General features: G+C 71.7%; 51 protein-coding genes, 1 tRNA gene and 2 pseudogenes (1 of these 54 running past the window's edge). 34 read left to right on the forward strand and 20 right to left on the reverse strand.

Going from position 1 to position 56,335, the window contains the following annotated elements:
• Positions 1-86 precede the first annotated feature (86 nt).
• Positions 87-965 carry an enoyl-CoA hydratase ChsH3 gene (gene chsH3 / locus ABT114_RS35930; protein ID WP_351147261.1) on the reverse strand — a complete coding sequence of 293 codons (879 nt, stop codon included), beginning with the start codon at positions 963-965 and terminating at the stop codon, positions 87-89.
• 360 nt (positions 966-1,325) lie between these two features.
• Here chsH3 and ABT114_RS35935 point away from each other — a divergent pair, with 360 nt between their 5' ends.
• The 4 genes from ABT114_RS35935 (at position 1,326) to ABT114_RS35950 (ending at position 4,974) form a co-directional block, all read left to right on the forward strand.
• Positions 1,326-2,252: an ABC transporter ATP-binding protein gene (locus ABT114_RS35935; RefSeq protein ID WP_351147263.1), complete on the forward strand. Its 927-nt coding sequence runs from the start codon at positions 1,326-1,328 to the stop codon at positions 2,250-2,252.
• The gene (locus ABT114_RS35940; protein ID WP_351147265.1) at positions 2,252-2,968 is read left to right on the forward strand and encodes an ABC transporter permease; all 717 of its coding nucleotides are present in this window, start codon (positions 2,252-2,254) and stop codon (positions 2,966-2,968) included. The genes ABT114_RS35935 and ABT114_RS35940 overlap by 1 nt, the downstream gene beginning before the upstream one ends.
• 17 nt (positions 2,969-2,985) lie before the next feature.
• Entirely contained in the window at positions 2,986-4,260 is a 1,275-nt protein-coding gene (locus ABT114_RS35945; protein ID WP_351147267.1) for a sensor histidine kinase, read from the forward strand.
• Between the two features lie 81 nt (positions 4,261-4,341).
• Positions 4,342-4,974 carry a response regulator gene (locus tag ABT114_RS35950; protein WP_351147456.1) on the forward strand — a complete coding sequence of 211 codons (633 nt, stop codon included), beginning with the start codon at positions 4,342-4,344 and terminating at the stop codon, positions 4,972-4,974.
• A gap of 16 nt (positions 4,975-4,990) precedes the next feature.
• Here the strand turns inward: ABT114_RS35950 and ABT114_RS35955 are convergent.
• Both ABT114_RS35955 and ABT114_RS35960 read right to left on the reverse strand, forming a co-directional pair.
• Positions 4,991-5,775 (reverse strand): annotated as a pseudogene (locus ABT114_RS35955) (class I SAM-dependent methyltransferase).
• 216 nt (positions 5,776-5,991) lie between these two features.
• Positions 5,992-7,473: an MFS transporter gene (locus ABT114_RS35960; RefSeq protein ID WP_351147269.1), complete on the reverse strand. Its 1,482-nt coding sequence runs from the start codon at positions 7,471-7,473 to the stop codon at positions 5,992-5,994.
• Between the two features lie 259 nt (positions 7,474-7,732).
• Here ABT114_RS35960 and ABT114_RS35965 point away from each other — a divergent pair, with 259 nt between their 5' ends.
• A complete protein-coding gene (locus tag ABT114_RS35965; protein WP_351147271.1) occupies positions 7,733-9,472 on the forward strand; it encodes an MFS transporter in 1,740 nt (579 codons plus the stop codon).
• 113 nt (positions 9,473-9,585) lie between these two features.
• Entirely contained in the window at positions 9,586-10,236 is a 651-nt protein-coding gene (locus ABT114_RS35970) for a class I SAM-dependent methyltransferase (RefSeq protein WP_351147273.1), read from the forward strand.
• 154 nt (positions 10,237-10,390) lie between these two features.
• On the opposite strand, the gene ABT114_RS35975 is transcribed toward ABT114_RS35970, so the two are convergent.
• A tRNA-Asp gene (locus ABT114_RS35975) sits at positions 10,391-10,470 on the reverse strand.
• A gap of 109 nt (positions 10,471-10,579) precedes the next feature.
• Here ABT114_RS35975 and ABT114_RS35980 point away from each other — a divergent pair.
• The 3 genes from ABT114_RS35980 (at position 10,580) to ABT114_RS35990 (ending at position 13,615) form a co-directional block, all read left to right on the forward strand.
• A complete protein-coding gene (locus tag ABT114_RS35980) occupies positions 10,580-11,506 on the forward strand; it encodes an N-acetylmuramoyl-L-alanine amidase (RefSeq protein ID WP_351147275.1) in 927 nt (308 codons plus the stop codon).
• Between the two features lie 156 nt (positions 11,507-11,662).
• Positions 11,663-12,508, forward strand: coding sequence for a hypothetical protein (locus ABT114_RS35985; RefSeq protein WP_351147277.1), 846 nt, complete (start codon positions 11,663-11,665; stop codon positions 12,506-12,508).
• 96 nt (positions 12,509-12,604) lie between these two features.
• Entirely contained in the window at positions 12,605-13,615 is a 1,011-nt protein-coding gene (locus ABT114_RS35990) for an LLM class F420-dependent oxidoreductase (RefSeq protein WP_351147279.1), read from the forward strand.
• Positions 13,616-13,646: 31 nt separating this feature from the next.
• Here ABT114_RS35990 and ABT114_RS35995 read toward each other — a convergent pair whose 3' ends face one another.
• Positions 13,647-14,228, reverse strand: coding sequence for a hypothetical protein (locus ABT114_RS35995; RefSeq protein ID WP_351147281.1), 582 nt, complete (start codon positions 14,226-14,228; stop codon positions 13,647-13,649).
• A 144-nt stretch (positions 14,229-14,372) separates the two neighbouring features.
• Here ABT114_RS35995 and ABT114_RS36000 point away from each other — a divergent pair, with 144 nt between their 5' ends.
• Positions 14,373-14,666, forward strand: coding sequence for a hypothetical protein (locus ABT114_RS36000; RefSeq protein WP_351147283.1), 294 nt, complete (start codon positions 14,373-14,375; stop codon positions 14,664-14,666).
• A gap of 33 nt (positions 14,667-14,699) precedes the next feature.
• On the opposite strand, the gene ABT114_RS36005 is transcribed toward ABT114_RS36000, so the two are convergent.
• From ABT114_RS36005 to ABT114_RS36015, 3 genes are read right to left on the reverse strand one after another with little or no spacing between them, the layout of a single operon-like run.
• Entirely contained in the window at positions 14,700-15,770 is a 1,071-nt protein-coding gene (locus tag ABT114_RS36005; protein ID WP_351147285.1) for a prenyltransferase, read from the reverse strand.
• Positions 15,767-16,519 carry a class I SAM-dependent methyltransferase gene (locus tag ABT114_RS36010; RefSeq protein WP_351147286.1) on the reverse strand — a complete coding sequence of 251 codons (753 nt, stop codon included), beginning with the start codon at positions 16,517-16,519 and terminating at the stop codon, positions 15,767-15,769. Before ABT114_RS36010 ends, ABT114_RS36005 begins: the two co-directional genes overlap by 4 nt.
• The gene (locus ABT114_RS36015) at positions 16,513-18,072 is read right to left on the reverse strand and encodes a glycosyltransferase family 4 protein (RefSeq protein ID WP_351147288.1); all 1,560 of its coding nucleotides are present in this window, start codon (positions 18,070-18,072) and stop codon (positions 16,513-16,515) included. The genes ABT114_RS36010 and ABT114_RS36015 overlap by 7 nt, the downstream gene beginning before the upstream one ends.
• Positions 18,073-18,281: 209 nt before the next feature.
• Here ABT114_RS36015 and ABT114_RS36020 point away from each other — a divergent pair, with 209 nt between their 5' ends.
• Complete coding sequence (locus ABT114_RS36020) at positions 18,282-18,941, forward strand: TetR family transcriptional regulator (protein ID WP_351147290.1); 660 nt, start codon at positions 18,282-18,284, stop codon at positions 18,939-18,941.
• 289 nt (positions 18,942-19,230) lie between these two features.
• Here ABT114_RS36020 and ABT114_RS36025 read toward each other — a convergent pair whose 3' ends face one another.
• Both ABT114_RS36025 and ABT114_RS36030 read right to left on the reverse strand, forming a co-directional pair.
• Positions 19,231-19,503: a ferredoxin gene (locus tag ABT114_RS36025; RefSeq protein WP_351147292.1), complete on the reverse strand. Its 273-nt coding sequence runs from the start codon at positions 19,501-19,503 to the stop codon at positions 19,231-19,233.
• A 3-nt stretch (positions 19,504-19,506) separates the two neighbouring features.
• Positions 19,507-20,964, reverse strand: a complete 1,458-nt coding sequence (locus ABT114_RS36030; protein WP_351147294.1) for an aldehyde dehydrogenase — start codon at positions 20,962-20,964, stop codon at positions 19,507-19,509.
• A 241-nt stretch (positions 20,965-21,205) separates the two neighbouring features.
• Here ABT114_RS36030 and ABT114_RS36035 point away from each other — a divergent pair, with 241 nt between their 5' ends.
• Both ABT114_RS36035 and ABT114_RS36040 read left to right on the forward strand, forming a co-directional pair.
• Positions 21,206-22,231, forward strand: coding sequence for a Strvi_7410 family MBL fold metallo-hydrolase (locus tag ABT114_RS36035; RefSeq protein ID WP_351147296.1), 1,026 nt, complete (start codon positions 21,206-21,208; stop codon positions 22,229-22,231).
• A 42-nt stretch (positions 22,232-22,273) separates the two neighbouring features.
• The gene (locus ABT114_RS36040) at positions 22,274-22,723 is read left to right on the forward strand and encodes a nuclear transport factor 2 family protein (protein ID WP_351147298.1); all 450 of its coding nucleotides are present in this window, start codon (positions 22,274-22,276) and stop codon (positions 22,721-22,723) included.
• Here the strand turns inward: ABT114_RS36040 and ABT114_RS36045 are convergent.
• Complete coding sequence (locus tag ABT114_RS36045; protein ID WP_351147300.1) at positions 22,720-23,382, reverse strand: phosphotransferase; 663 nt, start codon at positions 23,380-23,382, stop codon at positions 22,720-22,722. The two genes, ABT114_RS36040 and ABT114_RS36045, sit on opposite strands and share 4 nt — an antisense overlap.
• A gap of 319 nt (positions 23,383-23,701) precedes the next feature.
• Between ABT114_RS36045 and ABT114_RS36050 the strand changes: the two genes are divergently transcribed.
• From ABT114_RS36050 to ABT114_RS36080, 7 genes are all read left to right on the forward strand, one after another.
• Positions 23,702-24,940, forward strand: a complete 1,239-nt coding sequence (locus ABT114_RS36050; RefSeq protein WP_351147302.1) for an SCO2321 family membrane protein — start codon at positions 23,702-23,704, stop codon at positions 24,938-24,940.
• Positions 24,937-25,590, forward strand: a complete 654-nt coding sequence (locus ABT114_RS36055) for an SCO2322 family protein (RefSeq protein WP_351147303.1) — start codon at positions 24,937-24,939, stop codon at positions 25,588-25,590. Before ABT114_RS36050 ends, ABT114_RS36055 begins: the two co-directional genes overlap by 4 nt.
• 61 nt (positions 25,591-25,651) lie before the next feature.
• A complete protein-coding gene (locus tag ABT114_RS36060) occupies positions 25,652-26,944 on the forward strand; it encodes an energy-coupling factor transporter transmembrane component T (RefSeq protein ID WP_502988448.1) in 1,293 nt (430 codons plus the stop codon).
• Complete coding sequence (locus ABT114_RS36065; RefSeq protein WP_351147305.1) at positions 26,941-28,635, forward strand: ABC transporter ATP-binding protein; 1,695 nt, start codon at positions 26,941-26,943, stop codon at positions 28,633-28,635. Before ABT114_RS36060 ends, ABT114_RS36065 begins: the two co-directional genes overlap by 4 nt.
• A complete protein-coding gene (locus tag ABT114_RS36070; RefSeq protein WP_351147307.1) occupies positions 28,632-29,450 on the forward strand; it encodes an ECF transporter S component in 819 nt (272 codons plus the stop codon). The genes ABT114_RS36065 and ABT114_RS36070 overlap by 4 nt, the downstream gene beginning before the upstream one ends.
• Positions 29,451-29,787: 337 nt before the next feature.
• Positions 29,788-30,201, forward strand: coding sequence for a lytic transglycosylase domain-containing protein (locus ABT114_RS36075; protein ID WP_351147309.1), 414 nt, complete (start codon positions 29,788-29,790; stop codon positions 30,199-30,201).
• A 105-nt stretch (positions 30,202-30,306) separates the two neighbouring features.
• Positions 30,307-30,993 carry a YoaK family protein gene (locus tag ABT114_RS36080; RefSeq protein WP_351147311.1) on the forward strand — a complete coding sequence of 229 codons (687 nt, stop codon included), beginning with the start codon at positions 30,307-30,309 and terminating at the stop codon, positions 30,991-30,993.
• A gap of 114 nt (positions 30,994-31,107) precedes the next feature.
• On the opposite strand, the gene ABT114_RS36085 is transcribed toward ABT114_RS36080, so the two are convergent.
• Positions 31,108-32,343 carry a cytochrome P450 gene (locus tag ABT114_RS36085; RefSeq protein WP_351147313.1) on the reverse strand — a complete coding sequence of 412 codons (1,236 nt, stop codon included), beginning with the start codon at positions 32,341-32,343 and terminating at the stop codon, positions 31,108-31,110.
• Positions 32,344-32,569: 226 nt separating this feature from the next.
• Between ABT114_RS36085 and ABT114_RS36090 the strand changes: the two genes are divergently transcribed.
• Positions 32,570-33,739, forward strand: coding sequence for a steroid 3-ketoacyl-CoA thiolase (locus tag ABT114_RS36090; protein WP_351147315.1), 1,170 nt, complete (start codon positions 32,570-32,572; stop codon positions 33,737-33,739).
• Between the two features lie 87 nt (positions 33,740-33,826).
• Here ABT114_RS36090 and ABT114_RS36095 read toward each other — a convergent pair whose 3' ends face one another.
• The gene (locus ABT114_RS36095; protein WP_351147317.1) at positions 33,827-34,480 is read right to left on the reverse strand and encodes a response regulator; all 654 of its coding nucleotides are present in this window, start codon (positions 34,478-34,480) and stop codon (positions 33,827-33,829) included.
• Positions 34,477-35,451, reverse strand: coding sequence for a sensor histidine kinase (locus ABT114_RS36100; protein ID WP_351147319.1), 975 nt, complete (start codon positions 35,449-35,451; stop codon positions 34,477-34,479). The genes ABT114_RS36095 and ABT114_RS36100 overlap by 4 nt, the downstream gene beginning before the upstream one ends.
• A gap of 314 nt (positions 35,452-35,765) precedes the next feature.
• Between ABT114_RS36100 and ABT114_RS36105 the strand changes: the two genes are divergently transcribed.
• The 4 genes and pseudogenes from ABT114_RS36105 to ABT114_RS36120 all read left to right on the forward strand — a co-directional run bounded on the left by ABT114_RS36105 (position 35,766) and on the right by ABT114_RS36120 (position 39,353).
• Positions 35,766-36,236 carry a cation:proton antiporter regulatory subunit gene (locus ABT114_RS36105; RefSeq protein ID WP_351147321.1) on the forward strand — a complete coding sequence of 157 codons (471 nt, stop codon included), beginning with the start codon at positions 35,766-35,768 and terminating at the stop codon, positions 36,234-36,236.
• A gap of 3 nt (positions 36,237-36,239) precedes the next feature.
• Positions 36,240-37,487, forward strand: a complete 1,248-nt coding sequence (locus ABT114_RS36110) for a cation:proton antiporter (RefSeq protein WP_351147323.1) — start codon at positions 36,240-36,242, stop codon at positions 37,485-37,487.
• Positions 37,488-37,532: 45 nt separating this feature from the next.
• A pseudogene (locus ABT114_RS36115) lies at positions 37,533-37,877 on the forward strand (DUF8823 domain-containing protein); the annotation flags it as partial.
• Between the two features lie 228 nt (positions 37,878-38,105).
• Positions 38,106-39,353 (forward strand): RNA-guided endonuclease InsQ/TnpB family protein, encoded by a 1,248-nt coding sequence (locus ABT114_RS36120; protein WP_351147324.1) that lies wholly within the window; start codon positions 38,106-38,108, stop codon positions 39,351-39,353.
• Between the two features lie 73 nt (positions 39,354-39,426).
• On the opposite strand, the gene ABT114_RS36125 is transcribed toward ABT114_RS36120, so the two are convergent.
• Positions 39,427-41,481, reverse strand: a complete 2,055-nt coding sequence (locus tag ABT114_RS36125) for a bifunctional glycosyltransferase 87/phosphatase PAP2 family protein (protein ID WP_351147326.1) — start codon at positions 41,479-41,481, stop codon at positions 39,427-39,429.
• A 386-nt stretch (positions 41,482-41,867) separates the two neighbouring features.
• Here ABT114_RS36125 and proP point away from each other — a divergent pair, with 386 nt between their 5' ends.
• Both proP and ABT114_RS36135 read left to right on the forward strand, forming a co-directional pair.
• Positions 41,868-43,238 carry a glycine betaine/L-proline transporter ProP gene (gene proP / locus ABT114_RS36130; protein WP_351147328.1) on the forward strand — a complete coding sequence of 457 codons (1,371 nt, stop codon included), beginning with the start codon at positions 41,868-41,870 and terminating at the stop codon, positions 43,236-43,238.
• A gap of 323 nt (positions 43,239-43,561) precedes the next feature.
• Positions 43,562-44,242, forward strand: a complete 681-nt coding sequence (locus ABT114_RS36135; protein ID WP_351147330.1) for an O-methyltransferase — start codon at positions 43,562-43,564, stop codon at positions 44,240-44,242.
• 34 nt (positions 44,243-44,276) lie between these two features.
• Here the strand turns inward: ABT114_RS36135 and ABT114_RS36140 are convergent, their stop codons facing one another.
• Complete coding sequence (locus tag ABT114_RS36140; protein ID WP_351147331.1) at positions 44,277-44,669, reverse strand: hypothetical protein; 393 nt, start codon at positions 44,667-44,669, stop codon at positions 44,277-44,279.
• A 99-nt stretch (positions 44,670-44,768) separates the two neighbouring features.
• On the opposite strand from ABT114_RS36140, the gene ABT114_RS36145 reads away from it, so the two are divergent.
• Positions 44,769-45,212, forward strand: coding sequence for a DnaJ family domain-containing protein (locus ABT114_RS36145; protein ID WP_351147333.1), 444 nt, complete (start codon positions 44,769-44,771; stop codon positions 45,210-45,212).
• A gap of 136 nt (positions 45,213-45,348) precedes the next feature.
• Complete coding sequence (locus ABT114_RS36150; protein WP_351147335.1) at positions 45,349-45,840, forward strand: GNAT family N-acetyltransferase; 492 nt, start codon at positions 45,349-45,351, stop codon at positions 45,838-45,840.
• A 5-nt stretch (positions 45,841-45,845) separates the two neighbouring features.
• On the opposite strand, the gene ABT114_RS36155 is transcribed toward ABT114_RS36150, so the two are convergent.
• Complete coding sequence (locus ABT114_RS36155; protein ID WP_351147337.1) at positions 45,846-47,882, reverse strand: MDR family MFS transporter; 2,037 nt, start codon at positions 47,880-47,882, stop codon at positions 45,846-45,848.
• A 142-nt stretch (positions 47,883-48,024) separates the two neighbouring features.
• On the opposite strand from ABT114_RS36155, the gene ABT114_RS36160 reads away from it, so the two are divergent.
• Positions 48,025-49,107, forward strand: coding sequence for a peptidoglycan-binding domain-containing protein (locus ABT114_RS36160; RefSeq protein WP_351147339.1), 1,083 nt, complete (start codon positions 48,025-48,027; stop codon positions 49,105-49,107).
• A 177-nt stretch (positions 49,108-49,284) separates the two neighbouring features.
• On the opposite strand, the gene ABT114_RS36165 is transcribed toward ABT114_RS36160, so the two are convergent.
• On the reverse strand, positions 49,285-49,953 hold the full coding sequence (locus ABT114_RS36165) for an HAD family hydrolase (RefSeq protein WP_351147341.1): 669 nt from the start codon (positions 49,951-49,953) through the stop codon (positions 49,285-49,287).
• Between the two features lie 158 nt (positions 49,954-50,111).
• A complete protein-coding gene (locus ABT114_RS36170; RefSeq protein WP_351147343.1) occupies positions 50,112-50,693 on the reverse strand; it encodes a TMEM165/GDT1 family protein in 582 nt (193 codons plus the stop codon).
• A gap of 411 nt (positions 50,694-51,104) precedes the next feature.
• On the opposite strand from ABT114_RS36170, the gene ABT114_RS36175 reads away from it, so the two are divergent.
• The 4 genes from ABT114_RS36175 (at position 51,105) to ABT114_RS36190 (ending at position 56,147) form a co-directional block, all read left to right on the forward strand.
• Entirely contained in the window at positions 51,105-51,749 is a 645-nt protein-coding gene (locus ABT114_RS36175) for an HNH endonuclease family protein (RefSeq protein WP_351147345.1), read from the forward strand.
• 90 nt (positions 51,750-51,839) lie between these two features.
• Complete coding sequence (locus tag ABT114_RS36180; RefSeq protein ID WP_351147347.1) at positions 51,840-53,525, forward strand: alkaline phosphatase D family protein; 1,686 nt, start codon at positions 51,840-51,842, stop codon at positions 53,523-53,525.
• Positions 53,526-53,737: 212 nt separating this feature from the next.
• Positions 53,738-55,600 (forward strand): FAD/NAD(P)-binding protein, encoded by a 1,863-nt coding sequence (locus tag ABT114_RS36185; protein ID WP_351147460.1) that lies wholly within the window; start codon positions 53,738-53,740, stop codon positions 55,598-55,600.
• A 94-nt stretch (positions 55,601-55,694) separates the two neighbouring features.
• Entirely contained in the window at positions 55,695-56,147 is a 453-nt protein-coding gene (locus tag ABT114_RS36190; RefSeq protein ID WP_351147348.1) for a DoxX family protein, read from the forward strand.
• A gap of 75 nt (positions 56,148-56,222) precedes the next feature.
• On the opposite strand, the gene ABT114_RS36195 is transcribed toward ABT114_RS36190, so the two are convergent.
• On the reverse strand, positions 56,223-56,335 hold the end of the coding sequence (locus ABT114_RS36195; protein ID WP_351147350.1) for a superoxide dismutase family protein. Its footprint extends 478 nt past the window's final position; the window shows 113 of its 591 coding nt (coding positions 479-591); its start codon lies off the right edge, out of view; the stop codon is at positions 56,223-56,225.

Consider the following 56,335-nt stretch of genomic DNA (forward strand, 5'->3'; position numbering starts at 1 on the left):
CTCGGGTGCGTGGACTCGGGTGCGGGGACTCGGGTGGTCGGACTCAGGTGGTCGGACTCAGGTGCATGGGACTCAGGTGCGTGGGGTCAGGAGTGTTGGACGACGGTGTCGGCGAGGACGGGCGCGTCGTCACGCTCGACGGCGCTCACGGTGACCCGGATCCCCCCGTCCCCCTGCTGCCACATGCGGATGCGCAGGGTCTCGCCCGGGTACACGACCCCGGCGAAGCGGGTGGCGTACGCGCGGACCCGGGTCACATCGCCTCCGAGCTGCGTGTCGACGACCGCCTTCAGCGTCATGCCGTAGGTGCACAGGCCGTGCAGGATGGGCCGTTCGAAGCCGGCGACCTTGGCGAACTCGGGGTCGGCGTGCAGCGGGTTCCAGTCGCCGGAGAGGCGGTAGAGGAGTGCCTGGTCCTCGCGGACCGGTCGCTCGACGACCCGGTCCGGTGAGCCGGACGGGGGTTCGAGACGCGTGGACGGGCCGCGGTCGCCGCCCCAGCCGCCTTCCCCGCGTACGAAGATCTGCGCGTCGTTGGTCCACAACGGGCCGTCGGCATCGGCGACGTCGGTGCGCATGACCAGAACGGCGGCCTTGCCCTTGTCGTACACGGCGGCGATCCGGCCGGTGGCGGTCGCGGTGCCCTGGACGGGAAGGGGGCGGTGGATGGTCAGCGACTGCCCGCCGTGCAGCACGCGGGCCAGGTCGACGTCGATGCCGGGCATGGACAGTCCGCCGGTCACGCCGGGCTTGCCGGCGCCGGCGACGGTGGCGAAGCTGGGCAGGACGTGCAGCCGGGACTCCAGGGTGTAGCGCAGCTCGTCGGGGTCGGTGGCGGGGCTGCTTTTGTCAGGATTCGCTCCGGCTCCGATACCGAGGTGATAGAGCTGGACGTCCTTGCTGTCCCAGGTGATCTCGCCGATGCGCGGTTCGGCGGCGAGTGCCTTGGCTGCGTCGATGGGCATGGGGCTCCTGAGGGTGGCGGCTGACACGTGCGGCTGACAGCGGCGGCTTACGGCGAACGGCGGGAAAGACCCCGGTACGGCCGTCCGCACCGTCGGCCGCACCGAGGTCGTCACGGGGCCGCGGAACCCGCCAGTTCTAGAACGCGTTCCAGCATGGCGCCCCCTTGTATAGCCCAGGCCCCAGCACTTGTGAAGACTCCTGACGCTGTGTCAGTTCCGGATCCGCTGACACCGCTGACACCGCTGACACCGCTGACACCGGTGACACCGGTGACATCCGGGTGCCGTGACATTTGTCCTGCCCGAGTCCGTACAAGCGCATCTGCCCGGCGGGCACCCCCGGTCCGTAGCGTCGACGGCATGACACAGACACAGCCGGCCGTGTCTTTCACGGGGGCGGTCAAGGCCTTCGGCGCGGTACGCGCCGTCGACGGCCTCGACCTGGAGATCGCGCGCGGCGAGACGGTCGCGCTGCTCGGGCGTAACGGAGCCGGGAAGTCCACGGCGATCGCGCTGCTGCTCGGGCTGTACGAGCCCGACGCGGGCAGGGTGGAACTGTTCGGCGGCCCTCCGGAACGGGCCGTGCGCGCGGGCCGGGTGGGCGCCATGCTCCAGGAGGCGCGGGCCGTCCCCCGGGTCACGGTCCGCGAGCTGGTCTCCTTCGTGGCCGGCCGCTACCCGGCACCGATGCCCGTCGAACAGGCTCTGGAGCTGGCTGGTATCGCCGAGCTGGCCGGGCGGCGCGTCGACCGGCTGTCCGGCGGCCAGGCGCAGCGCGTGCGGTTCGCGGTGGCGCTGGCCGGGAACCCCGCGCTGATCGTCCTCGACGAGCCGACCGCGGCCCTGGACGTGGAGGCACGGCACGCGTTCTGGGACTCGATGCGCGGACATGCCGGCCGCGGTCACACCGTCCTGTTCTCCACCCACTACCTGGAGGAGGCCGACGCGCACGCCGACCGGATCCTCGTCGTCGACCGCGGCAGGATCGTCGCGGACGGCACGGGCGAGCAGCTCAGGAGGGCGGCGGGCGGCAACCTGGTCTCCTTCGACCTGGCCGGCCGCGGCACCGAGGGCCTGTCCCTGCTGCCCGGTGTCCGCTCGGTGGAGGTCCGCGGGGACCGGGCGCTGCTGCGCTCCGACGACTCCGACGCGACGGTGATCGCGCTGGCGGAACTGGGTGCGATACGTGGCCTGGAGGTCGTACCGGCGTCGCTGGACGACGCGTTCCTGGCCCTGACGTCACGCGAGACCGAGACCGCGACGCTGACCGGAACGGAGACGGTGTGATGTGGGACTACCTGCGGCTCGAGGTACGCCGGACGCTGCGCGACGCCGGCTTCGTGATCGGCGGAATCGCGATGCCGGTGATGATGTACCTGCTCTTCACCAACCTCGGGGAGAACGACCGGAGTTGGAAGGCGGCTTCCATGGTCGGCATGGCCGCCTACGGTGCGGTGGGCTCCGCCCTCAACACCGGCGGCGGGGTCGCCGAGGACCGGGCGATCGGCTGGCTGCGGCAGCTGAGGGTGACCCCGATGACCCCGCGTGAGGTCGTCACCGGCCGGGCGCTGACCGGCTCGGTCACCGTGCTCCCGGCGATCGTCGCGGTGCTCGCGGCGGGCGGCCTGGTCAACGGCGTACGGCTGGCGGTCTGGCAGTGGGCGGCGATCGCGGTGCTGTTGTGGCTGGGCTCGCTCCCCTTCACGCTGCTCGGCCTGGGCAACGGCTACCGGCTGACCGGGCAGACGACGGGCGTGGCGAACATGGTGTGCAACCTGGGTCTCGCGGTGGTCGGCGGCCTGTGGTTCCCGGTCGCCGTGTTCCCCGGCTGGCTGCGCTCGCTGTCCGCGTACACCCCCACCAACCGCTTCGCCCAGCTCGGCACGTCCGTCGCCGACGGCCACGCCCCCACACCCGGCGCGATGCTCGTACTGACGGCCTGGCTGCTGCTGTTCGGTTCGTACGCTGTGCTGTCGTACCGCCGCAGTGCGGGAAACATCTGATCGGGGGAGACAGGGACATGTCCTGGTTGCGGAAGGCGTCGTGCCGACTCGAGGCGTGGCAGGCGGCGCGGGCGGACTGGAAGGCGGAGGCGGAGCGGTTCAAGGCCGACCAGCGCACCGCTCGCAGGACCGGCAGACGGGTTGAGCACCCGGGCCCGCCGCCCACCGGCTTCTCCCTGCTGCCGTGGCTGCTGATGGGGATGGGCGCGTTCTCCAACCTCCTCCAGGGCCGGACCGCTCAGCCGTGGCTGGGCGGCGTGGGCCTGTTCGCCTTCAACTCCCTCTACATCTACGTGGTGTTCCGCTCCTTCGTGAAGAAGGCGCGCGAGTCGCTCTCGACCCGTGTGGCGCTCGTGCTGATGGGCCTGGTCACCTGCGGGCTGGCCATCGGATACGGCGGCAGCTGGCTGTACTTCTTCCCGCTGCTGGGACTGGCCACGGGCGCGGTCGTACGGGGCCCGTGGCTCGGGCGGATCGCCCTCCCCCTGACCGCGCTCGCGGCACTCGTGTCCTCGGTCCGGGCCGGCTGGGACGCGGTGAACGTCGCCTACGGCACGTTCCTGTCGACGATGGTCACCGCCGCGATCCTGTCCCTCTCCGAGGCCGTACGGGAACTGCGCGCCGCCCGTGAGGAACTGGCCCGGCGCGCGGTCGAGAAGGAACGCCTGCGCTTCTCCCGCGACCTGCACGACCTGCTCGGGCACACGCTGTCGGTGATCGTGGTGAAGTCGGAGGCGGCGCGACGGCTGGCGCCCCGGGACATGACGGCCTCGCTGGCCCAGATCGCGGACATCGAGTCCGTCGGCCGCCAGGCGCTGACGGAGATCCGCGAGGCGGTCACCGGTTACCGCGACGGCAGCCTGGCCACGGAACTGGACCGGGCCCGCTCCGCACTGACCGCGGCAGGCATCGAACCTGCGGTACGGCAGTCGGGGCCGCCACTGGTGTCCCAGGCCGAGGCCCTGCTCGGGTGGGTGGTGCGCGAGGCGGTCACGAACATCGTCCGGCACAGCGGCGCCGCCCGCTGCGAGATCGTCGTGTCCGGAAGCGAGGAGCGAGTCCAGCTCACGGTCACCGACGACGGAACCGGCCCGACGACCGGCCCGACGACCGGATCGGTGCCCGAGTCCGGCGGTGGCACCGGCCTCAAGGGCCTCACGGAGCGCCTCGCGGCAGCGGGCGGCTCCCTGTCGGCCGGCCCCGGGTCCCGGGGCGGCTTCGTGGTGCGCGCGGAACTCCCGGTGGACACGGCGGAACTGGACGAGGTGACGGCGGGACGGACGGGGGCGTGAGCCGAGCCGAGCTCAACGCGCCCACTCCGGCCAGGCGACCCCGATCGGCCCCGCCCGCCCTACCCTGGCCCCGTGAACGAGATGCCCCGGGATCACCGGACCGCGAAGTCCATCAGGGTCCTGCTCGCGGAGGACCAGGGAATGATGCGCGGGGCGCTGGCCCTGCTGTTGGGGATGGAAGCGGACATCGAGGTCGTGGCGCAGGTGTCCGCCGGGGACGCGATCGTGGACGCGGTGCTCACCCACCGTCCGGACGTCGCGCTCCTCGACATCGAACTGCCGGGCCGGAGCGGCCTGGACGCCGCCGCCGAGCTGCGCGACGAGGCTCCCGACTGCCGGGTGCTGATCCTGACCACCTTCGGGCGGCCCGGGTATCTGCGGCGGGCCATGGAGGCGGGAGCCGCGGGCTTCCTCGTCAAGGACGGGCCCGTGGAGGAGCTGGCCGTCGCCATCCGCCGGGTGCTGACCGGCGAGACGGTGATCGACCCGGCGCTCGCCGCGGCCGCGCTGAGCGCGGGACCCAACCCGCTGACCGCCCGCGAGTGCGACGCGCTCAAGGCCTCCGCGGACGGCGCGACCGTCGCCGACATCGCCGCCCGGCTGCACCTCTCCGAGTCCACCGTCCGCAACTACCTCTCCTCCGCGATCGGCAAGACCGGCACCCGCAACCGCATGGAGGCGATGCGGGAGGCCCGCCGCCAAGGGTGGCTGTAATCACGTAGAACGAGAATCACGTAGAACGAGCCGCAACCACCTGCACCCCCTGCACCCCCGCCGGCTCCCCGCCCGCCTCCCGGCGGAACAGCGCCGTCCACAGGAAGTCCTCCCCGAAGTACGGCGACTCGGGCGGTTCGTCGCGCATGCGGCGCAGTTCGACCTCGGTCAGGTCCGCGAAGATCCGGCGCAGGGACTCCGGTGTGTAGGCGAGTCCGCCGTGCAGCCGGCCGGTCCGTAGAGGTCGGTGTCGGACAGTTCGGATCCCATCCCGCCCGCCGCGAAGCAGGTGAGCGCGAACAGGCCGCCAGGTGCGAGCAGCCGGTCCAGCAGGGCGAGGTAGCTGACGCGGCGGTGCGGGGGCAGATGGTGGAAGCAGCCGGAGTCGTGGATCAGGTCGTACGGTCCGGTGAGTGCCGTACCGGCGAGGGCGAAGGCGTCCCCGCAGTGGAAGCGGACCTCGGCCCCCGTCTCCCGGGCCCGTTCCCCGGCCCAGGCGACGGCCGCCGGGGAGAGGTCGACCGCGTCCACCTCGAAGCCCCGGGCGGCGAGGTGCAGCGCGTTGCGGCCGGGGCCGCAGCCGAGGTCGAGGGCGCGGCCCCCGGTGACCAGACCGCGGTCGAGATACGAGACCAGGTTCTCGTCCGGCTTCGCGACGAAGAACGGCACCGGCCTGGAGCGGTCGGCGTAGAAACCGTCCCACCAGTCCGCCGCCCCGGACGTCCAGCGGTCCGCCTCCGGCGGGAACAGCTCGTCCAGCAGCCGGAGTACGTCGTCGGTCGTGCGGATGTGCCGCTCCATACGGCCCCCCTTCCCGGTCCGGCGATCGTAGGCTCGCGCAGGCGGAATGCCCAGGTCAGCGGGTGTGGGCCGGGGACCGGTTGACGCCGTCGGCTGCCCGGTGCGGGTCCAGGACGGGGGCCCGAGGGGCAGCGCCCCGGGGGCGGGAGGAAAATCTGGCAGTCCCCCGGCCCAGGGCCGCCAGGACAGCGTCCTGCGCCGCGCCGAGGGCCCTTTTCAGCGCGGCTTCTCCCCTCCCCCCACGGAACTCGCAGGCGTCGCCGAAGCCTGCGAAGCCTCCGAAGTCGCGGCGGTCTTCCGCGGCAGCCACAGCAGCATCAGTACCGCGCCCGCCAGCAGCACCGCCGTCGACGTACGGAACACGAGCGCGTAGCCCTCGGTCAGCGCCTGGGGCGTCCCGCTGCCTCCCGTGCGCGCCGCCGCGATCGTCGACATGACGGCTAGCCCCAGCGACCCGCCCATCGTGCGCGAGGTGTTGACCAGCCCGGACACCAGCCCGGCCTCCCCCGGCGCCGCCCCCGACGTGGCCAGCGCGGCCAGCGGGGTCGCCGCCAGGCCCGCGCCGAGCATCATCAGGATCCCCGGCAGCATGATCGCGGTGACGTACGCGCCGTCCGCGCCCATCGTCGACTGCCAGCCGAAGCCGGTGGCGGCGACCAGCGTCCCGAGCACCGCCACCGTGCGCGCCCCGGCCGTCCGCATGAGCCGCGGCGCGAGCTTGGAGCCGAGGACGACCGCGAGCGAGCTCGGCACCAGCGCGAAACCGGCCTCCAGCGGGGTGTAGTCCAGGACGTTCTGCGCGTACAGCGTCATGAAGAACCACATGCAGAACATCGCGGAGCCGCTGACGAACATGCCCGCGTTCGCCGACGCCACCGAACGCAGCCGCAGCAGTCCGAGCGGCATCAGCGGCGCCGCCGTACGCGCCTCGACGGCGAGGAAGAGCCCGATGAGCGCGAGCCCGGTGGCCAGCGGCACCAGCGTGGCCGCTGCCGTCCACCCCTCGGCCTCCGTCTGCGAGATGCCGTAGGCCAGGGTGGCGAGCCCGGCGGTCACCAGCAGCGCGCCCGGCAGGTCCAGCCGCCGCCCGTCCCCGGCCCGGCTCTCCATCAGCCACCGCAGGGAGCCGAGGAGGACGACCGCGCCGACCGGCACGTTGATCAGCAGCACCCAGCGCCACGACAGCACGTCGACCAGCACCCCGCCGACCAGACCGCCCGCGGCCCCGCCGCCCGCGCCGACCGCCGTCCAGGTCGCTATGGCCCGCGCCCGCGCGGCGCCCTCCGGGACGGCGGAGGTCAGGATCGTCAGCGTCGAGGGCGCGAGGACCGCCGCGCCCAGCCCCTGCACGGCCCGCGCGAGCAGCAGCTGCCAGTCGTCCTGGGCCAGCCCGCCGCCCAGCGAGGCCAGCGTGAACAGGGCGAGCCCCGCCAGGAACATCCGCTTGCGCCCGTAGAGGTCACCGGCCCGGCCGCCGAGGAGCATGAACCCGGCGAAGGCGATGGCGTACGCGTTCACCACCCACTGGAGTCCCGAGGCGCTCAGCCCGAGATCGGACCGCATCGACGGGAGCGCCACGTTGACGACGGACACGTCGAGCACGACAAGGAACTGTCCGGCACAGGCGAGCGCCACCACCAGCCAGGTGGGGGGCACGGTACGGCGGGACACGCGGGTCACGTCAGCGGCTGCGGGCATGAACGTCATGGTCTCAACCGGCCCGCACCCCTTGCATCGGGATTTCGGCCCACGCAGGCCTCCACCGCAGGGCCTAGGTCACTTCGGCCCAGGCCGCTTCCCCAAGACCAGGTCAAGGATTCGTTAGTACGCCAAAGCATCGGAATAGTTGCCCGGGCACACGGGTTCAGCCTCCACGTATCCCGCACGGATCCGACTCCCACGATCCCGCACGGATCTCTCTCACCCTCGACGTTCTTCGGCCTGGAGGCCTTACTCAATGACGCACACGACGACCGACCAGCCCACCCGGAGAGCGAGCGGGGCCCTCGTCCCGATCCTCGCCTTCGCGGGCATCGTTGTCGCGGTGATGCAGACCCTGCTCGTCCCGGTCATCAAGGACCTGCCGCAGCTGCTGGGCACCGAGCCCAGCAACGCCACCTGGGTCCTGACCTCGACGCTGCTCTCGGGAGCCGTGGCCACGCCGATCATGGGGCGCCTCGGCGACCTCTACGGCAAGCGGCGGATGCTGATCCTCAGCCTGGCCGTGATGGTGGTCGGCGCGCTGGTCAGCGCCCTCACCAGCGACCTGATCACCATGATCGTGGGCCGTACGCTCCAGGGCTTCGCGATGGGCGCCATCCCGCTCGGCATCGGCCTGATGCGCGACATGCTGCCGCGCGAGAAGCTCGGCTCGGCGATGGCCCTGATGAGCTCCTCGATCGGCGTCGGCGGCGGCCTCGCGCTGCCCGCCGCGGCCCTGGTCGCCCAGCACGCGGACTGGCACGCCCTCTTCTACGGCGCCGCCGGCCTCGGCGTCGTCTCCATCGTCCTCACCCTCCTCGTCGTACCGGAGTCCCCGGCGCGCGCCGAGGGCACCTTCGACCTGCCGGGCGCGCTCGGCCTGTCCGTCGGCCTGGTCCTGTTCCTCCTGCCGGTCACCAAGGGCAGCGACTGGGGCTGGTCCTCCGGCACCACGCTGGGCCTGTTCGGCGCGGCGGTCGTCGTCCTCGTCCTGTGGGGCGTGATGGAGCTGCGCCTCAAGGCCCCGCTGGTGGACCTGCGCACCACGGCCCGACCCGCGGTGCTGTTCACCAACCTCGCCTCGATCATGGTCGGCGTCTCCTTCTACGTCGTCTCCCTCGTCCTGCCCCAGCTGCTCCAGCTCCCGAAGGCCACCGGTTACGGCCTCGGCCAGTCGATGGTCACCGCGGGCCTGCTGGTGGCGCCGCTGGGCCTGACGATGATGCTCACGGCACCCGTCTACGCCCGTCTGTCGACGAAGTACGGCCCCAAGGTCACGCTGATCATCGGCATGGTGATCATCGCGATCGGCTACGGCGCCGGGCTCGGCCTGATGAGCGCCGCCTGGCAGAGCCTCGTCATCGCGGTCGTCCTGGGCGCGGGCATCGGCCTCGCCTACTCCTCGCTCCCCGCGCTGATCGTCGGCGCGGTCCCGGCCTCGGAGACGGGCGCGGCCAACGGCCTCAACACCCTGATGCGTTCGATCGGTACGTCGGTGTCGAGTGCCGTGATCGGCATGGTCCTCGCCAACACCGCGAACAACGTGAACGGTGTCGCGATCCCGACCATGCACGGCTTCCGCGTCTCCTTCCTGATCGCGACGGGTGCGGTCGTGGTCGGCCTGCTCATGGCCCTCCTCCTGCCCCGCACGCGCCCGGCCACCGCGACGCAGCTGCGCGCGAGCAGCGAGGAGGACGCGAACCTGGAGCGCGCCGAGGAGGTGCTGCGCGGCTTCCGTGGCCGCGTCCTGGACGCCGACGGCGCCCCGGTCGCCCGCGCCAAGGTCACCCTGATCGACCGCCGGGGCCGCCAGGCGGGCGCGACGCTCTCCTCGGCGGACGGCAGCTACGCCCTCGCCGTCCCCGCCCAGGGCGCCTACGTCGTGGCCGCCCGCGCCATCGGCCACGGCCCGCTCGCCTCGTCGGCGACCCACGCGGGCGACGACCGTCCGGTGGACCTGGACCTGCCGTTGCCGACGGAGACGGTCACCGCCTGACCGCCCCCGCTTCCCGCACCGCTCGCTTCCCGCACCCCCTGTCGCCCGCCGACGGGGGGTGCGGGAGCATGGGCGCGCAGACGCCAGACGTACGTACGACCGGAAGGACCCCCATGCCCGCGGCACCCAAGCCCGAGATCCTGGCCGCGTTCGAGGCCGCGAAGGGGTTCATGCCCGTGGACGAGGGGCTCGCGCTGTACGCGGCCGCCGTCGAGGCGGGCGCGCTCGGCCTGCCGCTGCTGGAGGTCGGCACCTACTGCGGCCGCTCCACGGTCCTGCTCGCCGACGCGGCCCGCGCGAGCGGGGTCACCGCGATCACGGTCGACCACCACCGGGGCAGCGAGGAGCAGCAGCCGGGCTGGGACTACCACGACCCAGAGACGGTCGACCCCGAGATCGGCCTGATGGACACGCTGCCCACCTTCCGCCGCACACTGCACAAGGCCGGCCTGGAGGACCACGTGGTGGCGGTGGTCGGCCGTTCCCCGCAGATCGCGGCCTTCTGGAACTCGCCCCTCGGCCTCGTCTTCATCGACGGCGGCCACACCGACGAGCACGCCACCGCCGACTACGAGGGCTGGGCACCCCAGGTCGCCGAGGGCGGGCTGCTGCTCATCCATGACGTCTTCCCGGACCCGGTCGACGAGTTCACGGGGCAGGCCCCGTACCGCGTCTACCTCAGGGCGCTGGAGTCGGGCGCGTTCACCGAGGTCTCGGTGACGGGCTCGCTGCGGGTGCTTCGGCGCACGGGCGCGGGGGTCTGAGGGTCCGGGGGAGGTGGGAGCCTGAGGGACGCCGCCGGAACACGACCGAGCCGTCCGCCTGGTTCCCCCCTGGCGGACGGCTCGTGTCCTGGTGTTCAGAGATCTGGTTCGGCGGCGGCGACGTAAGCATCCTGGGCCGCTGGACGACACCGGCCGGGGCCGGCGGCGGGATTCGAACCCGCGTCGCTCTCTTGACAGGAGAAGTAGCCGCAACCTGCGCACCTGAACGACCACCACCGTAGCCAGAGGTCACCGGGCGGGCATCCGAATTTCCGGCGCCGCCCCTCGGCGGTCCGGGACGGCCGGCCCGGGCGCCGGGGGCGGGACGGTTAGGGTGGCTGTCGTGTCGTACCTAGGCCCGGAGTTCGAACCCGCCCAGCCCCGCCGCTCCCCGCTGCGCCGCCCGCTGGTCGTGGCGCTCGCCGCGCTGATGCCGGGGGCGCTGCTCGGCTGGGGGGTGTACGCGGCGGCGGCCGGCCCCGGTGACCCGGGCGGTTCGGACCGGGCGGCGGTGGGGACACCGACGAGCGGTCCCGTCTCCCCCACCGCCACCGATGGCGAGACGTCCCCTTCGACGCCGGTCCCCACCACCTCCGGCCCCCTCCAGGGCAAGGTCGTCGTCATCGACCCGGGCCACAACCCGAACAACTTCCGGCACACCGCCGAGATCAACCGCAAGGTGGACATCGGCACGAACCGGAAGGAGTGCGACACGACCGGGACGTCCACCAACTCCGGTTACGCGGAAGCCAGGTTCACCCTCGACGTGGCCCATCGGCTGCGCGCGCTCCTCCAGTCGCAGGGCGCCACGGTGAAGCTGACGCAGGACGGCGACCGTTCGTACGGGCCGTGCGTGGACGAGCGAGCCCGGATCGGGAACACCGCCCACGCCGATGCCGTCGTCTCCATCCACGCGGACGGTTCGGCGGCCGGCAACCGCGGCTTCCATGTGATCCTCCCGGCGTCCGTGCACGCCGGGTCCGCCGACACCCGCGCCATCGCCGCCCCCTCCCGCGACCTCGGCGAGCGCATCGCGGGCGACTTCGTCCGCGTCACGGGCAGCGCGCCGTCCAACTACATCGGCGACGGCACCGGTCTCGTCACTCGTAAGGACCTGGGCGGTCTCAATCTGTCAACGGTTCCCAAGGTGTTCATCGAGTGCGGCAACATGCGCGATACCAAGGACGCGGCGCTGCTCACCAGCGGCGCCTGGCGGCAGAAGGCGGCGCAGGGGATCTCTGAGGGAATCGTGAGTTTCCTGCGCGGGTAGTGATCAGCGCGCTGTTCTGGGCGGACAGCCCGATCGTTCGGACGATAATGTCATCCCTACGATGGGGCCACCCCCGCGCTTCACACCAGGGCCGGCAGGCGACATGGTGACAGCGATGCCTCCACCGATGACGAGACGACTGACGAAGGACCTGAAGTGAATATCCGCTCTCTCACTCGAGGCGACGGCGTGGTGATCGGAGCAGCGGTATTGCTGTTCATCGCCTCGTTCTTCGATCTCTACTCGATCGACGGGATCCCCGACAGCTACGACCTCCCGAGCCTGTGGGGCAGCGGGCCGGTCGTCCTCGGGGTCGTGCTGGCGGGGATCATCGGCGCCGTGCTCATCGTCGTCTCCCGGGGTCTGCCGCAGCCGCCGAAGGTCGCGGGTCTGGACCTGGGCCAGTTCGGCGTCGCGTTCGCGGTGTTCGCCGTGTGGAGCGCGCTCGGCAACGTCTTCGACCCGGCCGGCGGTTACGACAACGTCGGCAACGACTCCAGCGGCCCCAGCGCCGGTACGGGCCTGGTCCTGGCCCTGATCGCCACGCTGATCCTGGCCGCGGCGGCCGTCGCCACCCCGGTGGTCGCCGCGCTGCAGGCCCCGCTCGTCCCGGCCCCCAGGCCCCCGGCCCCGCAGCCCTACGGCGCCCAGCCGCCCGGCGGTTACGGCTACCCGGGCGCGCCGCAGCCGCAGTACGGCGGTCAGCCTCCGTTCGACGGCGGCCAGGCCCCGTACTCCGGCCAGCCTCCGCAGCCGCAGGCGCCGCAGCCGGCCCAGGCGCAGCAGCCGGCGCCGCCGGCCGGGGACTTCTCCCCGTTCTGGTTCGCCGTGCCGGTGCCGCGTCCGCTGTTCGCGGAGGACGGCTCGCCGACGCCGATCGCCGAACTCGCCCCGGGCACCTGGTACCTGGCGGTCGAGCAGAACGGTCCGGCTCTGGTCGCGCAGACGCAGGACGGCCGCCGTGGCGTGCTGCGGGACACCTCCGGGATCCAGCGCGGCTGACATTCGTTCCTGACCGGCCCCTCGCCCTTCCGGGCGGGGGGCCGTTGTCGTACAGTCACCCCCTGACTGACACTCCGTCAGATAGCTGGAGGCGGTATGCGGCTCGGTCTCGCACTCGGCTACTGGGGTCGCGGCCCCTCCGCCGACCACGTCCCGCTGGCGCGGGAGGCGGAGCGGCTCGGCTACCACTCCGTGTGGACGGCCGAGTCCTGGGGCTCCGATGCCTTCACCCCGCTGACCTGGATCGCCGCCCAGACCTCAAGGATCAGGCTGGGTACGGCGGTTGCGCAGATGGCGGCCCGCCCGCCGACGACCACCGCGATGCACGCGCTGACGCTGGACCACCTCTCCGGCGGGCGCATGCTGCTCGGCCTCGGGCTGTCCGGCCCGCAGGTCGTCGAGGGCTGGTACGGGCGCCCGTTCCCGAAGTCGCCGCTGACCGCGACCCGGGAGTACGTCGACGTCGTACGGCAGGTGCTGCGGCGGGAGGCGCCGGTGGAGCTGGACGGGCGCTTCCACTCCCACCCCTACCGCGGCCCGGACGGCACCGGCCTCGGCAAGCCGCTGAAGCCGATCACCCACCCTCTCCGCCCCGGCTTGCCGGTCCTGCTCGGCGCCGAAGGGCCGAAGAACGTGGCGCAGACGACCCGGATCGCGGACGGCTGGCTGCCGCTGTACTGGGCGCCGAACCGGCCCGAGGTGTACGGGCCGGCGGTCGCCGACCTGCCCGACAACTTCGTCGTCGCGCCTTTGGCCCAGGTGCGGGTCTGCGACGACGTCTCCGAGGGTCTCCTCCCCGTCAAGGCCATGCTCGGCTTCTACATCGGCGGGATGGGTCACGCGGCCCGCAACTTCCACGCCGACCTCATGGCACGCATGGGGTACGAGGAGGAGGCGCGGCGGATCCAGGAGCTGTTCCTGTCCGGCCGCCGCGAGGAGGCCGTGCTGGCCGTCCCGGACGCCTTCGCCGACGAGATATCACTCGTCGGGCCGCGTGAACGCATCGCCGAGCGGCTGGAGTCGTGGCGCAAGGGTCCCGTGACGGACCTGCTGGCCCTGGTACGGGACCCCCACACCCTGCGCGTCCTGGCCGACCTCAACTCCTAGTCGGCCAGGACGCGCACAGGAGCGCCGCTGCTCAGCCGATGCTCATCTGACCGGCTGACGGCACCTGGGTGCTCACCGGGGCGCCCGCGATCCTACCGGCGCCCTTGACCTGGTTGATGATGTCGTCGAAGGCGCCCGCGACCGAGTCGGTCGACTCGCCACTGCGCAGCTTGGCCGGCAGGTTCCTGAGCCCTTCGATGCCCTCGAGGAGGGGAGTGATGGCCCTCGAGAGTGCGGGGTCGCCCTCGGCGTTGCGCGCCGCAGCCTTGAGCCGGTTGTACGCGAACCCGCCCGCGGCGGCGGCCTTCACCAGGGCGAGCCTCCTGCCCTTGGCGCCTTGCTCGAACTTGCCGGCCCTCCAGGGTTTGACGATCCACTGGTAGACGGCGCCGGCCGCGAGGCTCGCGTTGGCCACGAAACGGGTCTTGGCGAGTCTCTGCCGTTCGGTGGTGGGTGTGGGACTGGGACTGGCGGGGACCGTTGGCCTGGCCGCGGCAGCGACGGCGACGGTGCCCTGCGCGGAGTTTCCCCCGCCGGCGTAGGCTGTGGCGCCGGCAAGCAGGGCACAGCAGAGGGTGAGTGCCACGACGAGGCGGCGTATCGGTACGGGCACGGAGTCCTCCCTACGTGTGAGGGGTTCTCCTGGCAGGTTCACCCCGCACCGCCGTGTCCGCCACTTGGGGGAACGGTCGGATACCCCCCGGGCGCACCGGGTTTCTCCAGGTTTCAAACAGGAATCCGGGGCCAGACGGAAGGCATGTCCACTCGATATCGCACTGGTTCCAACTCCGCGGGGACGGTCATAGCGGTGGTCGCCGATGTCATGGCCGTCATCCTCGGACTGTGGATCCTCATGTACCTGCTGGACGCCAACCCGGGCAACGACCTGGTGCAGTTCGTCCACGACGCGGCCAACTGGCTCGCCGGCTGGTCCCGTGACCTGTTCACCTTCGACAAGGCCTGGGCCCGCGTCATCGCCGGTTACGGCCTGGCCGCCGTGGTCTACCTGTTCGTCGGCCACGCCATCGCCAACCGCGTCCACCGGCACTGACCGCCGAAGCGAGGGCCTGGACGCGGCGAGGACCTACTCGCAGCAGTCCGGGTCCAGCCCCCTCGGCAGGAACTCGCCGCCGAACACCGCGCAGGTGGCCTCGTGGCCGCCCAGGGCAGCCACGGCCAGCAGCAGGGAGCCCGCCGTCCAGGCGGTCAGTTCCCGGGGCCAGATCGCCTCGTCGTCGAAGACGTAGCCCGTCCAGTACAGGCCGCTGTCCGCGTCCCGCAGGTGCTGGATCGACTGGAGGATCTCCAGGGCCCGGTCGGACTCGCCCATCGCCCAGAGCGCGAGGGCGAGTTCGGCCGACTCGCCGCCGGTCACCCACGGGTTGGGGATCACGCAGCGGACCCCGAGGCCGGGGACGACGAAGCGGTCCCAGGCCTCCTCTATCCGGGACTTGGCCTCGGCTCCGGTCACGGCGCCGCCCAGCACCGGGTAGTACCAGTCCATCGAGTAGCGGTCCTTGTCGAGGAACCGCTCCGGGTGGCACCGGATGGCGTGCCGGAGCGCGCCCGCCGCCAACTCCCAGTCCGGCTGCGGCTCTTCGCGCTGCTCGGCGATCGCGAGCGCGCAGCGCAGCGCGTGGTGGATCGAGGAGCTGCCGGTCAGCAACGCGTCCACGGTGGCCGTCCCGTCGTCCTCGCGCCGCCAGCCGACCTGCCCGCCCGGCTGCTGGAGCCCTAGGACGAACTCGACCGCCGCGACGACGGCCGGCCACATCCGCTCCAGGAAGGTGTCGTCACCGGTGGAGAGATAGTGGTGCCAGACGCCTACGGCGATGTAGGCGACGAAGTTCGTCTCACGGGCCCGGTCGGTGACGTCGTCGAAGGCCCCGTCCGCGTACGCCGCGTACCAGGAGCCGTCCGCGTTCTGGTGCCTCGCCAGCCAGGTGTACGCCCGGTCGGCGGCCTCGTGCTCGCCCGCCGCGTCCAGCGCCATCGCGGCCTCGGTGTGGTCCCACGGGTCGAGGTGGTGCCCCCGGAACCACGGGATCGCGCCGTCCTCCCGCTGCACGTCGAGGATGCCGCGGACGGTCGCGGCGGCCTGCTCGGCGGTGAGGACCCCGGGCAGGACGAGGTGTTCTGTCCGGGGGGTGGTCACTTGGCGTCCGCCTGGGACGTCCCGGAAAGACGGGGCAGGTGCGGCTTGGTCGCGTACGCCACGAAGCTCTTGCCGATCAACGGGTTCAGCGCCTGCTCGGCGACCCGGGTGGCCAGCGGTTTCTTCATGATGTCCCAGACCAGCAGCTTGTGGTACGCCCGCACCGGCAGCACCTTGTCGTTGTCGACGCCGAACGCGCACTTCAGCCACCAGTACGGCGAGTGCAGCGCGTGGGCGTGGTGGGTGCCGTACGGGCGCAGACCGGCTTCCCTGATCTTCGCGAGGAGCTCGTCCGCCTTGTAGATGCGGATGTGGCCGCCCTCGACCTCGTGGTAGGCGTCGGACAGGGTCCAGCACACCTTCTCGGGGCCGTAGCGCGGGACCGTGATCGCGATGCGCCCGCCGGGCTTGAGTACGCGGACCATCTCGGCGAGTACGCCCTTGTCGTCCGGGATGTGCTCCATGACCTCGGAGATGATCACGACGTCGAAGGACTCGTCGGGGAAGGGGAGGGCGAGCGCGTCGCCCTCCATGGCCGTCGCGGTGGCGCCGGCCGGGGCCTCGCCCGCCTCCTTCATCGCCGCGAACCACTTCGCGACCTCGCGGATCTCGTCGCCGTTCTGGTCCAGGGCCACGACCTGCGCGCCACGCCGGTAACACTCGAAGGCGTGCCGGCCCGCTCCGCAGCCGAGGTCCAGGACTCGGTCGCCCGGGGCGAGCGGGAACCGGGAGAAGTCGACGGTCAGCACGTGGCCCTGCTTTCGGGATAGACGCCGGTAACGCTTGTCGAGGTCGGGGATTCAGAACGTGACGGGGCCGCGGAGCGGGCGAGGGCTGCCGCGGAGGAGTCGGGATTCGTGGCCACGGAGGGGCTGGAGCTCCTGCCCGCGGCGGGGGCTGGAACTGCCACGGAAGGGCTGGAACCCCTGCCCGCGGCAGGGGCTGGAACTGCCACGGAAGGGCTGGAACCCCTGCCCGCGGAGCGGGTGGAGCTTCCGCCCGCAGAGCGGGCGATGGCCTCGCGGTAGTGGGCCACCGTGCCCTCCGCGGCGCGGGCCCAGGTGAAGTGGGCCAGAACCCGCTCACGGCCGGCGCGACCGAGCCGCACCCGCAGCTCCGGGTCACCGAGAAGCCTGCTGAGCCCGGCGGCCAGCGCTCCCGCGTCGCCTGGCGGTACAGCCAGGCACGTCTCGCCGTCGCGTCCGGCGACCTCGGGGATCGCCCCGCCGGTCGTGGCGACCAGCGGCGTGCCCGTGGCCATGGCCTCGGCGGCCGGCAGGGAGAAGCCCTCGTAGAGGGACGGCACGCAGGCGACCTGCGCCGAGCGCACCAGGTCGACGAGTTCCGCGTCGGAGATGCCCTTGACGAACTCGACGGCGCCTTCGAGGCCGTACCGCTCGATGGCCTGGGCGACCGGCCCGTCCTCGGCGCGCTTGCCGACGACGACGAGGTGGGCGTCGGGGTGTTCCGTACGTACCTTCGCCAGCGCCTCGACGAGGAAGACCAGGCCCTTCAGCGGTACGTCCGCGCTGGACGTGGTCACGATGCGGCCCGGGACCTGCGCAACCGACGGGTCGGGGGAGAACAGGTCGGTGTCGGCGCCGATGTGGACGACGTGGATGCGGTCCTGGCGGACGCCCAGGTGGTCGACGATTTCCTGGCGGGAGGTGCCGGAGACGGTGAGCACGGACGGCAGCCGGCGCGCCACGCGCTTCTGCATGCGGGTGAAGCCGTACCAGCGGCGTACGGAGAAGCGCCGCTGCCAGCCGTCCGCCGCGTCCAGCTCCAACTGGCGGTCCACGGTGATCGGGTGGTGGATGGTGGTGACCAGGGGCGCGCCGACGTCGCCCAACAGCCCGTAGCCCAGCGTCTGGTTGTCGTGGACGACGTCGAATTCGCCGCGCCGGGCGCGCAGGTGGTGGCGGGCACGCAGGGAGAACGTCAGCGGCTCCGGGAAACCGCCGGTCCACATCGTGACGACCTCGAGCGCGTCGATCCAGTCGCGGTACTCGCCGCGGCCGGGGGTGCGGAAGGGGTCGGGCTGGCGGTAGAGGTCGAGGCTGGGCAGCTCGGTGAGGCTGAGCCCGTCGTAGCCCTCGTCGAGGACGGGGTACGGCTGGGCGCCGATGACCTCGACGCGGTGGCCGAGGCGGGCCAGCTCGCGGGAGAGGTGGCGGACGTAGACGCCCTGGCCGCCGCAGAACGGGTTTCCTTTATAGGTGAGGAGTGCGATGCCGAGCGGTCGCCCGCCGTCCGCGGCGAGGTCCTCCTGAGGACCCGCCTGACTGGCCTCAGCGGTCACTCTGGGCCCCCTTCTGCGTGCACTGTCCCGCGAGATTACGCCGGGACGCTAATCTAGAACAAGTTTCAGACTTGATCGTTCGGGAGGCTCTGAATCTACCGGCAGGTAGGGGAACTGTGAGCAGTGGATCAGGTGATTCACGCCACGGCGGACGCCTCTGCCATGCTGTCTGATCACTCGCCCTCACCGACTGTCACGGAACAGGATCCATGCCTGCGGAAGCCAAGGTGGTCAAGGTGGAAGCCAGCGCCGACAGACCGGCCCTCCCGCCCCTCACGGAGCGGCAGGAGGCGCGTCGGCGCCGCATCCTGCACGCGAGTGCGCAGCTGGCCAGCCGGGGCGGGTTCGACGCGGTGCAGATGCGCGAGGTCGCGGAGTCCTCCCAGGTGGCGCTCGGCACGCTCTACCGCTACTTCCCGTCCAAGGTGCATCTGCTGGTCGCCACCATGCAGGACCAGCTGGAGCACATGCACGGCACGCTGCGAAAGAAGCCGCCGACGGGCGACACGGCCGCCGAGCGGGTCGCGGAGACGCTGATGCGCGCCTTCCGGGCCCTGCAGCGCGAACCGCACCTGGCCGATGCGATGGTCCGCGCCCTGACCTTCGCGGACCGCAGCGTCTCCCCCGAGGTCGACCAGGTGTCCCGCCAGACCACGGTGATCATCCTGGACGCCATGGGGCTGGAGAATCCCACCCCCGAGCAGCTCTCCGCGGTCCGCGTCATCGAGCACACCTGGCACTCGGCCCTGATCACCTGGCTCTCGGGCCGCGCCTCCATCGCCCAGGTCAGGATCGACATCGAGACGGTCTGCCGGCTGATCGACCTCACGTCCCCGCAGGCCCCGCAGTCCCCGCAGGAACAGGGCTGAGGGCACACAAAGAACCTACGAGACGGGTTCCCTTCGCCGGTATTACCCGGATCAGGTGCTGGGGGTCGCCTTCTGGTCCGACTACTACCTTCAGGCCTCTCAGCCCGACCGTCGACGTCGGCCTCAGCGGATGCGTTGGCAGGTGCCTCTGCGTCTCGCCAAAGTCGGCTACTCCGGTCGAACTCCCTCACTCGCCTCGTAGGCCACTAACAGGATAGAACACTCAGAGCCGGACACAACACCCCTAATCGGGATTTTTTTCTGCCCTTTTTCTCGGCCCTTCTCAGCCCTACTCCTCCGGTGGGAACACCGGCTCCCCGCTCCCCACCAGCGTGATCAAAATGGCCTCCACCGGGCAGCCCTCCGCCGCCGCCAGCATCCGCTCGTTCGCGTCCGTGTCGGGGTCGACGGGGTGGGACTGGCGCGCGGTGTCGAGGCGGAAGCCGTCCGGGGCGTGGTGGAGGCACTGGGCGGAGCCGATGCACAGGGACCGGTCGACCTCGACGTGCCAGCGGTCACCCGCCACCATGCTCGACTTCGCTCGCGCGGGAGGTACCCCCATCCCTCACGCCTCCCAGCCGGCCGGCAGGTGGATCATCTTGTGTTCGAGGAACTCGCCGTACCCCTCGGGGCCGAACTCCCGCCCCAGACCGGAGTTCTTGTAGCCGCCGAACGGGCCGAGCATGTCGAGGCTGAAGGTGTTGACGGAGTACGTGCCCGTACGGACCTGGCGCGCGACCTCGATGCCGTGCTCGACGTCGGCCGTCCACACGCTGCCGCTCAGCCCGTAGTCGGAGTCGTTCGCGATCTTCACGGCCTCGGTCTCGTCGCCGTAGGGGAGAAGGCAGATCACCGGGCCGAAGATCTCCTCGCGGGCGATGCGCATGGAGTTGTCCACGTCGCCGAAGAGGGTCGGCTCGACGTACCAGCCGTGGTCCAGGCCCGGCGGGCGGCCGCCGCCCGTGAGGATCTTCGCGCCCTCCTCCTGGCCGATGCGGATGTAGTCGAGGTTGCGCCGCTGCTGGCGCTCGGCCACCAGCGGGCCGACCTGGGTCGCCGGGTCCAGCGGGTCGCCCACGACCAGCGCGCTCGCCGCCGCCGCGAAGGCGTCCGCGAACTCGTCGTAGCGCGAGCGCGGCAGAAGGATGCGGGTCTGGGCCACGCAGGCCTGCCCGTTGTTCATCCAGGCCGCCGAGACGATGCCGGGAACGGACGTCGCGATGTCCGCGTCCGGCAGGACCACCGCCGCCGACTTGCCGCCCAGCTCCAACGTCACGCGTGTGAGGTTGCGCGAGGCCACCTCCATCACGCGCCGGCCGGCCGCGACCGACCCCGTGAAGGACACCTTGTCGATCCCGGGGTGCCCCACCAGGTACTCGCTGACCTCGCGGTCCGCCGGGAGGATCGACAGCACGCCCTCCGGCAGCCCGGCCTCCTTCGCGATCTCGCCGAGGATGTACGCGTCCAGCGGCGACTCCGGCGACGGCTTGAGCACCACCGTGCAGCCGGCGAGCAGCGCGGGCGCGAGCTTGGCGGCGGCCACGAACTGCGGGACGTTCCAGGGGACGACGGCCGCGACAACCCCGACGGACTCGCGCCGCACCAGGATCTTCCCGAGGACGCCATCGCGCTGCTCCTCGTAGACGAAGTTCCGCGCGACCGTGATCGCCGCGTCCCACACCATCATCGCGCCGAGCGCCTGGGCGAGGACGCTCCAGGAGTACGGCGACCCGTTCTCGGACGAGATGACGCGGGCGATCTCCTCGTGCCGTACGGCGATCGCGTCCTTGATCCGGGTGACCACCTCGAGCCGCTCGTCGAGCGTCATCCGCGGCCAGGGTCCCTCGTCGAAGGCCCGGCGCGCGGCGGCGACCGCCCGGTCCACGTCCTCGGTCGAGGCGTGCGGGACGCGTCCGATGACCTCTTCGGTATGCGGTGAGATCACCTCGATGACGTCCTTGCCCAGGGGGTCGGTCAACTCCCCGCCGATGAACAGCTGTCCGTGTTCCACAAGCTCGGTCATGGCGACTGCCTCCCAGACAAGGCTCTCTGACGATCCATCAGATACGAAGAACTGATACCAGTTCCCCTCGAAGGAGTCCACGGGCCTCACGCCGGTTCACCACACCTCCCGACGTGACGGTCACCAACGCGGTCAACGACAGCGTCTGATGGATCACAACAGCTGTGCCTGACAGGTGACTTGGGCTCCCATTGGAACCAGTTCTAGTTATAGTGGCTGGAACGCGGCGACAGGGGGGCTCATGTCACAGGTGACGGACCACGGCGGGGGCGTACGGTCCCTGAAGGTCCCCATCCCGGACAATCCCCTCGGCCACACGCTCGTGTACGTCGTCGACACCGACCGCGGACCGGTGCTGGTCGACACCGGCTGGGACGACCCCGCCTCCTGGGACACCCTCGCCGAGGGGCTCGTCGCGTGCGGCACCTCGGTCGGCGAGATCCACGGGGTCGTCGTCACCCACCACCACCCCGATCACCACGGCCTCTCGGGCAGGGTGCGCGAGGCGTCGGGGGCCTGGATCGCCATGCACGAGGCGGATATCGCACTCATCCGGCGGGCGCGCGGGACCCGGCCCGACCGCTGGTTCTCCTACATGGCCGGCAAACTCGCGGCGGCCGGCGCCCCCGAGGAGCACCTGGCGCCCCTGCGCAGCGCCGGCCCACGCACCCTGCCCGGCCTCGCGCCCGCGCTGCCGGACCGCGAGATCGTCCCCGGCGAACTCCTCGACCTGCCGGGCCGCCGACTGCGCGCCATCTGGACCCCGGGCCACACCCCCGGCCACGTCTGCCTCCACCTGGAGGAGGAGCATCCCTCCCGACTCCCGGGCAGCGGCCGCCTGTTCTCCGGCGATCACCTGCTCCCCCGGATCACCCCGCACATCGGCCTGTACGAGGATCCCGACGACGCCACCGTCACCGACCCTCTCGGTGACTACCTCGACTCCCTCGAACGCATCGGCCGCCTCGCCCCCGCCGAGGTGCTCCCCGCCCACCAGTACGCCTTCACCGACGCGCCGTCCCGGGTAAGGGAGTTGCTGGCCCATCACGAGGAGCGGCTCGACGACCTCCTGACCCTGCTGGCCGAACCCCTCACCCCCTGGCAGCTCGCCGAGCGCATGGAGTGGAACCGGCCCTGGGACCAGATCCCGTACGGGTCAAGGAACATCGCGGTCTCGGAGGCCGAGGCCCATCTGCGGCGGCTGGTGAAGCTGGGGCGGGCGGAGGCGGTGACGGGGGACGAGCCGGTGACGTACGTGGCGGTGTAAATCGCTCGTGGCCGCCGCACCACTCCTGATACCAACAGCCCCATGGACCCCATGGCTCAGCTCCTCGCCGAACGTGCCTGCGAGCGTCTCATCCTCGACTTCGTCCACCGCCTCGACCTCGGTGAACCGCCGTCCGTCGCCGAGCTGTTCACCGAGGACGGCACCTGGGCATGGCCGGACGGTGAGCGGCGGGTCGAGGGGCGGGACGCACTGCGCGCGTACTTCGGCTCCCGCCCGGCCGACCGGCTCTCCCGACGCCTGATGTCCAACATCCGCGTCACGGTGACCTCGCCGGAGACAGCGAGCGCCACGTCGTACTTCACGACCCACCGCATCGACGGCTACGCGGGGGGCACAGTGCCTGCCGGTCCGCCGGTCCAGGTCGGCCACTACGAGGACACCTTCACGTTCCGCCGCACCGACAACCGATGGCTGCTCTCCTCCCGGGTCCTCTTCCTCCCGTTCGGCGGCCCGACACCGCGAGCTGCCTAGGACACCAGCAACCGGATCAAGCGCTCGGCCGCTCCCAGGAGTTCGACCTCCCGCCTGCTCATCGTCGGGTTGGCCGCACGGCGCCGCCGGGCCTCCAGCAGGCCGGCCTCCGTGAGGGCGGACGGGTCGGCGAGCAGGGCGGTCAGCATCGCGCGCGCCGGTTGGGCGACGGGCTCGTCGCCGACGGCGACCTGGGCGAGGATCACCGCGGACATGCCCCAGTCGAGGCCCGGGTCGCCCTCCTCGGTGTTGGCCCAGTCGATCACCCGGGGGCCGTCGGGAGTGAGGATCACGTTGTCGGGGTGCAGGTCCAGGTGGAGGACGCGGGCGGACGGGGTGCGGCGGCCCGGAATGGTGTGCAGGGCGCGCAGCAACCCTGCCAGCGTGCGCCCCGCCTCCTCCGGACCGAGCGCACCGGCCGCGTTCGCCTGGAGCATCGTCGGCCCCGACAGCCGCTCCATCACCAGGTCGGTCCGCGAGTCGTCCCCGAGCCGCACCCGAGGCACCGGGTAGCCGTATCCGCGTACGTACTCCATCACCGCCCCCTCGGCGGCCGCGTTCCCCCGGCCTTCCCGGTTGCGGCGCAGCACCCACGCACCGTCGATCTCGTACACGTCGGCCGTGCGGCCGGAACCCAGCAGTCTCCCCGTCGATGGCATGGCGCGAACCTACCCGTGCCTTCGCTGCCCCCGACGCGGCTCCACAGCCGCCCCTCAGCGTTTCCCTACGGGCCGGTAGAGTGGCGGCGTCGTCATCACACCCGTACGGGGGAAAGCCGGTGCAATTCCGGCGCTGACCCGCAACCGTGAGCCACCGCTGCCCCGCGGCGTGGCGAGCCGGATCGCTCCGTACGGTTCGTGACGGGCTCACGTACACCGGCCGTCCGCCGGTGCACGGCACCGTCGAGGTCTACGGAGCCGAGCCGCCCGGGGTGTCCCGTGCTGCCCGGCTCCCCGCAGGGAGAGGCATCCGCCGATCATGAACGTCCGCCGCAGCGCCGCGGTTCTGGCCGCCACCGCCGTGATCGGCGCCGCCGGGCCCGCCGTCGCCGCCGACCCGTCCCCGTCGCCCTCGGTGGCGATACCCACCGGGCTGTACGGCCGCACCGATCCCACGTACGACGGTGTCTGGCGGCAGTCCCTCGCCCTGCTCGCGCAGGACACCGTGGGCGTGCGGCCGGCCTCGTCGGCCATCGCCTGGCTGATCGGGCAGCAGTGCGCGAACGGGGCGTTCGCCGCCTTCCGCGCCGACACCGCCAAGGCCTGCGACGCCAAGCTCATGGTCGACACCAACAGCACGGCCGCCGCCGTCCAGGCGCTCGCCGCGCTCGGCGGCCACGGCCCCGTCACCGAGAAGTCCGTCGCCTGGCTGAAGTCCGTGCAGAACGCGGACGGCGGCTGGGGCTACTCCCCGGGCGGCGCCAGCGACGCCAACTCCACCTCCGTCGTCATCGGCGCGCTCACGGCGACGGGCGAGAAGCCGCAGGACGTACGCAAGGGCGGCAAGTCCCCGTACGACGCCCTGCTGAAGCTCGCGCTCCCCTGCGACAGCGACAGCGACGGAAGCGGCGCCTTCGCCTACCAGCCCGACAAGAAGGGCAAGCTCACGGCCAACGCGGACGCGACCGCGGCAGCCGTCGTCGCCGCCCTCGGCAAGGGGCTCGCAGGCACCGCCCCGAAGGCGGCCGGGACCGGCCTGACCTGCAAGGACGCCGCCGATCCCGGGCAGGCCGCCCGCAACGGTGCCGCCTACCTCGTCGAGGCGCTGGCCAAGGACGACCACCTCACGTCGGCGCTGCCCGGCGCCGAGGACCAGCCCGACTACGGCAACACCGCCGACGCGGTCGTCGCCCTCGCCACCGCCGGCCAGGGCAAGGCGGCAGTCCCCGCCGTGCGCTGGCTTCAGGCCAACTCCGTGAAGTGGGCGCAGCAGAGCGGCCCGGCCGCGTACGCGCAGCTGATCCTCGCCGCGAACGCCTCGGCCCAGGACCCGCGCGACTTCGGCGGCCAGGACCTGGTGAAGCTCCTCGACGCGACCGGCCCGGGCCCCGTGTCCGTGCCCGACGCCGACTCGACGTCCCCGGGCGACTCCGGGGACTCGGTGGCGGCGGACGACAGCTCCGGCAACGTCGCGTGGATCGCCGGCGGCGTCCTTCTCGTCGTGGTCGTCGCCGTCGGCTACCTGCTCTTCGTCCGCGGCAGGAAGCGCCAGCCGTGAGCCGCCGCCGCGCCGCCACCGCTCTGCTCCTCGCCGTCCTGCTCCCCCTGCTGGGGGCCGCCGGCCAGGCGCAGGCCGCCGGCTACCGCTACTGGTCCTTCTGGGACCGCGCCGGCGACCACTGGACGTACGCCACCCAGGGCCCGTCCACCGCCCGCCCCTCCGACGGCGACGTCCAGGGCTTCCGCTTCGCGGTCAGCGCGGACTCCCAGGACGCGACCCAGCCGCGCGGCACGGCCGACTTCGCGACGATCTGCGCGACGACGCCGGCGCGGGACGGGAAGAAGCGGGTCGCCCTGGTCATCGACTTCGGCACGCCGTCCGACGCCCCCTCCGGCGAAACCCCGCCCTCACCTCGGACGGCCTGCGCCCGCGTACCCTCCGACGCGACCACGGCGGAGGCCCTGGCGGCGGTCGCCAAGCCCCTCCGCTACGACACGACCGCCCTGCTCTGCGCGATCGCGGGGTATCCGGAACAGGGCTGCGGGGAGCAGGTGTCGGCCGGGAAGCAACCGACGGCGCCGGCGCAGAAGACGGCGACGAAGAAGACGGACGAGGGCCCGTCGGTGGGCCTGATCGCGGGCTCCGCGGCGGTGGCCGCGCTGGCGGCGGCAGCGATCTGGCAGGCCCGGCGGCGCAGGCGTGGCTGAGCAGCCTTGTCGAGGTCCGGTGCGGTATCCCGCCCCGCAAGGGGCGCGGGGCTGTGTCGATATGTGCGGCTCCGCCGCGTGGGCGCGACCAGCCCCCACCGGCCCGCAGGATCGTCACCGCGCTTCCAGCGGAGCGCTCAGCCGCGCCGACGTACGTAGCGGCGGGCAATCGTGCCGCTGGGGCGATGGGGGTTCCCCCGCTCGAGCGAAGCCGAGAGCGGGGGAGGGTGGGCGCAGCGGCACCCCGCAGCGCCGGGCCGCGCGACCCACCCGCCCACAGCAACCCCGGGCAACACTCCACCCTGGTGCCTGGTGGCTCTGGTCGATATCCCTCGGCACCGCAGCCAGCCGCACCACCAACCCCCTCCTCCTCGCCCTCCTCATCGCGGTCTCCGCCTACGTCGTCGCGACCTGCCGGCCCGCCGCCGCCCCCCGCTCCTACAGCGCCTTCGTCAGACTCGGCCTCGCCGTGCTCCTCGTCCGCCTCGCCTTCGCCATCGCCCTCGGCTCCCCCATCCCCGGCACGCATGTGATCGTCACCCTCCCCGAAGTCCCGCTCCCCCACTGGGCCCAGGGCATCCGCCTCGGCGGCCGGGTCACCGCGGAGGGCCTCCTCTTCGCCCTCTACGACGGCCTGAAACTCGCCGCCCTCCTCATCTGCGTGGGCGCCGCGAACGCCCTCGCCGGCCCCACTCGCCTCCTCAAGTCCCTCCCGGGCGCCCTCTACGAGACCGGCGTGGCCGTCGTCGTGGCCCTCACCTTCGCCCCGAACCTCATCGCCGACGTCCAGCGCCTGCGCGCCGCCCGCCGCCTGCGCGGCCGCCCGGACAAGGGCATACGGGGCCTGCTGCACGTAGGACTCCCGGTCCTGGAGGGCGCGTTGGAGCGTTCCGTCGCCCTCGCCGCCGCGATGGACGCCCGCGGCTACGGCCGTACCGCCGCCGTCCCCGCCCCGGTCCGCCGTACCACCGCCGCCCTCACCCTCGGCGGGCTGCTCGGCGTCTGCGCGGGAACGTACGGCCTGCTCACCGCGGAGGGCGGCACGTACGGCATCCCGGTCCTGCTCGCGGGACTCGCCGCCGCGCTGGGCGGCCTGTGGCTCGGCGGCCGCCGTACCCCGCGTACCCGCTACCGCCCGGACCGCTGGGACCTGCGCGCCTGCCTGGTCGCCGCCTCCGGTGCCGCCGTCGCCGTGCTGCTGACCCTCGCCGCCTCCGCCGACCCCGCGGCCCTGCACCCCGGCGTCGTTCCCCTCGTGGCCCCCACCCTCCCCCTCCGGGCCGCCGCGGCCGTACTCCTCGGCCTGCTCCCCGCTTTCCTCGCCCCCGCCCCCGCCCGCAAGGAGCCGTCGTGATCCGCTTCGAGGACGTCTCCGTGACGTACGACGGTGCCGCCGAACCCGCCGTCCGGGGCGTGGACTTCGAGGTACCGGAGGGCGAACTCGTCCTGCTCGTCGGCCCGTCGGGGGTCGGCAAGTCCACCGTGCTCGGCGCGGTCAGCGGTCTCGTCCCGCACTTCACCGGCGGCACCCTGCGCGGCCGCGTCACGGTGGCCGGCCGTGACACCCGCACCCACAAGCCGCGCGAACTCGCCGACGTCGTCGGCACGGTGGGCCAGGACCCGCTCTCGCACTTCGTGACGGACACCGTCGAGGACGAACTCGCCTACGGCATGGAGTCATTGGGCCTCGTCCCGGACGTGATGCGCCGCCGCGTCGAGGAGACCCTCGACCTCCTCGGCCTGGCCGACCTGCGCGACCGCCCGATCGCCACCCTCTCCGGCGGCCAGCAGCAGCGCGTCGCGATCGGCTCGGTCCTCACCCCGCACCCGCGGGTCCTGGTCCTCGACGAGCCGACCTCCGCACTGGACCCGGCCGCCGCCGAGGAGGTCCTCGCCGTCCTCCAGCGCCTCGTCCACGACCTCGGCACGACGGTCCTCATGGCCGAACACCGCCTGGAACGCGTCGTTCAGTACGCCGACCAGGTCGCCCTCCTGCCGGGCCCGGGCGCCACCCCGGTCCTGGGCACTCCGGCGGAGGTGATGGCGGTGTCCCCGGTGTATCCGCCGGTCGTCGACCTGGGCCGGCTGGCGGGCTGGGCCCCGCTCCCTCTGACGGTGCGGGACGCCCGCCGCCGGGCGTCCGGCCTCCGGGAGCAGCTGACGGGGCGGGACGAGCCGACGCCCACAGCAGTACCCACTCCCGTACGAGCGCCCGTCCCCCGCCCGGCCGCCTCCTCCCGTTGGCGCCTGCGCAAAAAGCGGGAAGTGGCCACCGCCCCGACCACACCCCCACCCCCCGTCGCCGAAGTCCGCTCCCTCGCCGTCCGCCGCGCCCGCGTCCAGGCCCTCCGCCACGTCGACCTCACCGTCACCCCCGGCGAGACCATCGCCCTCATGGGCCGCAACGGCGCCGGAAAGTCCACGCTGCTCAACACCCTCGTCGGGCTCGTCGAGCCCACCACCGGCACGGTCCGCGTCGGCGGCGCCGACCCCCACCGCACCCCGCCCCGCGACCTCGTACGCCATGTCGGCCTGGTCCCGCAGGAGCCGCGCGACCTGCTGTACGCCGACACGGTCGCCGCCGAGTGCGTGGCCGCGGACCGGGACGCCGAGGCGACGCCGGGCACCTGCCGAGCCCTCGTCTCGGGCCTCCTCCCGGGCGTCACCGACGACATCCACCCCCGCGACCTCTCCGAGGGCCAGCGTCTGGCGCTCGCGCTCGCCGTGATCCTGACCGCCCGCCCTCCTCTCCTCCTGCTCGACGAGCCGACCCGCGGCCTGGACTACGCGGCGAAGGCCCGCCTCGTCGGCGTGCTGCGCGGTCTTGCCGCCGAAGGGCATGCGATCGTCCTCGCCACCCATGACGTGGAACTGGCCGCCGAGCTCGCCCACCGGGTCGTCCTCCTGGCCGACGGCGAGGTGATCGCCGACGGGCCGACGGCCGAGGTGGTCGTCTCCTCCCCGTCCTACGCCCCGCAGGTCACCAAGATCCTGGCCCCGCAGCGCTGGCTCACGGTCACGCAGGTGAGGCAGGCCCTGCGATGACCCGCCAGGCAAGAGCCGTCCGCCTCGGCCCCCGCTCCCTCGCCGCCCTCGCCCTGGTCAGCGCCGTCGGTGTGGTCGCCTTCACCTGGCCCTTCCTGGCCCCGCCCGCCTCGCAGCTCACCGCCCACGCCCAGGACGCCCCGTGGCTCTTCGCGGGCCTGCTGGTGCTGCTGGTCCCGGTGCTGGCGGCGACGATCTCCGAGTCGGGGCTCGGCCCGAAGGCGGTCGCCATGCTCGGCGTGCTGGCGGCGACCGGCGCGGCGCTGCGCCCGATCGGCGCCGGTACGGCCGGCATCGAGCCGATGTTCTTCCTGATGGTGCTCAGCGGACGGGTCCTGGGGCCGGGCTTCGGCTTCGTGCTCGGCTCGGTCACGATGTTCGCGTCGGCGCTGCTCACGGGCGGGGTGGGGCCGTGGATGCCGTTCCAGATGCTCGCCATGGGGTGGTTCACGATGGGCGCGGGCCTGTTGCCGGGCCCGGACCGGCTGCGCGGCCGCGCCGAGCTGGCCCTGCTCGGCGTCTACGGCTTCCTGGCCGCCTTCGCCTACGGCACGGTGATGAACATGGCCGGCTGGACCTTCATGGACCAGAGCGCCTCGAACATCGCCTTCGACCCGCACGCCACCGTCCCCGCGAACCTGGCCCGCTTCGTCGCCTACTGCCTGGCCACGTCGCTCGGCTGGGACCTGGGCCGCGCCCTGGTCACGGTCGTCCTGACCGTCGCCGTCGGCCCGGCGGTCCTGAAGGCGCTGCGCCGCGCCACGCGTCGGGCTGCTTTCGAGACCGCGGTCACATTCGACGCACCCACACCGTGAGCCCCTGCACGCAGACCGTTACTTACCCAGTGAAGCACCCCACATGACCCACATCACCTACTAAGGTGAACAGTAGGGACAAAAGGGATATATGCGTGCGACTCTACCCCCTCTGACCTGCGAATTGAGAGCCAGCTCACACAAGCGACCTTTCCCCCGTATGCGACCACCACTAGTAAAGGGGGTCATTGCGGACAGCCCTCGGGCCTGCTTCTGTAGATGACGTCGCCAGGCGCCGACAAGCCCACAGGGCCTCGGCGCCGACATATGCCCCCGCCGCGCACCGCGTGGCTCCGGCAAGTGGGCGACCCACCGTCCCCGAAGAAACAGGTTCTCCGTGTCCGTCTCCATCATCCGCCGCATCGCCAGCCCGAAGAAGGCCCTCACCGTCGCCGCCGTGGCCGCTGCCACCGCCGGTATGGCCCTCTCCGCGGCTCCCGCCCAGGCGGCGACCACGTCGGCGTCCTCGGCCCAGGCGATCGCGCACAAGATGATCCCGGACGCCGCGCAGTTCAACGCCTTCAGCCACATCGTGTCGCACGAGAGCGGCTGGAACCCCAAGGCCACCAACTCGTCCTCCGGCGCCTACGGCCTGGTCCAGGCGCTGCCCGCCTCGAAGATGGCCTCCGCGGGCTCCGACTGGAAGACCAACCCGGCCACCCAGATCAAGTGGGGCCTGGACTACATGAACTCCCGCTACGGCAGCCCGGTCGGCGCCTGGAACTTCTGGCAGACCCACAACTGGTACTGAGCCACCCCCACCGCACGTGAAGGCGGCGGCCCCCGATCCCCGGGGCCGCCGCCTTCACCCTTTTCCTAACCCGCTTTTCCTTGGCGGCCGTGGTGCACTGAAGCGGTGACCACGGAGTCCGAGACGTACGACCCCGAGGCGCGCGGCCTGCCCCTGGTGGCCGTGCTCCTCATCCTGACCGTGGTGAGCGGGCTGATCGACGCCGTGGCCTACCTGGGCCTCGGCCAGGTCTTCACCGCCAACATGACAGGCAATGTCGTCGTCCTCGGCTTCGCCGCGGCCGGGGCACCAGGCTTCTCGGTGCCGCACACGGCGACCTCGCTCGTCTCCTTCGTGGCGGGCGCGGTGGCCGGAGGACGCGTCGCACAACGGGTGGGCGACTGCTCGCGCCGGACCTGGACCCGGCTGACGCTGGCCACCGAGGCGGCCCTGGTGGGCGCGGCCGCCGTGGTCGCCTTCGCCGCACCGGGCACCGCGGGTTCTACGTACACACTCATCGCCCTCACCGCCTTCGCGATGGGCATGCGTAACGCGGCCGTCCGCAAGCTGGACGTGTCGGCCCTGACGACGACGACCGTACTGACGATGACGCTGACCGGCCTGGCCGCCGACTCCCGCACCGCGGGCGGCTCGGGCCGGGGCGCTCCGCGCCGCGGCGCGGCGGTGGCCGCGATGGCGGCGGGCGCGCTGCTCGGGGCCTGGCTGGTGCTGCACCACGGACTGGGCGTCTCGCTGCTGGTCGCGGCGGCGATGACGGGGGTGCTGGCGGTGACGGCCTCGGGGCGCGAGTAGGCGCGAGTAGGGGTGGATGCGTCTCGGGGGAGGCAGGGGCGGGGCGTAAGGGATGGGGTTTGCTCCTGCCTCCCTCGGAACGGGCCGGGCGGTCACCGGCCGATCATCGTCCGCTCAGACCGTGCTGACCGGCAGCTCCTTCACCCCGTTGATCCAGGCGGAGCGCAGCCGGCGCGGGTCGCCGGTCAGGCGCAGGCCGGGCATGGCGTCGGCGATGGCGTTGAAGATGAGGTCGATCTCCAGCACGGCGAGGGACTTGCCGAGGCAGTAGTGCGGCCCGCCCCCACCGAAGCCGAGGTGGGGATTCGGATCGCGGGTGATGTCGAAGGCGTCGGGGTTGTCGAACACCTCGGGGTCGTGGTTGGCGGAGGCGTAGAAGATGCCGACCCGGTCGCCCTTCTTGATCAGCTTGCCGCCGAGCTCCGTGTCCTGGGTGGCGGTCCGCTGGAAGGAGTTGACCGGGGTGGCCCAGCGGACGATCTCCTCGGCCGCTGTCGCCGGCCGCTCCCGCTTGTACCGCTCCCACTGCTCGGGGTGGGTGAGGAAGGCGTGCATGCCGTGGGTGATGGCGTTGCGGGTCGTCTCGTTGCCGGCGACGGCCAGCATCAGCACGAAGAAACCGAACTCGTCGGAGCCGAGGTTCCCCTGGTCCTCCGCCGCCACCAGCGTGGTGACGATGTCCTTGGCCGGGCACTCCTTGCGGGCGGCGGCCATGTTCATCGCGTACGCGATGAGCTCGGTGGCCGACTCCGCGCCGACCTCCTCGGTGATCGCGTACTCGGGGTCGTCGTACGAGATCATCTTGTTGGACCAGTCGAAGATCTTGGCCCGGTCGTCCTGCGGGATGCCGATGAGTTCGGCGATGGCCTGGAGGGGCAGTTCGCAGGCGACCTCGGTGACGAAGTCGAAGGGCCCGGAGCGGTTGCGCGCGTTCGCAGCTATCGCCTCCGCACGGGAGCGCAGGTTGTCCTCCAGGGCGCGGATGGCGCGCGGGGTGAAGACGCGCTGGATGATCTGGCGGACGCGGGTGTGCTCGGGCGGGTCCATGTTGAGCAGGATCAGCCGCTGGGCGTCTATCGCGTCGCGCTCGATGTGCTCGTTGAAGCGGATGATCGCGGTGTTGAGGTAGGAGGAGAAGATCTCCGGGTGCGTGGAGACGTACTTGACGTCCGCGTGCCGGGTGACCGCCCAGTACCCCTCGTCCTGGAAACCTGCGACGTTGGACGCTTGCGGGATCCAGCGGACCGGCTCGGCCCGGCGCAGCTCGGCGAACTCCGGGAGGGGCACGCGGTGTTGCAGCAGATCGGGGTCGGTGAAGTCGAACCCGTCGGGAAACGCTGGACAGGGCATCGGCATCTCACTCCAGCCATCTGACGACCCATCAGGAATAGAGCTGCCGCGAAGGTAGTAACGGGTTCTACAAGTAGCAAGGGGTACGGCGCCGCGAATCGGGTGCGGAATTCGTGCAGATCCCGCCTTCGGAGCCTGCAAGACCCTTGCGGCGACGGACGCCTCGTCCGCAGACTGCACACAGAACTAGAACACGTATCAGTTCGGAGGAGAGGACCCCGCACCCATGGCCGCCGAACCCGTGATCGTCGAAGCCGTACGCACCCCCATCGGCAAGCGCGGCGGCGCGCTCGCCAATCTGCACCCCGCCTACCTCCTGGGCGAGACCTACCGCGAACTCCTCGGCCGCACCGGTATCCCCGCCGACTGCGTCGAGCAGATCGTCGGCGGCACGGTGACCCACGCCGGCGAACAGTCCATGAACCCCGCGCGCACCGCCTGGCTGACCGTGGGTCTCCCCTACGAGACGGCGGCGACGACGGTCGACTGCCAGTGCGGCTCCTCGCAGCAGGCGAGCCACATGACGGCCAACATGATCGCCGCGGGCGTGATCGACGTGGGCATCTCGTGCGGCGTCGAGTCGATGTCCCGTGTCCCACTGGGCTCAGGCTCGAAACACGGCCCCGGAAAGCCGTTCCCGGACGAGTGGAACGTCGACCTCCCGAACCAGTTCGAGGCGGCGGAACGCATCGCCCGCCACCGCTCCCTGACCCGCGAGAACGTCGACTCCCTCGGCCTCATCTCCCAGGAACGGGCCTCGATCGCCTGGTCGGAGGAGCGCTTCAAGCGGGAGACGTTCGCGGTGCAGGTACCGACGACGGAGGACGAGCAGCGGGCGGGCCAGGGCATGTGGCGCCTGGTGGACAAGGACGAGGGTCTGCGCGACACCACCATGGAGGCCCTGTCCGCCCTCAAGCCGATCATGCCGACGGCGGTCCACACGGCGGGCAACTCGTCCCAGATCTCCGACGGCGCGGCAGCCATCATGTGGGCGTCGAAGCGGATGGCACGGGCACTGAAGCTGAGGCCGAGGGCGCGGATAGTGGCCCAGGCCCTGGTGGGCGCGGACCCGCACTTCCACCTGGACGGGCCCATCGACGCCACAAAGGCCGTCCTGGGCAAGGCGGGCATGTCCCTGAAGGACATCGACCTCGTCGAGATCAACGAGGCGTTCGCGTCCGTGGTGTTGAGCTGGGCCCAGGTCTTCGAACAGGACCTCGCGAAGGTCAACGTCAACGGCGGCGCGATCGCCCTGGGGCATCCGGTCGGCGCGACCGGGGCCCGCCTGATCACCACCGCGCTGCATGAACTGGAGCGCAGCGACAAGGAGTTCGCGCTCATCACGATGTGCGCGGGCGGCGGGCTGGCGACCGGGACGATCATTCAGCGGCTGTAGCCGCCGACCCCGACACGAACTCGGCGAAGGCTGCGGGCGCGAAGGCGAGCAGCAGGCCCGTGAGGCCCGGGGCGGCCGGTGTCGGGTCTACGGCTCGATGAGGCCGACGCGGATGGCGTAGCGGGTGAGTTCCAGGCGGTCGCGCAGGCCGAGTTTCTGGAGCAGGTTGGCGCGGTGGCGTTCGACCGTCTTGACGCTGATCACGAGGAGGAGGGCGATCTCCTTGGATGTGTGCCCCTCGGCGACGAGTTTGAGGATTTCCTCTTCGCGCTCGGTGATGGGGCGCGCGGGCAGCCGGTCGCCCGTTCGGGCGCGGTCGAGGTAGGTGCGGATGAGCGTGGACTCGGCACCGGGGTAGATGAAGGGTTCGTCACGCAGGGCGGCGCGGCAGGCTTCGACCAGGTCGCGGTCGGCGACGGACTTCGGGACGTAGCCGGAGGCTCCCGCCTTGAGCGCTTCGAAGAAGTACTGCTCGTTGTCGTACATCGTCAGCATCAGGATGCGCAGGTCGGGGCGGAGACGGGAGAGTTGACGGGCGGCCTGCAGACCGGTCTGGCGGGGCATGGCGATGTCGAGGATGGCCAGGTCGATGTCGTTTCCCTGGGCCTGCACGATGGCTTCGGCACCGTCGGCCGCCTCGGCCACGACGGTCAGATCCGGCTCGGCGTCGAGGATGAGGCGGACACCACGGCGGACCAGGGCGTGGTCGTCGGCGAGCAGGATGCGGGCCGGTTCGGTCATCGCGCGTTCTCCTGGGTGCTGCGGTCGTCGGCTTTGCCGCCGGTCACGCGCAGGCGTATTTCGGTTCCGCCGTGTGGGCCTCGGCCGATGTCGAGGTCGGCGCCTATGAGGAGGGCGCGTTCCCGCATGCCGCTGATGCCGGCTCCTTCGGGCGCTGCCCCGATGCCCTGGCCGTTGTCGCGGACCAGTAGTCCCACCCTGGCGTCCGGCAGGGGGCGCAGGTGGACTTCGACTCGGGTGGCGCGGGCGTGGCGGGCGGAGTTGGTGAGCCCTTCCTGGGCGATGCGGTAGAGGACGAGTTCGGTGGCCGGGTCGAGGGGTGGCAGACCAGGGGTGATGTACGCGGTCGCGCTCGTACTGGAGGTCGTGAACTCGGTCGTCAGGGCGCGCAGGGCGGAGTACAGGCCTAGTTCCTCCAGCACACCGGGGCGCAGGCGGCGGGCGATGCGGCGGATCTCGTCCAGGCCGGCGCGGGTGGTCTCCTGCGCCTGACGGAGGTCGGCCCGCACGGGCTGAGGGGCGTGGTCGGCCGCGTGCTTGAGCTGGAGGAGGACGGCGGTGAGGGTCTGTCCGACCTCGTCGTGGAGTTCCTGGGCGAGGCGCTGTCGTTCGGCTTCCTGCGCGGAGAGGGCCCTGCCGGAGCTGGTGGCCCGTTCGGCCTCGAGCCGGGCGAGCATGGCGTTGAAGGTTTTGGTGAGGTCGGCGATCTCGCCGGGGCCGGTGACGATCGTGCGGCTGCCGGGCCTGAGGAGATCGGCGGTGGCCATGGCCCGGGTCAGCCGGGCCAGCGGTGCGAGTCCTATCCGCAGCAGGATGGCGTTCGCGATCAGCATCACGACCAGCCCGGCGATCAGGACCTGTGCCTCGCCGAACAGCACCGGGGTGGAGACGGTGACCGGGCCCAGGAGCAGGAGAACCGCGACGACCAGCACGGCAGCGTTGAGGAGGAAGATCCTCCAGTACAACGTCATGATCGGCCGTTCCTTTCCTGGTGGTCTTTCCCGGTGGTCCTCACCTCCACTGTCTCCTGCCACCGCCGATCCGCCCGTTTCACGGCTCCGACCTGCGGCGGGACCCAATGCCCCGCCCCACTCTGACCGCTGCGGGCGCGCCGCGTCCATCCGTGCTGACACCCATATCCCCGGCCTGTTCGCGACTGGCACCATGGGCCCTTGCCGCGCCGGACAACCAGTGATCACCACCGGTTGATCGCTGATGGTGATCCGCCGTGCGCCGCACCACCGTCACGACGAAAAGGGAGGGATGGGTTGTGCCTGCTTCTCGGATGAGCACCACGCCCTTGCCGGGAATCGGTGTCCAGTACGACCTCACGACGCGGGAGCACCGCCACCTGTCGGTGATCGCTCATCGGGACGGGACCCGGACGGTGAACGTCTACCGGGCCGATGACCCGGACGCGTGTGCGCAATCGCTGCGTCTGACCGAGCCGGAGGCCGCCTCGCTGGTCCACGCGCTGGCACCGTCCCACCACAGCCCGACCCTGCTGTCCACGACCGATCTGGGACTGGTGGCCGAGCGGATCGAGCTGTCCGCGGTCTCGTACTGGAACGGGCGTGTCCTCGGCGAGACCAGGATGCGGACCGAGACCGGCGCCTCCATCGTCGCTGTGCTGCGGCGGGCACAGGCGATCCCCTCGCCGACCCCGGACTTCCGGCTGGCCGGCGGCGACACCCTCATCGTGATCGGCACCCGCGAGGGTGTGGAGGCGGCTGCGGCAATACTCGGACGGGAATGACCGATGCACTCCTCCGCCACCTTCCTGATCGAGTTCGGCGCGATCATCCTCGGCCTCGGTCTGCTCGGCCGGCTCGCCGGACGCATGCAGTTCTCCCCCATCCCCCTTTACCTGCTGGCCGGGCTCGCCTTCGGTGAGGGCGGGCTGCTGCCGCTGGGCACCAGCGAGGAGTTCGTCGCGATCGGCGCCGAGATCGGCGTGATACTGCTGCTGCTCATGCTCGGCCTGGAATACACCGCCAGCGACCTGGTCCTCAACCTCAAGACCCAGTACCCGGCCGGTCTCGTCGACGCCGCGCTGAACGCCCTGCCCGGCGCCGCGATGGCGCTGCTGCTGGGCTGGGGGCCGGTGGCCGCGGTCGTGCTGGCCGGGGTGACCTGGATCTCCTCCTCCGGTGTGATCGCCAAGGTACTCGGCGACCTCGGGCGGCTCGGCAACCGTGAGACCCCGGTCATCCTGAGCATCCTGGTCCTGGAAGACCTCTCCATGGCCGTCTATCTGCCGATCGTCACCGCCCTGCTGGCCGGGTCCGGCCTGGCGGCGGGCAGCGTCACCCTGGCGATCGCCCTCGGCGTCGCCGGGCTGGTCCTGCTGACGGCGGTGCGCTACGGACGGCACATCTCCCGCTTCGTCTCGAGCGAGGACCCCGAGAAGCTACTGCTGGTCGTCCTCGGCCTGACCCTTCTCGTCGCGGGAGTCGCCCAGCAGCTCCAGGTCTCGGCCGCCGTGGGCGCCTTCCTGGTGGGCATTGCCCTGTCCGGCGAGGTCGCCGAGGGCGCGCACAACCTGCTCGCGCCGCTGAGGGACCTGTTCGCCGCCGTCTTCTTCGTCTTCTTCGGCCTGCACACCGACCCGGCCAGCATCCCGCCGGTCCTGCTGCCCGCCCTCCTGCTGGCGGTCGTCACCGCCCTGACGAAGATCGCCACCGGGTACTGGGCCGCGAAGCGGGCCGGGGTGGGTGCCAAGGGCCGCTGGCGGGCCGGCGGCACTCTGGTCGCGCGGGGCGAGTTCTCCATCGTCATCGCCGGACTCGCCGTCACCTCCGGCATCGAGCCGTCACTCGGCCCGCTGGCCACCGCCTACGTGCTGATTCTCGTGGTCCTCGGCCCGCTCACCGCCCGCTACACCGAACCGGCCGCCACCTGGATCGCCCGGCGCCGCACCCCGTCCGGGCCGCGCCCTGCGGTGGAGCCCTCCGTAGAGGAGCCCACAAAGACGGTCCAGGACCAGGACCCTGTCGGCCCCGCATGACTGAGGACAGCTGAGCAGCGATCACCGGACAGGCCACTGCGCCCTGCCTTCTCCGCCACCACCTACCGGGCCTGGCTGGACAAGTGGGCCGTCGGGTTCGTCGTACTGCCTCTCGGGCGGCCCGACGGATACGCCGAGGACGAGGCCCACCTCGTGGGCGGGGACCAGCGGCCCGACTGGCTCGAGCCCGTCTGGCAGGACGACCACTGGCGGGTGTACCAAGTGCGTGACGCCGTACCGCTCGTCTCCGCGCCCGGCGCCGTCGTACGAACGACGAGCGCGGATGTCGTGGTACGGGCGTCGCGGGCCGGTGCGGTGACCGTGCGGGTCGCCTATTCGCCGTGGCTGGAAACCGACGGAGGATGCCTGGCCCGCGACGGCGAGTTCACCGGATTCTGACGAGGAGGCCCCGGCGTTCACGCCGGGGAGGAATCGTCTCCCGTCCCTGCGACGCGGAGCGTCGCCGCATCCGTCCTCTGCGGGTGCGGAGCGCCCCGCGTCGCTCGCGGGGCGGAGCCCCGAGAAAAGCGAACGGCCTTGCGGGCTGGTCCCTCGTGGTGTGGACGTCTACGCGAAAGGGGTACGGGCGTGCGCCAGTGGTGCCTATGGTCTCGTGTCATGACGACAGTGACGGGAGCCGATGAGGCTCCGCAGAGCGGGGCGGCCGGGCATGCCCGGTACACGTTCCGGCTGCGTGTGTCGTCCACCGCCCATGTGCAGTTGGTGGCGGAGTGGGACCGGTGTCGCTGGGTGTGGAACGAGTGCGTCACCAAGTCGAAGCAGACCCACGAAGCTAACAAGGCCCGCTCCGACGGGGCCGCGAAGAAGACCTGCGGACCTGCCCAGCTGGATCGGATGCTCACCGAGGCCCGCAAGCACACCGGCTGGCTGCGGGAGGGCAGTTGCGTCCCGCAGCAGCAGGCCATCCGGGACTTCGCCAAGTCCCGGGCCAAGGCCCACAAAGACATCCTGGCCCACCTGCCGGTGCGGCAGCGGGCCGGGATGCCCCGGTACAAGAAGAAACGCGAGGCACTGGCCTCGCTGAACTACACCACGCGCGGCTTCCGCCTCAAGGACGGGCGCCTGCACCTGGCGGGCAACATCGTGCTCCGCCCGGTGTGGTCCCGTGAGCTGCCCGCCGCCCCGTCCAGTGTCCGCGTCCACCAGGACAGCCTGGGCCACTGGTACGCCTCTTTCGTCGTGCCCGCCCAGGTGCGGGAGCTGCCCGCCACCGGTGCGGTCATCGGCATCGACTGGGGCGTGAAAGAGACCGCGACCACCACCTCCGACGCCCACGACCTCCCCCACGCCGAGCACGGCAAGAAGGCCCGGGCCAAGCTCACCCGCTATGACCGCATGATGGCCCGCCGCAAACCGAAGAAAGGCTGGCCCGCCTCCAAGGGCTACCGGGAAGCCAAGCATCTGCGCGCCAAGGCCCACAAGAAGGTCGCCCGGCAGCGCCAGGACACCGGCCGCAAGTGGGCCAAGAAGGTCGTGACCGACCACGACGCGCTCGCCGTGGAGGACTTCCGCCCCAAGTTCCTCGCTAAGACCACCCTGGCCAAGAAGGCCGCGGACGCCGCCATCGGCGCCACCAAACAGGCCCTGATCCACATGGGCCGCAAACACGGGCGCGACGTGCGCCTGGTCCACCCCGCGTACACCACGATGGACTGCGCGCACTGCATGACGAGAGCCAAGCATGCACTGCCGCTGGGAATGCGCACCTACACCTGCACCGCCTGCGGAGCTGAGTCCCCCCGGGACAAGAACTCCGCATACGTGATGCTCCACCGGGCTGGTCTCCTCCCGGCTGGTGCCGATCGCACAAGACCTCCCGAGGCGCTGCCTCGGGAGGCAGCGTGAGCCAGGAATCTCCTCCCTTCAGGGAGGAGAGGATTCAATCGCCTCACCGTCCCCGCACCCGGCGAGTACCGGATCAGCTCGGAGTACGGTCCTTCTCCAGCACCGGCACCGGAGTGCTGACGCCGGCGGCAGCCGTCGTCACCGTTCTCGCCCGCGGTCCCTGGAACACGTACGACAGGCCGAAGCCCGTGCCGACCACCGCCGCACCGCCGACCGCGTCCAGTACCCAGTGGTTGCCGGTGGCGACGATCGCCGAGACGGTGAAGAACGGGTGCAGCAGGCCCAGGGCCTTCATCCACCACTTCGGCGCGACGATCGCGATGACGAGCCCGCACCACAGGGACCAGCCGAAGTGCAGCGAGGGCATCGCCGCGTACTGGTTGGTCAGGGCCGTCAGCGTGCCGTAGTCCGGCTTGGAGAAGTCCTGGACGCCGTGGACCGTGTCGATGATGCCGAGGCCGGGGAGCAGGCGGGGCGGGGCCAGCGGGTAGAGCCAGAAGCCGACCAGAGCGAGCAGGGTGGCGAAGCCGAGGGACGAGCGGGCCCAGCGGTAGTCGACGGGGCGGCGCCAGTACAGGACGCCGAGGACGGTCAGCGGGACGACGAAGTGGAACGACTCGTAGTAGAAGTCGAAGAAGTTCCGGATCCAGTCGACCTTCACGACCGCGTGGTTGATCGCGTGCTCGATGTCGATGTGGAGAAAGCGTTCGAGAGAAAGAACCTCGTGGCCGTGCTCCTCCGCCCTCGCCCGGCCCCCCGAGTTGCTGCCGCCGGTAGCCGCGAGGCGGACCTTCTGGTAGGCGGCATACGTGACGCGGAGGAGGAGGAGTTCGAGGAGGAGGTTCGGGCGGGTGAGGACCCGGCGCAGGAAGGGCAGGAGCGGGACGCGCTGCCACCGGGTGGGGACCGGCGGGGCGTACTCCGTGGGGATCGGCGTCCGGTAGTGCGGGGAGGTGCGGGAGAGAAAGGGGACGGCGGTGGCCGCGGCGAGGGCGGCCAGCAGGACCACGTTGTCCCGCAGCGGGTACACGACTGCCATGTTCGGCAGCATCATCTTCGCCGGGAGGGTCATCACAAGGAGTACGGCGACCGGCCACACGTAGCGGTCGGAGGCGCGCTTGCCCACCCGGCCCACCACCGCGAGCAGTACCCACAGGAGCTGGTGCTGCCAGGTCGTCGGAGAGACGGCGATGGCCGCGCAGCCGGTGACGGCCACGGCGAGGAGGAGCTGGCCGTCGCGGGCGTAACGGACGGCCCGGCGCAGGCCGAGGGTGGCCACGGCCACACCCAGCAGCAGGAACAGGCCGATCTCCAGGGGGCCGGTCAGGTCGAGGCGGAGCAGGGCGCCGTGCAGGGACTGGTTGGCGAGGTCGTCGGCCTGTCCGCCGAGGCCGGCGCCCGCCACGTGGTGGACCCAGTAGGTGTACGAGTCGTGCGGCATCGCGGCCCAGGCGACGGCCGTGGAGACGGCGAAGACGGCGCCGGTGGAGAGGGCGGCGCGGCGGCGGCCGGTGAACCAGAGCAGGGGCGCGAAGAGCAGCACGGCCGGCTGGAGGGCGGCGGCGAGGCCGACCAGTACGCCGCTCGCCTTCTCGCCGCGTACGGCGAAGCAGCCGAGCAGGACGAGCAGCACCGGGATGATGCTGGTCTGGCCCAGCCAGAGGGTGTTGCGGACGGGCAGCGACAGCATGAGCAGGCTGATCGCGACCGGGGCCGCGAGCAGGGAGGTTCGTCTGCTCACGGGCTGCGGCAGGGCGCGGGCGGCGACCAGGCCGAGGGCGACGACCAGCAGGAGGGTGCCGAAGGTCCAGCCCCAGCCGAGGGCCTGTTCGGCGGCCTTGGTGAGGGGCTTGAGGACGAGTCCGCCGAAGGGGGTGCCGGTGAAGCGCGTGGAGTCGTAGAGGGAGCCCTTGACGTGCAGGACGCCCTCGGGGCCGACCCAGGTCTCCAGGTCCGTCAGCCGTTCTCCGCGCGGGGTGCTCAGGACGACGGCCAGCTGCCGTACGGCGAGGATCGCCGCGATCAGCCAGAGACCGAGACGCGCCGCGCTCAGCCGTGCCCTGGCCGCGCCCGCGTCCGTCGCTCCGAACACTTCCGCCGTTCGTCCGGTGTGCTCCGCATTCGCCACGCCTTGTCGGCCTCCCGCCCCGTTCGTCCCACGCGTCCCACACGTCCCACGCGTCGAGTTCCCTTTACGAACCATATGAGGCTCGCATCACCCCGGGAAAGAGACGCAGGCAACCCCCACTTCACCTGACGTCCGCTCGCCTTTTGTCCGAATGACGATAGTGCGCGTGCGGTGCGGTTCCGCCCGCGGGGCGCGACAAGGATCACAACGCGAGGCCGGGGAGAGCGTCCGCAGGCGGGCTTACATGCCTGCGTACACACCGTTTGCGTGCACTGCGCACTCAACCGCGTACGGCATGTAAGCGGAGCAAGGGCTCGTATGGTCGATTTTCGGCCCGCTCTCCGGGCTGCGTCCCTGTCCCCGTCGAAAGGTAGGCGAGCGAGGTTTTGTCGGCTGCCACAGTCGCCGCTCCCCCGGCCCCCACGACCCGCACGACCCGTGAGGTCACCACCACCGACCCGGCCCTTGTCAGGCGCGCCGTGAAGGCCGCCGCGCTGGGCAACGCGATGGAATGGTTCGACTTCGGTGTCTACAGCTACATCGCGGTCACCCTGGGCAAGGTCTTCTTCCCCTCGGGCAACCCGACCGCCCAGCTGCTGTCCACGTTCGGCGCCTTCGCCGCGGCCTTCCTGGTCCGCCCGCTCGGCGGCATGGTCTTCGGTCCGCTCGGCGACCGTATCGGCCGGCAGAAGGTCCTCGCCCTGACCATGATCATGATGGCGGCGGGCACGTTCGCGATCGGCCTGATCCCGTCGTACGGCACGATCGGCGTCGGCGCGCCCCTGCTGCTCCTCGCCGCCCGCCTGGTGCAGGGCTTCTCGACCGGCGGCGAGTACGCGGGCGCGTCCACCTTCATCGCCGAGTACGCGCCGGACAAGCGACGCGGCTTCCTGGGCAGCTGGCTGGAGTTCGGCACGCTGGCCGGATACATCGGCGGCGCGGGTCTGGTGACGCTCATGACCGCGCTGCTGTCCTCCGCGGATCTGGTGTCCTGGGGCTGGCGGATCCCGTTCCTGATCGCGGGCCCGATGGGCATCATCGGCCTCTACCTGCGGATGCGCCTGGAGGAGACCCCGGCGTTCCGGGCGGAGGTCGAGAAGGCCGAGGCGAACCGCCCGAAGGTGCCGCTGCGCGAGATGGTCACGGGCCAGTGGAAGGCGCTGCTGCTGTGCATGGGCCTCGTGCTGGTCTTCAACGTCACCGACTACATGCTCCTGTCGTACATGCCGAGCTATCTGACCAGTGAGCTCAAGTACGACGAGACGCACGGCCTGCTGGTGGTGCTGGGCGTGATGGCGCTGATGATGATCGTGCAGCCCTTCGCCGGCGCGCTGACCGACCGGATCGGCCGCCGCCCGGTGATCGCGGCCGGCTGCGCGGGCTTCCTGTTCCTGTCGATCCCGGCCCTGCTGCTGATCCGCCAGGGCAGCCTGCTCGCGGTCGCCCTAGGCATGGGCGCGCTGGGCCTGCTCCTGGTCTGCTTCACGGCCGCGATGCCGGCGGCACTGCCCTCCCTGTTCCCGACGCGGGTCCGCTACGGCTCGCTGTCCATCGGCTTCAACGTGTCGGTGTCGCTCTTCGGCGGCACGACCCCGCTGGTGGTGACCGCCCTCATCGGCGCCACCGGGAACCTGATGATGCCCGCGTACTACATGATGGCGGCGGCCGTGATCGGCGGCGTCGCGGTCTGGTATATGACGGAGTCGGCGGGCCGCCCGCTGCCGGGTTCGGCACCGGCGGTGGAACGGACGGCGTAACCCCCACCAGCGTGCCCGCGGTCGCCTCGGCATGGGCGCGCCCGCGGGCCGGCGGGGCGGCGGGGCGGCGGGCCTGCAGGGCCCGCGCCGGACGGCAGGGCCCGCGCCGGGCGGCAGAGTCCGCGCCGGGCGGCAGAGTCCGCGCCGGGCGGCGGGGACCCGCACCAGGACGCGAAGGAAAATTGGTTCGCATCCCTGAGCAGCACTGGTGATCACCAAGCCAATCGGAGACGCTGGAATCCGGTGACGGGGAACCCGTCTGTGACTACATTCGTTAGCTGCCTGGTTAGCATCCCTAACTAGGCATCCGAAAGGTAGAGCGCATGAGCGGGTCTCAGCTCTGGGACGACGTCGATTTCTACTTCTCCAGCCACCTGGCGCCGGACGACGACGCCCTCCAGGCGGCCGTGCGCGACAGCGAGGCCGCCGGGCTCCCGCATGCCGCCGTCACGCCGCCGCAGGGCAAGCTGCTCCACCTGCTGGCCCTGATCCAGGGGGCCCGCACCATCCTGGAGATCGGCACTCTCGGCGGCTACAGCACCATCTGGCTGGGCCGGGCGCTCCCGGCCGACGGCCGCCTGGTCTCGCTGGAGTACAGCGCCCGGCACGCCGAGGTCGCAACCCGCAACATCGCCCGCGCCGGCCTCGACAAGATCGTCGAGGTGCGCGTGGGCCCGGCCCTGGAGTCGCTGCCCAAACTCGCCGACGAGAACCCGGCCCCGTTCGACCTGGTCTTCATCGACGCCGACAAGGCCAACAACGCGCACTACGTGGAGTGGGCGCTCAGGCTCACCCGCGCGGGCAGCCTGATCATCGTCGACAACGTCGTACGGAGCGGCCGCGTGATCAACGCGGAGAGCACCGAACCGGACGTCCAGGGCACCCGGGCCGCCATCGAACTGATCGCCGCCCACCCGAGGCTGAGCGGCACGGCGATCCAGACGGTCGGCAGCAAGGGCCACGACGGCTTCGCGCTGGCGCGGGTGCTCGAGCAGACCGACTAAGGACCTGTCCGGCTAAGGACGTGTCCGGCGGGGGCTACGCCTCGTGGTAAAAGCCGACGTTGACGCTGCGCGGGCCGGTGCGGTCCTGGATGACGATCTCGCCGGACCCGCCGAGCGGCAGCGGCACGCTCCCGCCGTACGCGATGGGCTGGGCGTACTCCCCGATCAACACCCGCACCTCGGAGGACGGGTCGGGCTGGGAGCCGCGCAGCCACGACACGTGCCAGGTGCCCTCGGGTCCGCACAGGAACTCCAGGTGGACCCGCGAGACGAACAGCCAGTCGTCGGGCGTCGCGAGCCGGCACACGGACGCGTCCCGGCCCACCCGCAGCACGGCGCCCGGGTCGCTGGGCGCGTCGGCCATGAGCATGCCTGCCGTGGCACCAGCGTCCGCCCCGGTGACGGAGGCCATGGTGAGTTCGAGCACGTGCGCTCCTTCTGGAATGTCCCTGTACGGCGGCGTGGTTGGCGCACCGCCGCCGCATGATAAAACGCCCGGCCCTACCGCGTCCGGCACAATGAACTCATGACCGAGCGAAAGCCACCGGGTATCCCGTTCGAGTCCTGGGTCGACAAGCAGATCCGCGACGCCGAGGCGCGCGGCGAGTTCGCCCACCTGACGGGCGCGGGCAAGCCGCTGCCGGACGGCACGGACACGACGTACGACGAACTGTGGTGGATCAAACGGAAGATGGCCCGCGAGGGTCTCTCGGTCCTCCCACCGACGCTGGCCCTGCGCAAGGAGGCCGAGGACGCCCTCGCGGCGGCCTACGCGGCACCCTCCGAGCGGATCGCCCGGAGGATCCTCACCGATGTCAACGTCAAGATCCGCGACATGATGTTCAAGCCGCCGCCCGGCCCCCCGCTGGGCATGAAGCCGTACGACGTCGAGCAGGTCGTACGGGAGTGGCGGGAGCGCCGGGCGGTGGGTGGCGCGGGCGATGCGGAGCAGGGCCCGTCACACCCGTAGCAGGCGCTCCGCGAGCTCGCGGTGGTCCCGCAGGGCCAGGCGGAGTTTACCCTCCCGACCCGTGCCCGCCCCGTGTCCGTACCGTCACGCATATTCGGTTGCGGGCGGCGCGGACGCACTCCTGACAATGTCGGTCATGACCTGGACCGTCGCCCCCGAACCGTTCGACTCCCCCGTCGCCGCCGCCCTCTGGCGCGCGTACTACACGGAGGTCAGCGACCGCTGGTACCTGCTGCACGAGGGGCGCCGCACCGCCCCGGAGGAGCTGGAGCGCGAGGTCGCCGCGCGCACCGGCGCCGACCTCGTCCCGCCGGGCGGGCAGCTGCTCGTCGCGCGGTACGGCGGTGAGCCCGCCGGCAGCGCGGGCGTACGGCTGCTGGACGCGGCGACGGCCGAGCTGACCCGGGTGTTCCTGTACGAGGGGATGCGCGGCCGGGGCGGCGCCGCGCTCCTGGTGTCCGCCGCCGAGGACGCCGCCCGCGCCCTCGGCGCCGCGCGGCTCGTGCTCGACACACGCGGCGACCTGGTCGAGGCCCGCGCCCTGTACGCCCGGCTCGGCTACGTGGAGACCGAGCCGCACAACGACGACAAGTACGCCGAGCACTGGTTCCGGAAGGAGCTCGGCTAAGGAGCTCAACTGACCCGCAGCGGGGCCCCGTTGTGCGGCTGCTCCTGGTCCGAGCCGCACAGCTCGTCGTTGAGCTCCTTCACCACCTGGGTCAGGTCGGTGGGCCGGTCCGGGCCCCACCAGTCGCCGAGCAGCTCGGCCAGCGACTCCTCGCGGGCCCGCGCCAGCTGTTCGGCGACCTCGCGTCCCTGGCCGGTCAGGCTGAGGTCGAGGCCCTCGCGGACGGCGAGGTGCCGTTCCTCGAGCTGGCGGGCGGCCTCGATGACGACGGTCATCGGAACCGTGGTGCGCTCGGCGAGCACGCCGGGCTCGACCGAGCCGTACTTCTTCATCCGCAGGAGCAGCCAGCTCGCGGCGGGCAGCAGGTCGTAGCCCGCCCGCGCGGTGATCTTGCGGTAGACCTCGCGCCGTCCCTCGCGGGTGCCGAGCGTGGACAGCGCACGGCACACCTCGTCGTACGACGAGCGCTGCACGGGGTTGGTGGCCAGGGTCTCCGTGACGTCGGGCGCCGTGACCGAGCCGCGCAGCCGGTCCTCCTTCAGGAACCACGCCAGTACGAAGCCGAGGAGGGCGACGGGAGCGGCGTAGAGGAAGACGTCGGTGATGGAGGCGGCGTAGGCGTGCAGGGCGGGCTGGCGCAGGGCGGCGGGGAGGCCGGCGATGCCGCGCGGGTCGGCTTTCAGGGAGTCCGCGGAGATGCCGGCCGGGAGGCTCACGCCCCGGAAGGCGTCGGTCAGCTTGTCGGCCAGGCGGCTCGCGAAGACCGTACCGAAGATGGCGACGCCGAAGGAGGCGCCGATGGAGCGGAAGAAGGTGGCGCCGGAGGTGGCGACGCCGAGATCCTCGTACGAGACCGCGTTCTGCACGATCAGGACCAGGACCTGCATCACGAGGCCGAGGCCCAGGCCGAAGACGAAGAAGTAGACGCTCATCTCGGCGGTGGAGCTGTGCTCGTCCATCCGGTGGAGGAGGAGCAGGCCGAGGGTGGTGACGCCGGTGCCCGCGATCGGGAACACCTTCCAGCGGCCGGTGCGGCTGACGATCTGCCCGGAGAGGGTCGACGACAGCAGCATGCCGACCACCATCGGCAGCATGTGGACGCCGGACAGGGTCGGGGAGATGCCCTGGACGACCTGGAGGAAGGTCGGCAGGTAGGTCATCGCGCCGAACATGGCGAAGCCGACGATGAAGCTGATCACGGCGGAGAGCGTGAAGGTGCGGATGCGGAAGAGTTTGAGGGGGAGGACGGGTTCGGCCGCCCGCCGCTCGACGGCCACGAACGCCACCGCCAGCACGACGCCCAGCGCCGCGAGGCCGATGATCTGCGGCGAGCTCCAGCCCCAGGTCGTGCCGCCGAGCGAAGCGACCAGGACCAGGCAGGTGGCAACGGAGGCGATGAGGAAGGTGCCGAGGTAGTCGATGACGTGCGGGGTGACCTTGCGCGGGATGTGCAGGACGGTCGCGATCACGGCCAGGGCGACGACGCCGACCGGCAGGTTGACGTAGAAGACCCAGCGCCAGCTGAGGTGCTCGGTGAACAGCCCGCCCAGCAGCGGGCCGAGCACGCTGGTCGCACCGAAGACCGCGCCGAACAGGCCCTGGTAGCGGCCGCGTTCGCGGGGCGGGACGATGTCGCCCACGATCGCCATCGACAGCACCATCAGCCCGCCGCCGCCCAGGCCCTGGACCGCACGGAAGGCGATGAGCTGCGGCATGTTCTGCGCCATGCCGCACAGCGCCGAACCGATCAGGAAGATCACGATCGCGGTCTGGAACAGCTTCTTGCGCCCGTACTGGTCGCCCAGCTTGCCCCACAGCGGTGTCGCCGCCGTCGAGGCGAGCAGGTACGCCGTGACCACCCACGACAGGTGCTCCAGGCCGCCGAGCTCGCTGACGATGGTGGGCAGCGCCGTCGACACGATGGTCTGGTCGAGGGCGGCGAGCAGCATGCCGAGCAGCAGAGCGCCGATCGATACGAGGACGTTGCCGGACACGTGCTGCTGCGCCGCGTCCCCCGTCCTGGCGTGCGCGTCCACGGCCATGGAGACCTCCTGAGGCTCTCGTGACCCTCCCATCGTGGTCGGTGTGGCCGGTTATGGCCTGTTGAGTCCTCCTGGAGCCCGATATTCCGGGGGTTTCGGATCCTGTGCGGTGTGGACGGTCTGCATAATCTTTGGAGTTCTCATGGGGAGGGACGAACACGTGGACGAGCGCGGGGCCGAGGGCGGGGCCGGGGACGGGGCCGATCCGAACGGGGGCGGGCGCGGGCACCAGTGCCCGGAGTGCGGGGCGCTGAGGGGGCCGGACAACACCCCGTCGTGCGCCTGCACCCAGCGGGCGTCCGACGCCCTGCGCGACGCCCGCACGGCCGAGGCGGCCGCGGCGGAGGACTTCGACCCGCTGCGGATACGGCCGTACGTCGAGCTCGAGGGCGCCGGGCTGGGCGGCACGGGCCGGCGGTCCGCGGAACCGACGACAGAACCGGCGACAGAACCGCCGGCCGCGGACGTCACCATGCCCCTGCGCCGGATCGAGGCGGCGCCCGTACTCCCCACGCCCCTCGCACCGCCGCCGGGCGAGCCGAGCGCCGGCGACCTGAGCCTGTTCGAGGGCGCGGACCGGGATCCGTACGCCGACCCGCTCGACGCGCCCGAGCCGCCACGCCGTCGCCACCGTCGCAGGGTGCTGCTGGGGGCGGCGGGAGCGGTCGTGGCGGTGGTGGCCGCGGCCGGTTTCGCCGGCGGGCTGTTCTCCTACGAGACGCCGTCACGGAACACCGCGGCGCCGGAAGACGTACGGGCCGCCGTGCCGGGCACCTCGACCAGCGCGGCCTCCGAGCCCTCGGCCACAGCGGCCTCCGCATCCGCGGGACCGACGTCCGAGTCGCCCTCGCCGTCCCCGTCCCGCAGCGAGAGCCCGTCGCCCTCGCCGTCGCGGTCCAGCGCCTCCCCGTCCCCGTCCGCCTCGACCGAGCCGACCGGAACCGTGACGAGCGCGGGCGCGACGGCCTCCCTGGCCACCGGAAACGGCGGCCAGAGCACCGGCCCGGTTCTGCGCGTCGGCGACAAGGGCCCCGAGGTGACCGAGCTCCAGCAGCGCCTGCACCAGTTGTACCTGTACAACGACGAGATCGACGGCAAGTTCAGCGGTCGCGTCCAGGACGCCCTGCGCAACTACCAGTGGTCACGCGGCGTCGGAACCGACGACCTGGGGGTGTACGGGGCGGAGACGCGGGCGAAGCTGGAGGCGGAGACGACGGAGCCGTAGGCCCGTCGGAAAGCCGGCCTGAGCAGCCTTGACGAGGTCCGGCGCGGTATCGCGCCCCGTAAGTGCGCGGGGCTGTGTCGATATGCGCCGATATGCGGCTCCGCCGCGGGGGCGCGACCAGCCCCCACCGGCCCGCGGGTTCGTCACCGCGCTTCCAGCGGAGCTCCAGCGGAGCGCTCAGCCGACGTGCAACCGGACCGTCCCGTCCCCCACAGCCTCCACCCGCACCTGGCTGAGGTCCCGCACCACCACGTCCGCCCGATGGAACCCGGCCCGCGGCCCGACCCCCACGACCCGCATCCCCGCGGAGCGTCCCGCCGCGATCCCCGCCCCGGAGTCCTCGAAGACCACGCAGTCGGCGGGAGCGATCCCCAGTTCGGCGGCGCCCTTCAGGAATCCCTCGGGGTCCGGCTTGCTCGCCCCGACGGACTCGGCGGTGATCCGGACGTCGGGCAGCCCGAGCCCGGCCGCCGCCATCCGCGCCGTGGACAGGGCGACGTCGGCGGACGTCACCAGCGCGTGCGGCACCTCACGCAGGGACGCGAGGAACTCCGCCGCGCCGGGCACCGGCACGACGCCGTCCATGTCGGCCGTCTCCTCGGCGAGCATGCGGGCGTTGTCGGCGAGGTTGTGCTCCATGGGCCGGTCGGGCAGCAGCAGCGCCATCGACGCGTATCCCTGCCGTCCGTGGACGACCTTCATGACCTCGTCCCCGTCCAGCCCGTGCCGGTCGGCCCAGCGACGCCAGATCCGTTCCACGACGGCGTCCGAGTTGACGAGGGTGCCGTCCATGTCGAGGAGGAGGGCGCGGGCGGTGAGGACGGTGGGCACGGTGGTGGCCGTCATCGGCAGCTCCAAAGCGCTGGGCAGGGAACAAGGCGGCCCCGCCCGCCGGTCAGGGTAAACGGGCGGGAGCCACTTTGTTTCTCTACGGTACAAAACGATTCCCGCATCCCGCTACCACCCCCCGGAAAGCGTTCACCGGAAGTTCAGCTCGCCCGGGCTCAGCCCGCGACCGCCTCCCACAGGCTCCACACGCCGAGCGCCAGCATCAGCAGCGCCGCGATCTTGGTGATGAGCGCCAGCGGAACCCTCTTCATCAGGGCCTTTCCGCCGACGATGCCGAGCCCGGCCACCGCCCACAGCGCGAGCACCGCGCCGAGGCCGACGGAGAGCGGGTCGTCGTAACGGGCCGCGAGGTTCGCCGTCATGATCTGGGTGAGGTCACCGAACTCGGCGACCAGGATGAGCATGAAGCCCGCTCCGGCGACCTTCCAGAAGGACTGGTTCTCCGGCTTGCGGATCTCCTCGTCACCGTCGTCCTTCTTCAGCAGCAGCACCGCGGCACCACCGAGGAAGAGCACACCCGTCAGCGCGTGCACGATCTGCTGCGGCAGCAGCGTCAGCACGCTGCCCGCCGCGACGGCGAGCGCGACATGCAGCGCGAACGCGGCGGCGACGCCGGCGAAGACGTAGGAGGCGCGGTAGCGGGTGCCGAGGACGAGGCCGGCGAGCGCGGTCTTGTCCGGCAGTTCGGCCAGGAAGACGACGCCGAAGACGAGCGCCGTCACGGTGAAGCTGATCAAGGTTCCTCAATCGGTCGGGGCTGCCCCACCGAGAGTGTTGCGCTCTGCGTTTCCGCGACACCTCGGCACGGCAGCACACGGCACCCATGCCGGTACGGCACGGGCCTGCACTGCTTGCCGAAGGTCTCGCTGGCCGACCCCGTGATCGAGGTCTGCCTCCGGGCGCCGGCTCAGACGAGCTGAGCAGTATGTCGACGGTCCGGCGAAGAGCTACTCCCCTTCTGCTCCATCCATAGTACGTGACGCTTCAACCAGCCCCCATGGCCGAAAGTCCCACGAAAGTACGCCACGGCTCTTGTTGTGTCATGCACACGTCACTAGCTTCTTACCCACCGCACACCTCCCCGCAATGCGGCGTCGCGAGCATTCCCTCGCCGCACCTCAACGCCCCCACACCCCAAGGGAGTTCGCATGCCGAAGTTCTACGCGCGTCGACGAGTGAGCATACTCGCCGCGTTCACCGGCCTCATAGCCTCGCTCGGACTTTTCAACTCCCCGACCGCCTCCGCCGCCCTCCCCACCCCGGTCAGCGCCGCCACGGCCCGGACCTACCTCGCCTCCCTCACCGTGGCGACCGAGAACCGCACCGGCTACAGCCGGGACCTGTTCCCGACCTGGATCACCATCAGCGGGACCTGCAACACCCGTGAGTACATCCTCAAGCGGGACGGTTCGAACGTCGTCACCGACTCCGCCTGCGCCGCCACCAGCGGCAGCTGGTACTCCGTCTACGACGGCGCCACCTGGACCGCCGCCTCCGACGTCGACATCGACCACCTCGTCCCGCTGGCCGAGGCCTGGGACTCCGGCGCCAGCGCCTGGACCACCGCGCAGCGCCAGGCCTTCGCCAACGACGTGACCCGCCCGCAGCTCCTCGCCGTCACGGACAACGTCAACCAGTCCAAGGGCGACCAGGACCCGGCCGAGTGGATGCCCTCGCTCAGCTCGTACGCCTGCACCTACGTCCGCGCCTGGGTCCAGGTGAAGTACTACTACAACCTCAAGGTCGACTCCGCCGAGAAGACCAAGCTGAGCTCGGTCCTCAACGGCTGCTGATCCAAGCCGGTTCGCTCGGTCCGCGCCGGAACCTCCCCGCTCCCCTCCGTCGTTCCGTACCGTACGGGGCGACGGAGGAGGGCGATCACCGTGGCGGAACTGCGCCTGGGACCACTGCTGAGGTACGCCGACGGCTCGTCAGCGACCGTCTGGATCGAGGCGAGCCGCCCATGCACCGCCGAGGTGCGCTGCGCCACCGGCGCCGGTGGCACCTCCCGCACCTTCCAGATCGAGGGCCACCACTACGCACTGATACCGGTGACCGGGCTCATACCGGGCACCTCACCGTCGTACGAGCTGCTCCTCGACGGCACGCGCGTGTGGCCGCTGCCCGACTCCCCCTACCCGCCCTCGGTCATCCGCTCCCCCGGCGCCGGGGACGACGTCCGGGTCGCCTTCGGCTCCTGCCGCTGGGCCGCACCGCCCGCCGACGAGAAGGACCCGGCCGGCCCCGACGCCCTGGACAGCCTGGCCGCCCGGATCACCGCCGGTCCGGGCGGCGAACGGCCCGACGTACTGGTGCTGTTGGGCGACCAGGTGTACGCCGACGAGATCTCCGACGCCACCCGCCGCTGGCTGGCCGCCCGCCGCGACCTGCGCGAGGCCCCGGGTGCCGAGGTCGCGGACTACGAGGAGTACACCCGGCTCTACTACGAGTCCTGGCTCGACCCCGAGGTGCGCTGGCTGCTCTCCACCGTGCCCAGCTGCATGATCTTCGACGACCACGACGTCATCGACGACTGGAACACCTCCGCCGCCTGGCTCGCCGGCATGCGGGCGACCTGCTGGTGGCAGGAGCGGGTGCTGAGCGGCCTGATGTCGTACTGGGTGCACCAGCACCTGGGCAACCTCTCCCCGGCCGAACTCGCCACCGACGCCCTCTACGCGGCCGTACGCGACACCCCCGACGGCACCGAAGTGCTGCGCGCCTTCGCCGCCCGCGCCGACGCCGACCCGGCCTCCGTGCGCTGGAGCTACCGGCGCGACTTCGGCCGCGTACGGCTGCTGATGGTGGACACCCGGGCCGCCCGCGTCCTCGACGAAGGCGGGCGCGCGATGCTCGACCCGGGGGAGGCTCAGTGGCTGCGGGCGCAGGCGCTGGACGCGCCCGAGTCCTGCGACCACCTCCTCATCGGCACCTCCCTGCCCTGGCTGCTGCCGCACCTGGTGCATGACGCCGAGGCGTGGGACGCGGCGCTGTGCCGGGGTGAGCGGGGCGAGCGGTGGGCGCGGTTCGGGGAGCGGCTGCGGCAGCGGGCCGACCTGGAGCACTGGGCGGCGTTCCCGGCGTCCTTCGAGGCGCTGACGGAGCTGATCGCCGAGGCCGGTTCGGGGGCTCAGGCACCGGCGACGGTGCTCGTGCTGTCCGGAGACGTGCATCACGCGTACGTCGCCGAGCCGTCGTGGGCATCGCGGGCATCACAGGGATCGAGGGCATTGCGGGGATCGAAGGCACCGCGGGCCGAGGGCGCCGGACCGGACGCCCGCGTGCTGCAACTGACCTGCTCGCCCGTCCACAACTCCATCCCCCTGTCGATACGGCTGGGCTTCCGCTTCGGCTGGAGCGCCGTCGCGCGGCTCCTCGGCCGCCGTTTCGCCCGGCACGGCCGCTGCCCGCACCCCTCCGTCGACTGGCGCAGAACCGGTGGGCCGTGGTTCGGCAACCAGCTGATGACGCTGACGCTGCGCGGGCGTTCGGCGTCGCTGCGGCTGGACCAGGCGCGGGCGGACGGGGAGTTGAGGACCGTGGAGGAGTCCGTCCTGACCCGCACATGAGGGGCATCCGGGGCGTGTGGGGCACGCGTTGGCTTCCGTGGCGTCCGACGGCATGATGAGGCGGGCCGTCCGCTTCCCCTGGGCGGTCTGCTCCATTTGCGCCCCACACGCCCGGGAGTTACTCCTTGTCCCCCACGTCTGCAGCGAACGCGGAGAACGCCGACGGTCCCGAGGGTTCCGACGGTCCGGCCGCGACCTCGGTCTCCGTCGCGCTGGTCGGCGCCGGACCTCGCGGCACCAGCGTCCTGGAACGCCTCTGCGCCTCCGCGCCGGAGCTGCTGCCGCCCGGCGTACGGCTGACGGTGCACGTCGTCGACCCCGCGCCGCCGGGCCCGGGCCGCGTCTGGCGCACCGCGCAGTCGGCGGAGCTGCTGATGAACACCGTGGCCTGCCAGGTGACCCTGTTCACCGACGACAGCGTGGACTGCTCGGGCCCGGTCCGCCCGGGACCCAGCCTGTACGAGTGGGCGGACGGCGCGCTGGGTCCGGACGACTATCCGACCCGCGCCGCCTACGGCCGTTATCTGGAGTGGGTGTTCGCGAAGGCGGTGCGGGAGGCGCCGGACGCGGTGCGCGTGCAGACGCACCGGGCGCGCGCCGTACGGCTCGACGACGCCTCCGACGGCCGCCAGGTGCTGACCCTCGACAACGGCCGCGTGCTGCCCGCCCTGTCGGCCGTGGTGCTCGCCCAGGGCCATCTGCCGGCGGCCGCGGACGGCACACAGCAGCGCCTGTCGGCGTACGCCGAACGCCACGGCCTACGCCACGTCCCGCCCGCCAACCCGGCCGACGTCGACCTCCGCGGGCTCGCGCCCGGCGAACCGGTGCTGCTGCGGGGCCTGGGCCTCAACTTCTTCGACCACATGTCCCTGTTGACGGCCGGCCGGGGCGGCCGGTTCGTCCACGATGCCCGCAGTGGGCGGCTGCGGTACATACCCTCCGGCCGCGAGCCGCGCCTGTACGCCGCCTCCCGGCGCGGCATCCCGTACCAGGCGCGCGGCGACAACGCCAAGGGCCCGTACGGCCGCCACACCCCGCTGGTGCTCACGCCGGAAGTCGTCGCGGGCTTCCGCAAGCGGGCGGACTCCGGCGAGGCGCCCGACTTCCTGGCGGAGATATGGCCGCTGGTGGCGAAGGAGGTGGAGACGGTGTACTGCACCTCGCTGATACCGCCGGCGTACCGCCCCGACTTCGCCGAGCGCTTCCTCGCCGTCCCCCACGGCGACCCCCGAGAGGCCCTGCTGCTCGACGAGTTCGGGGTGCCGGCCGCCGACCGCTGGTGCTGGGACCGGATCTCCCGCCCGTATACGGAACGGGACTTCGCACACCCCGGGCAGTGGCGCGACTGGCTGCTGTCGTATCTGCGCGAGGACGCCGCGCAGGCCGCCCTGGGCAATGTGCGCGGCCCCCTGAAGGCGGCCCTGGACGTGCTGCGCGACCTGCGCAACGAGCTCCGGCTGATCGTCGACCACGGCGGACTGACCGGCCCCTCCCGACGGGACCACCTCGACCGCTGGTACACCCCGCTCAACGCCTTCCTGTCCATCGGCCCGCCCCGGCGCCGCGTCGAGGAGCTCGCGGCCCTGCTGGAGGCGGGCGTGGTGGAGGTGCTCGGGCCGCGGCTCCAGGTGCGGTGCGAGGACGGGGCCTGGGTGGCGCACTCCCCTGACGTGCCGGGCTCGGCGGTGCGTGTGACCACCCTCATAGAGGCCCGGCTTCCGGAACCGGACCTGCGCCGCACCTCCGACGACCTCCTCGCCCGGCTGCTGAAGACCGGGCGGTGCCGCCCGCACACGGTCGACGGCTACGAGACGGGGGGACTGGACGTGACACAGCGCCCGTACCACCTGATCGACCGTCAAGGTCGGCCGCACACAAGGAGGTTCGCCTTCGGAGTACCCACGGAGGGCGTGCACTGGGTGACCGCGGCGGGAGCCAGGCCCGGGGTGGATTCGGTCACTCTTTCGGATGCCGACGCGGTGGCGAGAGCGGCTCTACGTGCGGCGGGAGCGGAAGCGGAGCCGCAAACGGAACCCGAGCGATGGCCAAATGTTGAACTTGCAAGCATGAATTAGGTTCTCCTAACCTGGGTTGCTCATTCGGTATCGCCGCCCCCACCGACCGGTCCGCCCCGGACCGGCCCGACCGCAACCGAAGGAGCACCCCCACATGTCCGCTCGCCTCAACCGCACCCAGCCATACGCCCTCGGCCTCTTCCGCATAGTCGTCGGCCTGCTCTTCGCCGTGCACGGCGCCGCCTCGCTCTTCGGCGTCCTCGGCGGCGCCGCGGGCACCGGCGGCACTGTCGAGGCCGGCACCTGGCCCGGCTGGTACGCGGCCGCGATCCAGCTCGCCGGCGGCGGCCTCGTACTGCTCGGCCTCGGCACCCGCGCCGCCGCGTTCATCTCCTCCGGCTCCATGGCGTACGCCTACTTCAACGTGCACCAGGAGCACGCCCTGTGGCCGATCCAGAACGGCGGCGAGCCGTCGGTGATGTTCTGCTGGGCGTTCCTGCTGCTGGTCTTCACCGGTTCCGGCGCCTTCGGCCTGGACCAGCTCTTCGCCCGCCGCACGGCGACGCACGGCGAGCGGGCGCCGGAGCAGACGCCGGTCACCGCCTGACCCGACGCACCGCATGAACGACGGTGCCCTCCCCGCACGTGCGCGAGGGAGGGCGCCGTCCCGCGTCCGCGGGCCTCAGGAGGTCCCGGCGACCCACCCGAACGGCACGGTGAAGCACGCCACCGGCACTCCCCCGGCCCCCGGCGCGTCCTGAATGACGACCGAGGACGCCTCGCCCTGCCGGAAGC

This window comes from Streptomyces sp. NPDC002088 (genome assembly GCF_040296605.1).
Classification (GTDB): Bacteria; Actinomycetota; Actinomycetes; order Streptomycetales; family Streptomycetaceae; genus Streptomyces.

What these genes read in the sequence shown, in the direction of transcription:
- ABT114_RS36040 (WP_351147298.1), top strand. Translation starts at nt 22,274, where the DNA reads ATGGACCCCATGGCTCAGCTCCTCGCCGAACGTGCCTGCGAGCGTCTC.
- ABT114_RS36030 (WP_351147294.1), bottom strand. Translation starts at nt 20,964, where the DNA reads ATGACCGAGCTTGTGGAACACGGACAGCTGTTCATCGGCGGGGAGTTG.
- ABT114_RS35950 (WP_351147456.1), top strand. Translation starts at nt 4,342, where the DNA reads ATGCCCCGGGATCACCGGACCGCGAAGTCCATCAGGGTCCTGCTCGCG.
- ABT114_RS36100 (WP_351147319.1), bottom strand. Translation starts at nt 35,451, where the DNA reads ATGACGTTGTACTGGAGGATCTTCCTCCTCAACGCTGCCGTGCTGGTC.
- ABT114_RS36165 (WP_351147341.1), bottom strand. Translation starts at nt 49,953, where the DNA reads ATGACGGCCACCACCGTGCCCACCGTCCTCACCGCCCGCGCCCTCCTC.
- ABT114_RS35970 (WP_351147273.1), top strand. Translation starts at nt 9,586, where the DNA reads ATGCCCGCGGCACCCAAGCCCGAGATCCTGGCCGCGTTCGAGGCCGCG.
- ABT114_RS35940 (WP_351147265.1), top strand. Translation starts at nt 2,252, where the DNA reads ATGTGGGACTACCTGCGGCTCGAGGTACGCCGGACGCTGCGCGACGCC.
- ABT114_RS36095 (WP_351147317.1), bottom strand. Translation starts at nt 34,480, where the DNA reads ATGACCGAACCGGCCCGCATCCTGCTCGCCGACGACCACGCCCTGGTC.
- ABT114_RS36110 (WP_351147323.1), top strand. Translation starts at nt 36,240, where the DNA reads ATGCACTCCTCCGCCACCTTCCTGATCGAGTTCGGCGCGATCATCCTC.
- ABT114_RS35965 (WP_351147271.1), top strand. Translation starts at nt 7,733, where the DNA reads ATGACGCACACGACGACCGACCAGCCCACCCGGAGAGCGAGCGGGGCC.
- ABT114_RS35935 (WP_351147263.1), top strand. Translation starts at nt 1,326, where the DNA reads ATGACACAGACACAGCCGGCCGTGTCTTTCACGGGGGCGGTCAAGGCC.
- ABT114_RS36000 (WP_351147283.1), top strand. Translation starts at nt 14,373, where the DNA reads ATGTCCACTCGATATCGCACTGGTTCCAACTCCGCGGGGACGGTCATA.
- ABT114_RS36190 (WP_351147348.1), top strand. Translation starts at nt 55,695, where the DNA reads ATGTCCGCTCGCCTCAACCGCACCCAGCCATACGCCCTCGGCCTCTTC.
- ABT114_RS35990 (WP_351147279.1), top strand. Translation starts at nt 12,605, where the DNA reads ATGCGGCTCGGTCTCGCACTCGGCTACTGGGGTCGCGGCCCCTCCGCC.
- ABT114_RS36160 (WP_351147339.1), top strand. Translation starts at nt 48,025, where the DNA reads ATGGGGAGGGACGAACACGTGGACGAGCGCGGGGCCGAGGGCGGGGCC.
- ABT114_RS36070 (WP_351147307.1), top strand. Translation starts at nt 28,632, where the DNA reads ATGACCCGCCAGGCAAGAGCCGTCCGCCTCGGCCCCCGCTCCCTCGCC.
- ABT114_RS36045 (WP_351147300.1), bottom strand. Translation starts at nt 23,382, where the DNA reads ATGCCATCGACGGGGAGACTGCTGGGTTCCGGCCGCACGGCCGACGTG.
- chsH3 (WP_351147261.1), bottom strand. Translation starts at nt 965, where the DNA reads ATGCCCATCGACGCAGCCAAGGCACTCGCCGCCGAACCGCGCATCGGC.
- ABT114_RS36050 (WP_351147302.1), top strand. Translation starts at nt 23,702, where the DNA reads ATGAACGTCCGCCGCAGCGCCGCGGTTCTGGCCGCCACCGCCGTGATC.
- ABT114_RS36020 (WP_351147290.1), top strand. Translation starts at nt 18,282, where the DNA reads ATGCCTGCGGAAGCCAAGGTGGTCAAGGTGGAAGCCAGCGCCGACAGA.
- ABT114_RS36120 (WP_351147324.1), top strand. Translation starts at nt 38,106, where the DNA reads ATGACGACAGTGACGGGAGCCGATGAGGCTCCGCAGAGCGGGGCGGCC.
- ABT114_RS35960 (WP_351147269.1), bottom strand. Translation starts at nt 7,473, where the DNA reads ATGCCCGCAGCCGCTGACGTGACCCGCGTGTCCCGCCGTACCGTGCCC.
- ABT114_RS36145 (WP_351147333.1), top strand. Translation starts at nt 44,769, where the DNA reads ATGACCGAGCGAAAGCCACCGGGTATCCCGTTCGAGTCCTGGGTCGAC.
- ABT114_RS36175 (WP_351147345.1), top strand. Translation starts at nt 51,105, where the DNA reads ATGCCGAAGTTCTACGCGCGTCGACGAGTGAGCATACTCGCCGCGTTC.
- ABT114_RS36025 (WP_351147292.1), bottom strand. Translation starts at nt 19,503, where the DNA reads ATGGGGGTACCTCCCGCGCGAGCGAAGTCGAGCATGGTGGCGGGTGAC.
- ABT114_RS36105 (WP_351147321.1), top strand. Translation starts at nt 35,766, where the DNA reads ATGAGCACCACGCCCTTGCCGGGAATCGGTGTCCAGTACGACCTCACG.
- ABT114_RS36060 (WP_502988448.1), top strand. Translation starts at nt 25,652, where the DNA reads ATGTGCGGCTCCGCCGCGTGGGCGCGACCAGCCCCCACCGGCCCGCAG.
- ABT114_RS36085 (WP_351147313.1), bottom strand. Translation starts at nt 32,343, where the DNA reads ATGCCCTGTCCAGCGTTTCCCGACGGGTTCGACTTCACCGACCCCGAT.
- ABT114_RS36135 (WP_351147330.1), top strand. Translation starts at nt 43,562, where the DNA reads ATGAGCGGGTCTCAGCTCTGGGACGACGTCGATTTCTACTTCTCCAGC.
- ABT114_RS36090 (WP_351147315.1), top strand. Translation starts at nt 32,570, where the DNA reads ATGGCCGCCGAACCCGTGATCGTCGAAGCCGTACGCACCCCCATCGGC.
- ABT114_RS36155 (WP_351147337.1), bottom strand. Translation starts at nt 47,882, where the DNA reads ATGGCCGTGGACGCGCACGCCAGGACGGGGGACGCGGCGCAGCAGCAC.
- ABT114_RS36035 (WP_351147296.1), top strand. Translation starts at nt 21,206, where the DNA reads ATGTCACAGGTGACGGACCACGGCGGGGGCGTACGGTCCCTGAAGGTC.
- ABT114_RS36150 (WP_351147335.1), top strand. Translation starts at nt 45,349, where the DNA reads ATGACCTGGACCGTCGCCCCCGAACCGTTCGACTCCCCCGTCGCCGCC.
- ABT114_RS35945 (WP_351147267.1), top strand. Translation starts at nt 2,986, where the DNA reads ATGTCCTGGTTGCGGAAGGCGTCGTGCCGACTCGAGGCGTGGCAGGCG.